We start from the raw sequence: 57,671 nt of genomic DNA, 5'->3' as shown, positions 1-57,671 counted from the left end.
TTTTTGATAATCAGGAGAAACAAAAATAGAAAAGAAGCATGATTCTGTTTCACTGCCATAGTAAGGACCAATCGCACCTGTACCGATTAATTGATTGTTTAATTTAAAGACATAGAAGTTGATATGCTCTGCTTTATGTTGAATGCTTTCAGGCGTGGTTTCTGTTACGTAACTTTCAATATCTTCTTTCGGTTCGTCTTTGATGTTGGTAGTTCTGAGTGTATGACATATTAAATCCACAACCGCTTGTGTATCTGATGCTTGAAACTTACTGATTTGTATCTTATTTAAGTCCATAATTTCACCTGCTTTATTTATTTAGTAAATAGACATTCAAATTCTTCACAGACCATGATTTGATCTTCATCAAAAGTTTGATTAATGCTTGCGTATTCAGGTATGAAAAAGTCGCGATGGACGTTTCTCCAATATGTTAAGGTTCGAGAACCTTCTCCTTCTTTATATGCGTGTTTTTCTGATACTTCACAGAAAGGGACTTGATATACTTTAGTATTTTTAATAATACAAACAGGATGATCTTGCGCATCTAGAACGATACTCAAATCGTTGACTTTTGGTAGAGGCTCTTCTTCCTCAATGTAGAAAGCTAAACCGCTGGTTGTCGCAGTTTTGATACCTTGTGAGACTAACTCAGCTAAGTCTGTAGCATCGACACCGAATTGCCAGGCGGTATAAGAAACGTCTTGATAAATAGGATACTCAGTTATGAATTTGTCCCAAAATTCATCGATATTCATTATGACACCTCCATAATTAAGTGTTACTTTACACGAAAGTGGTTTGGAATGCAATATGAAAAAAACGACTCCCTGATTGAGGAAGCCGTTTAAATATGATTTACATGAATAGACCTGCGATAGCTGCAGAGATGAATGATACAAGTGTTGCACCGAATAGTAATTTAAGTCCGAAACGTGCAACCAAGTCACCTTTTTCATCATTTAATGATTTGATGGCACCAGAAATGATACCGATAGAACTGAAGTTTGCGAATGATACTAAGAAGACAGAAGTAATACCGATTGCACGTTCTGATAAACCATGCATTTTACCTAAGTCTAACATCGCAACGAATTCGTTTGATAATAATTTTGTAGCCATTAATGAACCTGCTTTAACTGCGTCATCCCAAGGAATACCTGTTAGGAATGCGAATGGCGCAAAGACAAATCCGATTAATGTTTGGAAGTCCCATTTAATTGAACCGCCTGATACAGCTGTAAAGATACCGCTGACAAGGCCATTAAGTAAAGCAATAATTGCGATATAACCAATTAACATTGCCCCTACAATAACCGCAACTTTAAATCCGTCTAAAATGTATTCACCTAACATTTCGAAGAAAGATTGTTTTTGTCCTGTTTCTTCTACTAATAATTTGTCGTCTTTTTCATCAACTGTATATGGATTGATAATTGAAGCGATAATAAATCCACCGAATAAGTTTAATACAATTGCTGTTACGACATATTTAGGGTCTAACAGTGTGAAGTAAGCACCGATAATTGAAGCGGATACTGTCGACATTGCTGAAGCAGTTAATGTATATAAACGGTGCTTCGGAATGTATGGTAATTGTTTCTTCAATGAAATGAATACTTCTGATTGTCCTAAAATAGCAGCTGCAACTGCGTTATATGATTCTAAACGACCCATGCCGTTGATTTTAGAGATCAAAAAACCTAAACCATTAATAATCATTGGTAAAATCTTAGTGTATTGTAAGATACCGATAATTGCTGAAATGAAGACAATCGGTAATAATACGTTGAAGAAGAATGGCGGTTGATCTGGATTGACGTATTTAAAGCCTCCAAATACAAAGTTAACTCCTTCTGCAGCTTTTGATAACAGATAGGCGAAGCCTTTCGCAATACCGCCGATGACTGTGATTCCTGCATTTGTTTTTAAGAGAACAAACGCGAAGATAAATTGAATCACAAGCAAGATACCAACGTAATGCCACTTAACGTTTTTCTTGTCAGAACTAACAACAAGTGCGAGGGCTAAGAAGAAGACAATCCCTATTAAAGCAATAAGTATATGCATGTTATTTCTCATCCTTTTATTTTTTATTTCATCCAATATCATACAGGAAAAAAGCGCTTTCGAACATCCTATTTTTGACGATGTCGCAAATTTTTTAAATCATATTGGTTGAAAAAGGTCAAAGTTGGTCATATAATATAGTCAAAGAAGGTCAAAAAAGGGGTGATATCCATGCATAATATGTCCGACATCATAGAACAGTACATTAAGCATTTATTTGAAGAATCAAATAAAGATGTTGTTGAGATACAACGAGCGAATATTGCTCAACGTTTTGACTGTGTGCCTTCTCAACTTAATTATGTAATTAAGACAAGATTCACCAATGAACACGGTTATGAAATCGAAAGTAAACGCGGTGGTGGAGGTTATATCCGAATCACTAAGGTTGAAACCAAGGATACGAAAGGTTATATTGATCACCTCTTACAAATCATCGGCGATTCAATCTCTCAACAACAAGCACATTATGTGATCGAAGGATTGCTTGATAATCAATATATAACATTACGCGAAGCGAAAATGATGCTTGCAGTGGTAGATAGAGATACGTTAAGAATGGATGTTGCTGCAAGGGACATTGTCCGCGCAAACATATTGAAACAGCTATTGCCGGTCATTAATTACTATTAATAGTTAGGAGGCTGCACATGGCTGACACATTTGCACATGGAACAAAAACAAACGCACTTAAGTCACAAGAACACAATAGAATTAAAGCACAAAGTAATGAAGAGGAACCTACATGGCAGAACAATCAAGATGACATGGAAGGCTCTTTTGTTATAAAACAAATACTTCAACATTTGGCGTCTAAGCATGGTATTCAATTAGAAGACTTAAGCGTCAGAGAAGAGAAGAAGTGTCCTACTTGCCATATGACAATGAAAGATATTGCGTATAAAGGGAAGTTTGGGTGTGCACAATGTTACACTACCTTTAAAGAGGATATTGTAGATATTGTCAGACGTGTGCAAGGCGGACAATTTGAACATGTCGGTAAAACGCCTGTCTCCTCTCAGCACAAACTCGCATTAAAGAAAAAAATAGAAGCTAAAAATAAATATTTACAAGAATTAATAGAACAACAAGCGTTTGAAGAAGCGGCTGTCGTTCGTGATGAAATTAAAGCACTACAAGAAGAAAGCGAGGGATAACACATGAGCGAACATTCAATGTACATGAGTAGTTGGATGCAGCAGAATGAAACAACGCCGGTCGTGATGTCTTCACGTATACGACTTGCGAGAAACTTGAACAATCATGTTCATCCCTTAATGTTTACTTCAGATGTAGAAGGACAAAAAGTCATTAATGAAGTCCAAGATGCACTGCCTGATTTAAAAGTATTAAATATGCAGACCATCACGCATACAGATAAATTAAAATTAGTAGCGAAGCATCTGATCAGTAAAGAACTGATTGAACAGCCGGCTTCAGCGGTATTGTTGAATGATGATGAATCATTAAGCATAATGGTAAATGAAGAGGATCATATTAGAATTCAAACCATGAGTTCAGATATGGATTTAGAAGCACTTTATCAAGAAGCTTCAGAAATAGATGACCAATTAGATAGAGCACTTGATATCAGTTTTGATGAAGATTTAGGTTATTTAACAACGTGTCCAACGAATATTGGTACAGGAATGCGTGCAAGCGTGATGCTGCACCTTCCAGGACTTTCTATCATGAAGCGTATGAATCGCATTGCTCAAACTATTAACCGTTTCGGCTTTACGATTCGCGGTATTTTCGGAGAAGGTTCTCAAGTTTATGGTCACATCTATCAAGTTTCAAACCAATTAACTTTGGGAAGAACTGAGGAACAAATTATTGAAACGTTAACTGAAATCGTCCAACAAATTATTGCGGAGGAAATGCAGATTCGCAAACAACTGGATTATCATAACTTAGTTGAGATGCAAGACCGCATTTATCGCTCACTTGGTTTATTGCGCTACAGTCGCATAATGTCTATGGAAGAAGCATCGACGAGACTCAGTGAGGTCAAGTTAGGTATTGATTTAGGTTATATTGATTTACCAGAATTCAACTTCAATCAAATGATGGTAGCGATTCAATCCCCATTCCTGATTGACGAAGCACAACAAATTTCAATTAAAGAACAAAGAGCAAATATTATTAGAGAACATATAAAATAGGAGGTTTTGCTATGTTATTCGGTAGATTAACAGAACGTGCACAACGTGTCTTAGCACATGCACAAGAAGAAGCGATTCGTTTGAATCACTCAAATATCGGAACTGAACACTTATTGCTTGGTTTAATGAAAGAACCAGAAGGTATTGCCGCAAAAGTATTAGAAAGTTTCGGTATCACAGAAGACCTTGTTGTTACAGAAGTAGAAAAATTAATTGGTCAAGGTCAAGAACACATCGGCACATTGCACTATACACCGAGAGCGAAAAAAGTGATTGAACTTTCAATGGATGAAGCACGTAAATTACACCATAATTTCGTAGGTACAGAACACATTTTACTTGGTTTAATCCGTGAAAACGAAGGTGTAGCTGCACGTGTATTCGCAAACTTGGATTTAAATATCACTAAAGCGCGTGCTCAAGTTGTCAAAGCACTTGGCAGCCCAGAAATGAGCAATAAAAATGCACAAACTGCAAAATCTAACAACACACCGACACTTGATGGTTTAGCACGTGACTTAACAGTGATTGCTAAAGACGGCACATTAGATCCTGTTGTCGGCCGTGATAAAGAAATCACACGTGTCATCGAAGTATTAAGCCGTCGTACTAAAAACAACCCAGTGTTAATCGGTGAGCCTGGTGTAGGTAAAACAGCAATTGCTGAAGGCTTAGCACAAGCTATTGTAAATAATGAAGTGCCTGAGACATTAAAAGGTAAACGTGTGATGTCTCTAGACATGGGTACAGTTGTTGCCGGTACAAAATATCGTGGTGAATTCGAAGAAAGACTGAAAAAAGTTATGGAAGAAATTCATCAAGCAGGTAACGTTATCTTATTCATCGACGAATTGCACACATTAATCGGTGCAGGCGGTGCTGAAGGTGCCATTGACGCATCTAACATCTTAAAACCAGCACTTGCACGTGGTGAATTACAAGCTATCGGTGCAACAACGTTAGATGAATACCGTAAACACATTGAAAAAGATGCAGCTTTAGAACGTCGTTTCCAACCTGTACAAGTGGATGAACCGACAGTTGAAGATACAATCTTAATCCTAAAAGGATTACGTGATCGTTATGAAGCGCATCACCGTATCAATATTTCTGATGAAGCGGTTGAAGCAGCAGCACGTTTAAGTGACCGTTATGTTTCAGATCGTTTCTTACCAGACAAAGCAATCGACTTAATCGATGAAGCAAGTTCAAAAGTAAGATTGAAAAGTCATACGACTCCTTCAAACTTAAAAGAAATTGAACAAGAAATCGAAAAAGTGAAAAACGAAAAAGATGCAGCTGTACATTCACAAGAGTTCGAAAATGCTGCAAACCTTCGTGATAAACAAACAAAATTAGAAAAACAATATGAAGAAGCGAAAAATGAATGGAAAAACAAACAAGGCGGCGCAAACACATCATTAACAGAAAATGATATTGCTGAAGTGATTGCGGGCTGGACTGGTATTCCATTAACACGCTTAAATGAAACAGAATCAGAACGTCTGTTGAACTTAGAAGACACATTGCATAAACGTGTCATCGGTCAAAAAGATGCTGTGACATCTATCAGTAAAGCAGTACGCCGTGCACGTGCAGGCTTGAAAGATCCTAAACGTCCAATCGGAAGCTTTATCTTCTTAGGACCAACAGGTGTAGGTAAAACAGAATTAGCACGCGCATTAGCTGAATCAATGTTCGGCGATGAAGATGCGATGATTCGTGTAGACATGAGTGAGTTCATGGAAAAACACGCAGTGAGCCGTTTAGTCGGAGCGCCTCCAGGCTATGTAGGTCATGATGACGGTGGTCAATTGACTGAAAAAGTAAGACGTAAACCTTACTCAGTTATTCTATTCGACGAAGTAGAAAAAGCACATCCTGATGTCTTCAACATTATGTTGCAAGTCTTAGATGATGGTTTCTTAACTGATACAAAAGGTCGTCGTGTAGACTTCCGTAACACAGTCATTATCATGACTTCAAACGTCGGTGCACAAGAATTACAAGATCAACGCTTTGCTGGTTTCGGCGGCGGCAGCGACGAAGGTGCAGATTACGAAACAATTCGCAGTACAATGATGAAAGAATTGAAAAATGCATTCCGTCCTGAATTCTTAAACCGTGTTGATGATATTATTGTCTTCCACAAATTGGATAAAGCTGAATTGAAAGAAATCGTAACAAAAATGGTCAGCAACCTTACTGATCGTCTATCTGAACAAGATATTAATATCGAAGTGACAGAAGCTGCGAAAGAAAAAATCGCAGAAGAAGGTTACGATCCTCAATATGGTGCACGTCCACTTATCAGAGCAATTCAAAAAACAGTTGAGGATAACTTAAGTGAGTTAATCCTAGACGGTAACCAATTAGAAGGTAAAGACGTAGTTGTGGATCACAATGGCGACAAATATGAATACAAAATCAATGATCGCCAAACAAAAGAAACTGAAGAAACAAAAACAAAAGCGTAATAAACGTAATGGTTAAACCAGATAAATAGATCAAGACTCCTTTTTAAGCAGTATTTATAACATGGCTGCTTAAAAGGAGTCTTTTTATATATTGTGATTTTGATAGTTTAAAGAGAATATAATATGTAGTTTTAAAGAAATTTGGTATGATGTGGTTAAAGATGAGAGTCAGATGATTGTATGAAATGTGTTTTCAGGTTTAGAATAAGAAATAATCAATGATAGCTTTTAAACCCTAGAGGGTGTAAAATAGATTTGTTTTTCACGAAAAAATAGGTGGTGTAAATTTGGCAAAAAAGAAAGTGACATTTGAATGTATGGCATGTGGTTATCAATCACCGAAATGGATGGGAAAATGTCCGAATTGTGGTGCTTGGAACCAAATGGAAGAAGTTATGACGCAAAAAGAAGCTCCAAGTGGCAGAGGGATGCGTACAAGAGAACAAACAGCTAAAGTAACAAAGTTAAATGATGTCCAACATGAATCTACACCGCGTATCCATACAAGTTCGAGAGAATTTGATCGTGTCTTAGGTGGCGGTATTGTCCAAGGTTCGCTCGTGTTAATCGGTGGGGACCCTGGTATTGGTAAATCGACATTATTACTTCAAATTTGTTCTGCGTTATCTCAAAATAAAAAAGTACTTTATATTACAGGTGAGGAATCACTGAATCAAACGAAATTGCGAGCAGATCGTTTAGAAGAAGATTCAAGTCAATTAAACGTGTTTGCGGAAACAGATTTAGAAGTTATTAAAGAAGCTGTTAAACAAACACAACCAGACTTAGTGGTAGTAGACTCGATTCAAACAGTGTATCATCCAGAAATCAGTTCAGCGCCTGGTTCTGTCTCACAAGTACGAGAAAGTACGCAAATTCTGATGGGGATTGCGAAACAAATGAATATCGCAACCTTTATCGTCGGTCATGTGACGAAAGAAGGACAAATTGCAGGTCCACGTTTATTAGAACATATGGTAGATACGGTACTATATTTCGAAGGGGACGAACATCATGCATATAGAATTCTGCGTGCAGTGAAGAACCGTTTCGGTTCAACGAATGAAATGGGAATCTTCGAAATGAAACATAGCGGTTTGAAAGGAGTTAAGAACCCTTCAGAGATGTTCTTAGAAGAACGTTCAACGAATGTAGCTGGCTCTACAATTGTTCCGACAATGGAAGGTACACGTCCTTTATTAATTGAAGTGCAAGCATTAGTGACACCGACAACATTTAATAACCCAAGACGTATGGCGACTGGTATCGATCATAACCGTTTAAATTTATTAATGGCAGTGTTAGAGAAGAAAGAAAGTTACTTGCTGCAACAACAAGATGCATATGTCAAAGTTGCAGGCGGCGTGCGTTTAACAGAACCAGCTGTTGATTTAGCAATTATCGCAGCGGTTGCTTCTAGTTTTAAAGACCAACCTATCAACGGCATGGATTGTTTCGTCGGTGAAGTAGGTCTGACAGGAGAAGTACGACGTGTCTCACGTATTGAACAACGTGTTCAAGAAGCAGCGAAATTAGGTTTCAAACGTGTGATTATTCCTAAAACCAATATAGGAGGTTGGGACTTCCCAGATAATATTCAAGTTATCGGTGTAACCAGTGTGCATGAAGCACTGAACTTTGCATTGATGAAAAGCTGATACCACAGAGAGAAAGGAGGCTATCAGATGAATATTGTAAAGACAATTGTCATTATCAGTTATATGATTTTAGGTATCAGTTTGGGGGTATTAATCATACCTGATATTGCGCGCGATACAGGTTTTGCAGATACTTATGTATGGCTGACTAATAAATATATTGCTGGCATCATTGGTATGATTATATTCTTTGTTTTATTTGGTTTGTTGATTCCTAAAATCACCAGAGCTTTGCGTAAATTAGAAGGTTTTATTATGCGACACAGCGCAATTGAAATCCTCTTTGCAGCCATAGGTTTGATTATGGGACTTTTTATTTCTGTAATGATCGCATTTATTTTAAATATTATCGGATCATCTTTATTCCTTCATGTTCTTCCTATTATCATTACAGTATTCTTAAGTTATTTAGGTTTTCAATTTGGTTTGAAGAAACGTGATGAAATGTTGGCTTTCTTACCAGAGAAAATGGCACGTTCTGCCTCAACCAATGCTTTACGTGCGAACCCTAAAATTTTAGATACGAGCGCAGTCATTGACGGTCGGATTTTAGAGATAATCAAATGCGGCTTTCTAGATGGAGAGATTTTGATTCCACAAGGTGTAATCAATGAACTGCAAGTGGTCGCAGACTCGACAGATAGTGTGAAAAGAGAAAAAGGACAACGTGGCTTGGATATTTTAAACCAAATTCATGATGCAGATCATCCTTCTCGCATTGTCCATCCGCAGAAGTCTTATAATCATATCGATGCGCTATTGATTAAACTTGCGCATAAATATAAAGCTGATTTAATTACGACCGATTTCAACTTGAATAAGATTTCACGTGTACAAGGTATTAAAGTGTTGAATGTGAATGATTTGTCTGAAGCGGTAAAACCAGCTGTGCGCCAAGGCGACCATATGAATTTATTAATTACTAAGATGGGTAAAGAACCTGGACAAGGTGTCGGCTATTTAGAAGATGGCACTATGGTAGTCATTGATGATGCGAAATCCTTAGTTGGTCAACATGTCAAAATTGAAATTACTAGTATTTTACAAACATCATCTGGACGAATTGTCTTTGCGAAATTAATTCAACAGTGAGCATCCCTTGTTTCACATGGAACAGAAGGGTAAACAGAGTTGATTCGTGTAAGCAAATGGGCTTACCAAATAAGGCTTGTAATGCTACAATAAGTAAGAATGGGTACAGAACTGCCTGGCTATTTATGTCAGTCAAACAGATAGGTCTTATCACTGCTTTTGACCTTGGTTTATCATGAATAATCAAGCACATTCTGAAGTATCACTGTCTCTGAATTATTAGAGATAGTTGAGCTCTCGAACTTTCTTTAATCAATAATCTAAAAATACAGGAGTGAACGAAATAATGAGTGAACGCGTAAGAGTCAGATATGCACCTAGTCCGACTGGTTATTTGCATATCGGAAACGCTAGAACAGCACTATTCAACTATTTATTTGCTAAACACTATGATGGGGACTTTGTCGTACGTATTGAGGATACGGATAAGAAACGTAACTTAGAAGACGGCGAATCTTCTCAATTCAGCAACCTGAAATGGTTAGGTCTTGATTGGGATGAATCTGTAGATAAAGACGGAGGTTATGGTCCGTATCGTCAATCTGAACGTGGTAAATTCTATAATCCTTTAGTAGAACAATTATTAGCAGAAGATAAAGCGTATAAATGTTACATGACTGAAGAAGAATTAGAAGCAGAACGTGAAGGTCAAATCGCACGTGGTGAAACACCTCGTTATGGTGGTAAACACGCACATTTAACAAAAGAAGAACAAGAAGCGTTTGAAGCAGAAGGACGCAAACCTTCAATTCGTTTCCGTGTGCCTAAAGGCAAAGTGTATAAATTTGATGACATGGTTAAAGGTGAAGTGTCATTCGAATCTGATAACATCGGCGACTGGGTTATTGTGAAAAAAGACGGTGTACCGACTTATAACTTTGCGGTAGCTGCAGATGACCATTATATGGAAATCTCAGATGTTATCCGTGGTGATGACCATGTATCAAATACACCAAAACAATTAATGATTTATGAAGCATTCGGTTGGGAACCTCCACGTTTCGGACATATTTCATTGATTGTCAACGAACAACGTAAAAAATTAAGTAAACGTGATGGCCAAATCTTACAATTCATCGAGCAATACCGTGACTTAGGTTACTTGCCAGAAGCATTGTTCAACTTCATCACATTACTTGGTTGGTCACCAGAAGGTGAAGAAGAAATCTTCTCTAAAGAAGAATTCATTAAATTATTCGATGAAAATCGTTTACAAAAATCACCAGCATTCTTCGATAAGAAAAAACTAGCTTGGGTAAACAACCAATATATGAAACAAAAAGACTCAGAAACTGTCTTTGAATTAGCGTTACCTCACTTAATCAATGCAGGGTTGATTCCAGAATCACCTTCAGAAGAAGATTTAGATTGGGGTCGCAAGTTAATTGGTTTATACCAAAAAGAAATGAGTTATGCCGGTGAAATCGTACCGCTTTCTGAAATTTTCTTCAGAGATGAAGTTGCATTAAATGAAGAAGAACAAGAAGTTATCAATGGGGAACAAGTACCTGAATTGATGGAACACTTATATGGCAAACTAGAAGAATTAGAGCCATTTGAAGCGGCTGAAATTAAGAAAACAATTAAAGCTGTACAAAAAGAAACAGGTATCAAAGGTAAACAATTATTTATGCCGATTCGTGTTGCGGTAACAGGCGAAATGCATGGACCGGAATTACCGAATACAATGGAAGTATTAGGTAAAGAAAAGGTATTAAAACGTTTGAAAAAATATCTATAATTTTAGTGGGTAACCTTGCTTGAATTTTCAGCATAAACCACCTATTATTAAAAGTAATTACTACTAAGGATTAGTAGATAATGGTTCAAGTCCAGAGAGTGTGCGGTTGCTGCGAGCACATCTTGAACATTATTGAATGCACCTTGGTTCAGACAATGATAAATACGGGATTTGAGAGAGTATATAAAAATAGTTTTTTTGTATGCTGAAGAAGAGTGGAACCGTGCGAAGCACCTCTGACATTAAGTTGTTAGAGGTGCTTTCGTTATAAATAGGAGGGGAATAACTTGTTTAAAAGAATGAGAGACGATATAAAAATGGTATTCGAACAAGATCCTGCAGCTAAGACATCATTTGAGGTAGTAACAACGTATGCAGGATTGCATGCAGTATGGAATCACTTACTTGCACATAAACTTTATAATAAAAAGCACTACGTGGCTGCACGTATTATTTCACAAATATCACGCTTTTTCACTGGTATTGAAATTCATCCAGGTGCTAAAATCGGCAAACGTTTATTTATCGATCACGGCATGGGTGTGGTCATTGGTGAAACTTGTACGATTGGCGATAACGTTACAATTTATCAAGGTGTCACACTTGGCGGTACTGGCAAAGAAAAAGGTAAACGTCACCCTGACATTGGCGATAATGTCTTAATTGCGGCAGGTTCAAAGATTTTAGGAAATATCAAAGTAGACTCTAATGTCAATATTGGTGCGAACTCAGTTGTATTAACCAATGTACCAAGCTATTCCACAGTTGTCGGTATTCCTGGCCATATCGTGAAACAACATGGTAAACGTATCGGTAAAAACTTTGATCATCTCAACTTACCAGACCCGATTTACGAACAAATGAAACAATTAGAAAAGCAACTAGAGCAAGTGAAGAATGGAGAGATTCAAGATGATTACATTATATAATACATTGACGAGACAGAAAGAACCATTTAAGCCGATAGAAGAAGGCAAGGTTAAGATGTATGTCTGCGGTCCAACAGTTTATAACTATATTCATATCGGTAATGCACGTCCAGCTATCAACTATGATGTTGTACGTCGTTATTTTGAATATAAAGGTTATGACGTTAATTATGTATCTAACTTTACGGATGTGGATGATAAATTAATCAAACGTTCAAAAGAGTTGAATGAAAGTGTGCAAGAAATCGCTGACCGTTACATTCAAGCTTTCTATGAAGATACAGGTGCGTTAAATGTCAAAAAAGCAACATCTAATCCACGTGTTATGAACCATATGGATGATATCATCGCATTTATCCAAAACCTAGTAGAACAAGGTTATGCTTATGAAAGTGAAGGCGATGTTTATTTCAGAACACGTAAGTTTGAAGGATATGGTAAATTAAGTCATCAATCTATTGATGATTTAAAAGTCGGTGCACGTATTGAATCAGGCGAACAAAAAGAAGATGCATTAGACTTCACGTTATGGAAAAAAGCGAAACCTGGAGAAATCAGCTGGGACAGCCCATTCGGCAAAGGACGTCCAGGTTGGCATATCGAGTGCTCAGTGATGGCATATCATGAATTAGGTGAAACGATTGATATCCACGCAGGCGGCAGTGACTTACAATTCCCACACCATGAAAACGAAATTGCACAATCAGAAGCGCATAACCATGCGACATTTGCGAATTACTGGATGCATAATGGTTTCATTAATATCAATAATGAAAAAATGAGTAAGTCATTAGGCAACTTCGTACTTGTACATGACATTATTAAAGAAGTAGACCCTGATGTATTACGTTTCTTTATGATCAGCGTACACTACCGCAGTCCAATCAACTACAACATGGAATTAGTCGAATCTGCGAAAGCTGGTTTAGAACGTATCCGTAATAGTTATCAAGCGATTGAGGAAAGAGAAGCGATTGCTTCAGATATCGAAGATCAATCAGATTATATTGAACAAATTGATGCATTGTTAAAACAATTTGAAACGGTTATGGATGATGACTTCAATACTGCTAATGCGATTACAACTTGGTATGATTTAGCGAAACTTGCGAATAAATATGTGATGGAAAACACAACATCTAAAAAAGTGATTGAACGCTTTAAAGAAGTATTCCAAATCTTCAGCGACGTTTTAGGAGTTCCATTAAAAGGCAAACAACATGATGAATTGTTAGATGAAGACATTGAAGCCTTGATTGAAGAGCGTAATCAAGCGCGTAAAAATAAAGATTATGCACGTGCGGATGAAATCCGTGATGAATTAAAAGCACAAAATATTATCCTTGAAGATACACCGCAAGGCGTGAGATTCAAACGTGGATAATCAAGAAAATATCAAACTGCTGAACCCATTATCTTTAGCATATATGGGGGATGCAGTTTTAGATCAATATGTCAGAACGCATATCATTTTGAAATTGCGTGCAAAACCGAATCGTCTGCATCAACAAGCAAAACGTTTTGTGTCTGCGAAAAGCCAGGCTATTACGTTGGAAAGTTTGATGCAGTCGGATTGGTTTACAGAAGAAGAATTAGAAATTGTGCGCAGAGGGCGTAATGCGAAAAGCCATACAAAAGCGAAAAATACTGACATTCAGACGTATCGTAAAAGCTCTGGTTTGGAAGCGGTGATTGGTTTCTTATATTTAGATCATCAATCAGACCGATTGGAATCATTGCTTGAGCGTATTGTGACTGAAGTCGAAGAAAGGGAGTGAGGATGTGGAAGATTCAGTAATTGTAGGGAGACATGCCGTGAAAGAAGCAATTACTTCTGGGCATCCCATCAACAAGATTTTGATTCAAGATGGTGTGAAAAAGCAACAACTTGATGAAATCTTAAAAAATGCAAAAAAGCAAAAATTGATTGTGCAGACCGTCCCAAAAACGAAATTAGACGGATTAGCTGAAGCACCGCACCAAGGTGTCGCAGCATTGGTTGCGCCATATGAATATGTAGAGCTAGATGATTTGCTTGCGAAACTTAAAGCACAAGATCATTTACCAACATTAATGTTACTGGATGGTCTAGAAGACCCGCACAACCTAGGTTCCATTTTAAGAACTGCGGATGCAGCAGGTGTAGATGGTGTCATTATACCGAAACGTCGTTCTGTTGCTTTAACACAAACAGTTGCTAAAGCGTCTGCAGGTGCGATTCAACACATTCCGGTAACACGTGTAACAAACTTATCTCAAACGATGGATAAGTTAAAAGAAGAAGGTTATTGGATTGCAGGGACTGCAGCCGATAACGCAACAGATTACCGTCAAATGAGTGCAGATATGCCACTTGCTATTGTTATCGGTAACGAAGGACATGGTATGAGCCGACTCGTTAAAGAGAAGTGTGATTTTTATATTAAAATCCCTATGGTCGGTCATATTAACAGTTTGAATGCATCTGTTGCCGCAAGCTTAATGATGTATGAAATTTATCGAAAACGTCACCCGGTTGGAGAATAAGCTATGAAGCACAAGGATCGGTATTTAATCATCGACGGTTACAATATGATTGGTCATAGTCGTGCTTTATCAGAATTGGCTAAAGAGAATTTAGAAGAAGCCAGAGAAAAGTTGTTGCTGGCTATCGGCAACTATAAAGCGACTGTGGCAGACGATGTGATATGTGTGTTTGACGCTTATGAACAAGAAGGTAATGAAAGTGAATTTTATTACCACGGGGTACGAACGATTTTCACAAAAGAACATGAAACAGCTGACAGCTTTATAGAACGATTTGTATATGGGTTATATGACAAACATACAACCCATATTGCTGTTGTTACGAGTGATATGAGTGAACAGCACGCCATCTTCGGTACGGGTGCTTATCGTATTTCGTCTCGAGAAATGTGGCAGAACATTAAGTTGAATGAAGCGAGTGTTGAGTCATCAATGAAAACGTTCAATAATAATAAACCTCGAACACGTATCCAACTCACAGATGAAGTATTATCAGAATTTGAAAAAATCAGAAGAGGCGACCAAGAAAAATAAGATTTCTGTACATTGCTTATTTCATCAGCATTCCGCTATGATAAGTTCACTTTTATGAAAGGATCGAACTTACCGTAATGCAGAAAACTTCCATACCTCAAGATATTGTCTCTCTTATACATCTTGCACAAATGCATGACGATCACGCGATGCATCAATTACTAGAAGTGTTGCAGCCGTTTATACGCAGTCGGCTGATTCATCCTTCGATTGCACCGCATGATTGTGATGACTTGATACAAGACATCTCCTTAAGAATCAGCAGAAATATTTATCATTTTAAAACGATAGAAACGATTCCGTTTGAACATTATTTCAATCGCTTAGTCAGTACTTCTAAATACGATTATTACAGAAGACAGAAACGGCTGAGATTACAACAAGATTGTCTTGTTCAAGAAGCGGAGTGTAGTTATCGTACGCAATTGCCATCTGTCGAAGCACAACTCATTTTAAAAGAACGTTCGGAAATTCTGCTTAATTGTTGTAAGAAATTAAGCAAATTAGAGCGAGAAGTAGTACAATATATATTGGATGATTATTCCCCAAGTGAAACAGCACAAGCGATGGATTTAAGTGAAAAGGCGGTTTATAATGCCCTTCATCGTAGTAAAGTGAAGTTGCGTAAAATGCAGGAATTATTGGATGCATAATTGCGTTTCGTTACACTTATAGATACAACTTACAATTCACTAGACGTTTGACAATTTGAGGGTTTCTTATGTATAGTTAGTGAGTATTTAATATAGGTAAGGTGAAGGTATTATGAAGAAAGTCCCGCTTAACTGTGAAATTTGCGGCAATAGAAACTATACCGTACCAAAGAACAGCAACCTTGCAGAAAGACTCGTGTTAAAGAAGTATTGCAAAAAGTGCAATGCGCATACAGTACACAAGGAATCGAAGTAATTGCTAAAGGCCAAGATGAAATTATTGATTAATTGGAGGTACGACAATGGCTGAAGATAAAAACAAAAAATCAAAAGCACCAAAAGAGAGTTTCTTCAAAGGCGTTATATCTGAGATGGAGAAAACGAGCTGGCCGACTGGTCAAGAACTCGTGAAATACACAACAATTGTAATTGTTACAGTGTTATTTTTCTTAATCTTCTTCTATGCCTTAGATTTGGGAATCGGTAGATTAATAGAATTAATTAGTTAATGAGGAGTGACAGCATGTCTGAAGAAGTTGGAGCAAAGCGTTGGTATGCCGTGCATACTTACTCTGGCTATGAAAATAAAGTTAAGAAAAATTTAGAAAAACGTGTTGAATCAATGAATATGACAGAACAGATTTTCAAAGTTGTCATACCTGAAGAAGAGGAAACACAAGTTAAAGACGGTAAAGCGAAGAAAATCACGAAAAAAACTTTCCCTGGCTATGTCTTGGTAGAGTTAGTCATGACAGATGAGTCATGGTATGTAGTACGTAATACACCAGGTGTAACAGGATTTGTTGGTTCAGCAGGTGCTGGATCAAAACCTAACCCGCTGTTGCCGGATGAAGTCCGCTTTATTTTAAAACAAATGGGAATGAAAGAAAAAACAATTGATGTTGAAGTCGAAGTTGGAGAACAAGTTCGTATCAAGTCTGGCCCATTTGCCAACCAAGTCGGTGAAGTACAAGAAATCGAAGCAGATAAATTCAAGCTTACAGTATTAGTAGATATGTTTGGCAGAGAAACTCCGGTTGAAGTTGAGTTTGATCAAATCGAAAAATTGTAATTCGAATAGGTGTTGATTTTACAATTTTTCAATGATATAATACTATGGTCGTCCTTTGGAAGGAGGAGGCCATTTCGTCACGAAATGTTTTAAGAGTGGGAGGGCAAAATTGAGCCCTGTGACCACATCACGATATCAAGGAGGTGCACATCGTGGCTAAAAAAGTAGAAAAAGTAGTTAAATTGCAAATTCCTGCAGGTAAAGCGAACCCAGCACCACCAGTTGGTCCAGCATTAGGTCAAGCAGGTGTGAACATTATGGGATTCTGTAAAGAATTCAACGCGAAAACACAAGAACAAGCAGGTTTAATCATTCCGGTAGAAATCAGTGTGTATGAGGATCGCTCATTTACATTCATCACTAAAACTCCACCGGCTCCAGTACTACTTAAAAAAGCAGCTGGCGTTGACAAAGGTTCTGGTGAACCTAACAAAAACAAAGTTGCTACAGTAACTAAAGATCAAGTACGTGAAATCGCTGAAACTAAAATGCCTGACTTAAACGCAGCAGACATCGAAGCAGCAATGCGTATTGTTGAAGGTACTGCTCGTAGTATGGGTATCGCTGTAGAATAATAGCGTAAAGATGAGTTTGCTCATCTAACGAAACGAATAACAATCAGAAACGTGAAACAAACATGGCAGATGACAGTAAAGTTAATCCAATGAATAAAAATTGCGAACAGCTCACAAGGTCATCTGCTCTTAACTTGCATAAGCAAGTAATGTGGGAGGACATTCCGCTAAAACCACTAAAGGAGGAAATATAAATGGCTAAAAAAGGTAAAAAGTATCTAGATGCTGCTAAAAAAGTTGACCGTAATACTTATTACGCTGTTGAAGAAGCAATCAGCTTAGCTAAAGAAACTAGCGTTGCAAACTTCGACGCTTCTGTAGAAGTAGCATTCCGTTTAGGTATCGATACTCGTAAAAATGACCAGCAAATCCGTGGTGCAGTAGTATTACCACACGGTACTGGTAAAACACAACGTGTATTAGTATTCGCGAAAGGTGACAAAGCTGCTGAAGCAGAAGCAGCTGGCGCTGATTACGTAGGCGAATCAGAATACGCTAACAAAATCCAACAAGGCTGGTTCGACTTCGATGTAGTTGTAGCTACACCGGACATGATGGGCGAAGTTGGTAAATTAGGTCGTGTATTAGGACCTAAAGGTTTAATGCCTAACCCTAAAACTGGCACAGTAACTATGGATGTTAAAAAAGCGGTTGAAGAAATCAAAGCAGGTAAAGTAGAATACCGTGCTGAGAAAGCTGGTATCGTCCACGCTTCAATCGGTAAAGTATCATTCAGTACTGAGGATTTAGTTGATAACTTCAACACTATCCAAGATGTATTAGCAAAAGCTAAACCAGCTTCAGCTAAAGGTACTTACTTCAAGTCTGTTGCAGTTTCAACTACAATGGGTCCTGGTGTTAAAGTAGATACTTCAAACTTCAAACTATAATATAAATGAAATTTAAGAACTAGAGAAAATGTAAAAGTTGCAAAGTGCCAATCGTATCGATTCATATCTGAGACAGCTGAAAATATTTTCTCTAGTTTTTTTAATTACTTATTGACATATCACATTGAAACAGTTATATTGATAAATGTGATTATTTTACCTAAGACAGTAGGAGTTAGAGATAACTTAAAACTTGATCCTACCGAGGCTAAAATTGACTTGAACGTGAACTATGAAACTTTCAAGCACTTTTTGCCGTAGGGTGAAAGTGCTTTTTTTATTGGGTAAAGCTCAAAAAAAGCACCGAACAAAATATGTATGGAGGTGTCTAAATGTCTGGAATTATTGAAGCGAAAAAACAATTAGTTGAACAAATCGCTGATCAACTTAAAAATTCTGTTTCAACAGTAATCGTAGATTACCGTGGTTTAACAGTAGAAGAAGTAACAGAATTACGTAAACAATTACGTGAAGCTGGTGTTGAGTACAAAGTTTACAAAAACACTATGTTACGTCGTGCTGCTGAACAAGCGGGAATCGAAGGTCTTGACGAATTCTTAACAGGTCCAACAGCTGTTGCAACAACTACTGATGATGTAGTTGCTCCTGCAAAAGTTATCGCTGGATTTGCTAAAGATCACGAAGCTTTAGAAATTAAAACAGGCGTAATGGAAGGTAGCGTTATCTCAGCAGAAGAAGTTAAAACTGTTGGTTCATTACCATCACACGACGGTCTTGTTTCTATGTTACTTTCTGTATTACAAGCTCCTGTACGCAACTTCGCTTATGCGGTTAAAGCAGTTGGAGAATCTAAAGAAGAAGAAAGTGCTGAATAATCAGTACACACAATTAATTATTTAAAAAATGGAGGAAATATATAATGGCTAATCAAGAACAAATCATTGAAGCAATTAAAGAAATGTCAGTATTAGAATTAAATGACTTAGTAAAAGCAATCGAAGAAGAATTTGGTGTAACTGCAGCAGCTCCAGTAGCAGCAGCAGGTGCAGCAGGCGGCGGAGACGCAGCAGCAGAAAAAACTGAATTTGACGTTGAGTTAACTTCAGCTGGTTCATCTAAAATCAAAGTTGTTAAAGCTGTTAAAGACGCAACTGGTTTAGGATTGAAAGACGCTAAAGAATTAGTAGACAACGCTCCTAAAGTAATCAAAGAAGCTTTACCTAAAGAAGAAGCTGAAAAACTTAAAGAAACATTAGAAGAAGTTGGCGCAACTGTAGAATTAAAATAATTCTATTGCCACAGCCAATAACTAAATGAAAAGAGAACGAGGCTAATAACCATTGTTAATGTGTGAAACTTAGTTTCACAGCCTGAATTCTTTGAGAAATGAAAACCCCGTTATTGAGTTAACGGGGTTTTTCTAATGAGTACAACTCATTATAGAACGAAAGGTATTTATAGCAAATGACTGATGAAATGTGTATCCTTAAAGTAAAGGGTAGACTTGTCTTTGTTGAAATGGAAGAGTATACTCGAACAGCTTCTAATGTAAAGTAATGAGGTGTAAGCATGAGTCATTATTATGACAAAGATCCTAAAGTTGAAAGTCATAAAGAGACATTTAAATACCATTATCATCAAAATGAATTGAATCTAGTGACTGATGCAGGTGTATTTTCTAAAGGGAAAATAGACTTTGGCTCAGATTTATTAGTTCGTACGTTTTTAAAAGAACATCCACCAGGACCTAAGAAGACGATTGTTGATGTGGGTTGCGGTTATGGACCGATTGGTTTGATGATTGCGAAAGTATCTCCGCATCACCATGTTATTATGTTGGATGTGAACCACCGAGCACTAGATTTAGCAAAAGAAAATAGTGAGAAAAACCATATTGAAAATGTCACTGTAAAAGAGAGTGATGGTTTAGCTGAAGTTCCGGATAATTCTTGTGACATGATCGTGACGAACCCGCCAATCAGGGCAGGGAAGTCAGTGGTTCATGGCATTTTAGAAGACGCACATGAGAAGTTGAGAGCTGAAGGTGAATTATACGTTGTAATTCAGAAAAAGCAAGGTATGCCTTCGGCGAAAAAGAAGATGGAAGCTGTTTTTGGTAATGTAGAAACCCTAACCAAAGAGAAAGGGTATTACATTTTGAAAAGCAAGCGTTAACCATTGACAACCATATTAATTTCTGATATAGTTATAGAATGTAAAAATTTATGTTCAAGAAGTGTGTACTTTTACGTATAAAATAACAAAGTAAATCTTTAATAACGCAGAATAGAAAATGGTGTCATCGGGTGTGCTGCCGTTTTCTTTTTGTCTTGTTACCGTTTTGTTTATTTTAATATGTAAGAGACATTCGAACAATTTTTGAGGGGTGAATCTGTTTGGCAGGTAAATTTGTCCAATATGGAAGACATCGTAAACGTAGAAATTACGCGAGAATTTCTGAGGTTTTAGAATTACCAAACCTTATTGAAATTCAAACTAAATCTTATGAATGGTTCTTAAAAGAAGGCTTATTAGAAATGTTCCGTGACATTTCTCCAATCGAAGACTTCACAGGCAACCTTTCTTTAGAATTTGTAGATTATAGATTGGGTGAACCGAAATACGATTTAGAGGAATCTAAGAACCGCGACGCAACTTATGCTGCACCTCTTCGTGTCAAAGTGCGTCTTATTAACAAAGAAACAGGAGAAGTGAAAGACCAAGAAGTCTTCATGGGTGATTTCCCATTAATGACTGATACAGGTACTTTCGTGATCAATGGTGCTGAGCGCGTTATTGTATCACAATTAGTTCGTTCTCCATCCGTATACTTCAATGAAAAAATCGATAAAAATGGTCGTGAAAACTATGATGCGACAGTAATTCCTAACCGTGGTGCTTGGTTAGAATTCGAAACTGATGCGAAAGACATCGTTTATGTTCGTATCGATAGAACAAGAAAATTACCATTAACTGTATTATTACGTGCTTTAGGTTATTCAACTGATCAATCAATTATTGATTTATTAGGTGACAACGAATACCTACGTAACACTTTAGAAAAAGATGGTACTGAAAATACAGATCAAGCACTATTAGAAATTTATGAACGTTTACGCCCTGGCGAACCACCTACAGTAGAAAACGCGAAAAGCTTGCTTTACTCTCGTTTCTTCGATCCGAAACGTTATGACTTAGCAAGTGTTGGTCGCTATAAAATGAACAAAAAACTTCATTTGAAACATCGTTTATTCAACCAAAAATTGGCTGAACCGATTGTTAATACTGAAACAGGTGAAATTGTTGCTGAAGAAGGCACAGTTTTAGACCGTCGTAAACTAGACGAAATTATGGATGTTTTAGAATCTAACGCAAACATCGAAGTGGATGAGTTAGATGACAGCATCGTAAACGAACCTGTTGAAACACAATCAATTAAAATTTATGTACCGAATGATGAAGAAGGCCGTACAACAACAGTTATCGGTAATGCATTCCCTGATTCAGAAGTGAAATGTATTACACCAGCTGACATTGTTGCGTCAATGTCTTACTTCTTCAACTTATTGTATGGTGTAGGTCAAACAGATGATATTGACCACTTAGGTAACCGTCGTTTACGTTCAGTAGGCGAATTACTTCAAAACCAATTCAGAATCGGTTTATCAAGAATGGAACGTGTCGTTCGTGAAAGAATGTCTATTCAAGATACAGATTCTATTACACCACAACAACTTATCAACATTCGTCCAGTGATTGCATCTATCAAAGAATTCTTTGGTAGCTCTCAATTATCACAATTCATGGACCAAGCGAACCCATTAGCAGAGTTGACACATAAACGTCGTCTATCTGCACTTGGACCTGGTGGTTTAACACGTGAACGTGCACAAATGGAAGTACGTGACGTGCATTACTCTCACTATGGCCGTATGTGTCCAATCGAGACACCAGAGGGTCCGAACATCGGTTTAATCAACTCATTATCAAGTTATGCGCGTGTTAATGAATTTGGTTTCATTGAAACACCATATCGTAAAGTTGACCATGAGAAAAATGCGGTAACAGATCAAATCGATTACCTTACTGCAGACGAAGAAGACAGCTATGTTGTTGCGCAAGCGAACTCACGTTTAGATGACGAAGGTCGTTTCTTAGACGAAGAAATCGTTTGTCGTTTCCGTGGTAACAACACAACTATGGATAGAGAGAAAATGGACTATATGGACGTTTCTCCTAAACAAGTTGTATCTGCAGCGACAGCATGTATCCCATTCTTAGAAAACGATGACTCTAACCGTGCGTTAATGGGTGCGAACATGCAACGTCAAGCAGTACCATTGATGAACCCTGAATCTCCATTCGTAGGTACAGGTATGGAACATGTGGCTGCACGTGACTCAGGTGCTGCTGTAATCAACAAGCATTTTGGTCGTGTAGAACATGTAGAATCTAATGAAATTAAAGTACGTCGTATTATTGAAGAAGATGGTCAAGAATACGAAGGCGAAGTAGATGCGTATAGATTAGCTAAATTCAAACGTTCTAACTCAGGTACTTGTTACAACCAACGCCCAATCGTTAAAGTCGGCGACGTTGTATCTCAAGGTGAAATCTTAGCAGATGGTCCTTCAATGGAACTTGGTGAGATGGCACTTGGACGTAACGTAGTAGTCGGATTCATGACTTGGGACGGTTATAACTACGAGGATGCTGTTATCATGAGTGAACGTCTTGTTAAAGATGACGTTTATACTTCTATTCATATTGAAGAATATGAATCTGAAGCACGTGATACAAAACTTGGACCTGAAGAAATTACACGTGACATTCCTAACGTTGCTGAAAGCGCACTTAAAAACTTAGATGAACGCGGTATCGTTTATGTAGGTGCAGAAGTGAAAGATGGCGACATCTTAGTTGGTAAAGTAACACCTAAAGGTGTAACTGAATTAACTGCTGAGGAACGTTTATTACACGCAATCTTCGGTGAAAAAGCACGTGAAGTTCGTGATACGTCATTACGTGTACCACATGGTGCAGGCGGTATCGTACTAGATGTCAAAGTCTTCAATCGTGAAGATGGCGATGATTCATTATCTCCAGGTGTAAACCAATTAGTACGTGTTTACATCGTTCAAAAACGTAAAATCCACGTTGGGGATAAAATGTGCGGTCGTCACGGTAACAAAGGGGTTATCTCTAAGATTGTTCCTGAAGAAGATATGCCTTACTTACCAGACGGCACACCAATCGATATCATGTTAAACCCACTAGGTGTACCATCACGTATGAACATCGGACAAGTACTTGAATTACACTTAGGTATGGCGGCTAAAAACTTAGGAATCCATGTAGCTTCACCAGTATTCGATGGTGCCAACGATGATGATGTATGGTCTACGATCGAAGAAGCAGGTATGGCAAGAGATGGTAAAACTGTATTATATGATGGACGTACAGGTGAACCATTCGATAACCGTATCTCTGTTGGTGTAATGTACATGTTGAAACTTGCACACATGGTTGACGACAAATTACATGCGCGTTCAACTGGACCATACTCACTTGTTACACAACAACCACTTGGTGGTAAAGCACAATTCGGTGGACAACGTTTCGGTGAGATGGAGGTATGGGCACTTGAAGCTTATGGTGCTGCATACACATTGCAAGAAATCCTAACTTATAAATCTGATGACACTGTAGGTCGTGTAAAAACTTATGAAGCGATCGTTAAAGGTGAAAACATCTCTAGACCAAGTGTTCCGGAATCATTCCGCGTATTGATGAAAGAATTACAAAGTTTAGGTCTTGATGTTAAAGTCATGGATGAAAATGATAAAGAAATTGAAATGTCAGATATGGATGAAGACGATGTGCACGATCATAAAGTAAACATCCAACAATCTTCAATTCCTGAATCACAAAAAGAAACAACTGACTAATTCATTTCGGTGTTCAATAAGCAAATAGCGTAATGTTAAAAATTCAAATATTGCAAGGCTGCATTAGGCAATGTACTGCATTGCCTTTATGCACCTTTAATATTTCTCAATTTATTGATCATTTATCAATCAAATAGCACAGCTAATCTAAATTGAAGGAGGTAGGCTCCTTGATTGATGTAAATAATTTCCATTATATGAAAATCGGCCTTGCTTCACCTGAAAAGATTCGTTCATGGTCATACGGTGAAGTTAAGAAACCTGAAACAATCAACTATCGTACTTTGAAACCTGAAAAAGATGGTTTATTCTGTGAAAGAATTTTCGGACCTACAAAAGACTGGGAATGTAGTTGCGGTAAGTACAAACGTGTACGTTATAAAGGCATGGTTTGTGACCGTTGCGGCGTTGAAGTAACGAAATCAAAAGTACGTCGTGAAAGAATGGGCCACATTGAACTTGCGGCACCAGTTTCACACATTTGGTACTTCAAAGGTATCCCAAGTCGTATGGGTCTACTATTAGATATGTCTCCAAGATCACTTGAAGAAGTTATATACTTCGCTTCATATGTTGTGGTTGATCCAGGCCCAACAGGTCTTGAGAAAAAATCATTACTTTCTGAAGCAGAATTCAGAGACTATTATGATAAATTCCCTGGTCAATTCGTAGCGAAAATGGGTGCTGAAGGTATTAAAGACCTATTATCTGAAATTGACTTAGATGAAGAGTTGAAAGACTTACGTACTGAATTAGAATCAGCAACTGGACAAAGATTGACTCGTGCAATCAAACGTTTAGAAGTTGTTGAATCATTCAGAAACTCTGGTAACGAACCTTCATGGATGATTTTGGATGTACTTCCAATTATCCCACCAGAAATCCGTCCAATGGTTCAATTAGACGGCGGACGTTTTGCGACAAGTGACTTGAACGACTTATACCGTCGTGTTATCAACCGTAATAACCGTTTGAAACGTTTATTAGACTTAGGTGCGCCTGGTATTATCGTTCAAAACGAAAAACGTATGTTGCAAGAAGCAGTAGACGCATTAATCGATAATGGTCGTCGTGGCCGTCCAGTAACTGGTCCAGGTAACCGTCCATTAAAATCACTTTCACATATGTTGAAAGGTAAACAAGGTCGTTTCCGTCAAAACTTATTAGGTAAACGTGTTGACTACTCTGGTCGTTCTGTTATCGCAGTAGGTCCAGGACTTAAAATGTATCAATGTGGTCTACCTAAAGAAATGGCGTTAGAATTATTCAAACCTTTCGTAATGAAAGAATTAGTTCAACGCGAAATTGCGACAAACATCAAAAATGCGAAAAGCAAAATTGAACGTATGGAAGATGAAGTATGGGATGTTTTAGAAGACGTTATCAAAGAACACCCAGTACTCCTTAACCGTGCTCCAACATTGCACAGACTAGGTATCCAAGCGTTCGAACCAACATTAGTTGAAGGCCGTGCGATTCGTTTACATCCATTGGTAACAACAGCTTATAACGCTGACTTCGATGGTGACCAAATGGCCGTTCACGTACCTTTATCTAAAGAAGCACAAGCAGAAGCACGTATGTTAATGCTTGCAGCTCAAAACATCTTGAACCCTAAAGATGGTAAACCAGTTGTTACACCATCACAAGATATGGTACTTGGTAACTATTACCTTACTTTAGAACGTAAAGATGCAGTGAATACAGGTGCAATCTTTAACGATGCAAATGAAGTATTGAAAGCATACCAAAATGGTTATGTACACTTGCATACACGTATTGGTGTACATGCAGGTTCATTCAATAACCCTACATTCACTGAAGAACAAAATCGTAAGATCTTGACGACAACTGTCGGTAAAGTAATCTTTAACGAAATCATTCCGGATTCATTTGCTTATATTAATGAACCGTCTCAAACAAACTTAGAAGATAAAACACCTGATAAATACTTCGTCAGCGCAAGCGAATTAGGCGAAGGCGGCTTAAAAGCATACTTTGAAGACCAAGAACTTGTTGAACCATTCAACAAAAAATTCTTAGGAAATATCATTGCAGAAGTGTTCAATCGCTTCAGCATTACTGATACATCAATGATGCTTGACCGTATGAAAGACTTAGGTTTCAAATACTCTTCTAAAGCAGGTATCACTGTTGGTGTATCTGACATCGTGGTATTACCTGATAAACAAGAAATCTTAGATGAACACGAAAAATTAGTTGAACGTGTTCAAAAACAATATAACCGTGGTTTAATCACTGAAGAAGAACGTTACAATGCTGTCGTTGAAATTTGGACAGATGCTAAGGATGAAATTCAAGGTAAATTGATGAAATCCCTAGAAAAAACGAACCCAATCTTCATGATGAGTGACTCTGGTGCCCGTGGTAACGCATCTAACTTTACTCAGTTAGCTGGTATGCGTGGTCTGATGGCCGCACCATCTGGTAAAATCATCGAGTTACCAATCACATCTTCATTCCGTGAAGGTTTAACAGTGTTAGAGTACTTCATCTCTACTCACGGTGCGCGTAAAGGTCTTGCCGATACAGCACTTAAAACTGCCGATTCAGGTTACCTTACTCGTCGTCTTGTTGACGTTGCGCAAGATGTTATCGTTCGTGAAGAAGATTGCGGAACTGACCGTGGTCTACTTGTATCTGACATCAAAGAAGGTACAGAAATGATCGAACCATTCATCGAACGTATTGAAGGCCGTTACTCTAAAGAAACGGTACGTCATCCAGAAACTGATGAAGTTCTTGTGAAACCAGATCAATTGATTACACCAGAAATCGCAAAACGCATCACTGATGCAGGCATTGAACAAATGTACATCCGTTCAGCATTTACATGTAATACACGTCATGGTGTATGTGAAAAATGTTACGGTAAAAACCTTGCGACTGGTGAAAAAGTTGAAGTGGGTGAAGCGGTTGGTACAATCGCAGCACAATCTATCGGTGAACCAGGTACACAGCTTACAATGCGTACCTTCCATACAGGTGGGGTAGCCGGAAGCGATATCACTCAAGGTCTTCCACGTATCCAAGAGATCTTCGAAGCACGTAACCCTAAAGGTCAAGCAGTTATTACTGACATTGAAGGTACAGTCGAAGACATCAAACTTGCGAAAGACCGTCAACAAGAAATCGTGATCAAAGGTGCTAACGAAACAAGATCTTATCTTGCTTCAGGTACTTCACGTCTTAAAGTTGAAAAAGGCCAACACGTTGAACGTGGTGAAGTCTTAACTGAAGGTTCTATCGAACCTAAGAACTACTTATCAGTAGCAGGCTTAAATGCGACAGAAAGCTACTTGCTTAAAGAAGTTCAAAAAGTTTACCGTATGCAAGGTGTAGAAATCGACGATAAACACGTTGAGGTTATGGTTCGTCAAATGTTACGTAAAGTACGTATCATTGAAGCTGGTGATACAAAACTATTACCAGGTTCATTAGTAGACATCCACAACTTTACAGATGCAAACAGAGAAGCATTCAAAGACCGCAAACGTCCAGCAACTGCAAAACCAGTATTGCTTGGTATTACGAAAGCGTCTCTTGAAACAGAAAGCTTCTTATCAGCAGCATCATTCCAAGAAACAACTCGTGTTCTTACAGATGCAGCCATCAAAGGTAAACGCGATGACTTACTTGGTCTTAAAGAGAACGTTATTATCGGTAAATTGATTCCTGCAGGTACAGGTATGAGACGTTATAGCGAAGCTAAATACGAAAAACATATCGACCCTCAAGTGAAAGAAGCAGTTGAGGAACTTGCAGCGGATACAAATACACCGCAATAATAAACTTTAGATTATAAATCAGCCAATACCACTTTCTGAATTAGAAAGCCGGTATTGGCTTTTCTATTCTTTGAAATACAGAGAGGATTAAGGATATCTGTTGAAATTTTCACCGAATTTGTTATCATTAAAAAAGTCAGCATTATATTAAATAATTGTGTTGACGCAACCTATGGAAAGTGTTACTATTATAAAGGTTGATGTAAGCAGAACTTTGGAGGATAATCAATGTCTAATGAAAAAGTTGCACGCTTAAACAAACACCATAAGGTTGTTGGTTTGAAAGAGACGCTCAAAGCACTCAAGAAGAACCAAGTTACATCATTGATTATTGCTCAAGACGTTGAAGTTTATTTGCTGTCAGACGTGTTAAGTAAGATCAATCATAGCGATATTCCTGTTTCATTTTTCGAAAGCAAAAAAGCTTTAGGAGAATATGCAGGTATCAACGTAGATGCAGCAGTCGTTGCTCTATTGAAATGAGAATTAGTAAGTAATTGCGCTTACTAAATTTTATTTAACCTAAAAATGAACCACCTGGATGTGTGGGATTATAAAACAGGAGAGGAGGACATCTTAAATGCCTACTATTAACCAATTAGTACGTAAACCAAGAAAAAGCAAAGCTAAGAAATCAGATTCACCAGCTTTGAACAAAGGTTTTAACAGTATGAGAAAACAATTTACTGACTTGAACTCACCACAAAAACGTGGCGTATGTACTCGTGTTGGCACAATGACACCTAAAAAACCTAACTCAGCGTTACGTAAATATGCTCGTGTTCGTTTATCAAACAACATCGAAGTAAACGCATATATTCCTGGTATCGGCCATAACTTACAAGAACACAGTGTTGTACTTGTACGTGGAGGTCGTGTAAAAGACTTACCTGGTGTGCGTTACCATATCGTTCGTGGTGCACTTGATACTTCAGGTGTAGAAGGTCGTATGCAAAGCCGTTCATTATACGGTACAAAACGTCCTAAAAAATAAGTTTAAGATTACGTAAATTTTCGAGATAAATTTTGAGATTATACTATAATATGAAGGGAGGACTCTGATTATGCCTCGTAAAGGATCAGTACCAAAAAGAGACGTCTTACCAGATCCAATTCACAACTCTAAGTTAGTGACTAAATTGATTAACAAAATCATGTTAGATGGTAAGCGCGGAACAGCTCAAAGAATTCTTTATTCAGCATTTGACCTTGTACAAGAACGCAGTGGTCGTGATGCAATGGAAGTATTCGATGAAGCAATTAACAATATCATGCCAGTATTAGAAGTTAAAGCACGCCGTGTAGGTGGCTCTAACTATCAAGTACCTGTAGAAGTACGTCCAGAGCGTCGTACGACTTTAGGTTTACGTTGGTTAGTTAACTATTCACGTCTTCGTGGTGAAAAAACTATGGAAGAACGTTTAGCTAACGAAATCTTAGATGCAGCTAACAATACAGGTGGCGCAGTTAAGAAACGTGAAGATGTACACAAAATGGCTGAAGCGAACAAAGCATTCGCTCATTACCGCTGGTAAGATTCAAGGTTTAACCCTGAGCGTGTTCAAATGGTATATTCCAAGGCATGCTTAGGGCATCGCCATATTCAAAGTATTTACTCAAGTAATTACTGGAAGGAGAAAAAATACAATGGCTAGAGACTTTTCTTTGGAAAAAACTCGTAACATTGGTATCATGGCCCACATTGACGCTGGTAAAACAACTACAACTGAACGTATCTTGTTTTACACAGGTCGTATCCACAAAATTGGTGAAACTCACGATGGTGGGGCACAAATGGACTGGATGGAACAAGAACAAGACCGTGGTATCACAATCACATCAGCAGCAACAACTGCACAATGGCATGATTACCGTGTCAACATTATCGATACACCAGGACACGTAGACTTCACAGTTGAGGTTGAACGTTCATTACGTGTACTTGACGGTGCGGTTACAGTACTTGATGCTCAATCAGGTGTTGAACCACAAACTGAAACAGTTTGGCGTCAAGCTACAACTTATGGAGTTCCTCGTATCGTATTCGTAAACAAAATGGACAAAATCGGTGCGAACTTCGAATACGCAGTAAGCACTTTACATGATCGTTTGGATGCAAACGCTCAAGCTGTTCAATTACCAATCGGTGCTGAAGACGAATTCGAAGCAATCATTGACTTAGTTACAATGAAATGTTTCCAATACAATGGTGAATTCGGTGAAGAAGTCGTAGAAATCGAAATTCCAGAAGACTACAAAGCGAAAGCAGCTGAAGCTCGCGAAACATTAATCGAATCAGTTGCAGAAGTTAACGAAGACTTAATGGAAAAATATCTTGAAGGTGAAGAAATTTCAGTTGACGAATTGAAAGCAGCAATCCGTCAAGCTACTTTAGATATCGAATTCTACCCAGTACTTTGCGGTACTGCATTCAAAAACAAAGGTGTTCAATTAATGCTTGACGCTGTAATTGATTACCTACCATCACCATTAGATGTTAAACCAATCATTGGTCACCGTGCTAGCAATCCTGATGAAGAAATCGTTGCTAGAGCAGATGATGATGCAGAATTCGCTGCATTAGCATTCAAAGTTATGACTGACCCTTACGTTGGTAAATTAACATTCTTCCGTGTGTACTCAGGTACTATGAACTCTGGTTCATACGTGAAAAACTCTACTAAAGACAAACGTGAACGTGTAGGTCGTTTACTACAAATGCACGCGAACACTCGTAAAGAAATCAGCACAGTTTACTCAGGCGATATCGCAGCTGCGGTAGGTCTTAAAGAAACTGGTACTGGTGACACTTTATGTGGTGAGAAAAATGACATTATCTTGGAATCAATGGAATTCCCAGAACCTGTTATTCACTTGTCAGTAGAACCAAAATCTAAAGCTGACCAAGATAAAATGACTCAAGCTTTAGTTAAATTACAAGAAGAAGACCCAACATTCCATGCACACACTGATGAAGAAACTGGACAAGTTATCATCGGCGGTATGGGTGAGCTTCACTTAGATATTCTTGTAGACCGTATGAAAAAAGAATTTAACGTTGAAGCTAACGTTGGTGCGCCAATGGTTTCATACCGTGAAACATTCAAAACACCAGCTAAAGTTCAAGGTAAATTCTCTCGTCAATCTGGTGGTCGTGGTCAATACGGTGATGTTCACATTGAATTCACACCAAACGAAGTTGGCGCAGGATTCGAATTCGAAAACGCTATCGTTGGTGGTGTAGTTCCACGTGAATACATTCCATCAGTTGAAGCTGGTCTTAAAGATGCTATGGAAAACGGTGTATTAGCTGGTTATCCATTAATCGACGTTAAAGCTAAACTTTACGATGGTTCTTACCATGATGTCGATTCATCTGAAATGGCCTTCAAAATCGCTGCTTCATTAGCACTTAAAGAAGCTGCTAAAGTTGCAGATCCAGTAATCTTAGAACCAATGATGAAAGTTGAAATCTTAATGCCTGAAGAATACATGGGTGACATCATGGGTGACGTAACAGCTCGTCGTGGACGTGTTGATGGTATGGAACCTCGTGGTAACGCTCAAATGGTTCGTGCATTCGTACCACTTTCAGAAATGTTCGGTTACGCAACTTCATTACGTTCTAACACTCAAGGTCGCGGTACTTACACTATGTACTTCGATCACTATGAAGAAGTACCTAAATCAATTTCTGAAGAAATCATCAAGAAAAATAAAGGTGAATAATTAAATTCCCTTTAGGAACTTGCACAAGAACTGACTTGACAGGTCTCCTGAATTGATTTTTTGCGGAAAATGCTTTATAAAGGAATTAGTCCTTTATACAACTTAACAATAAAGCTCTCATGATGGTGAGAAACTATCATGAGAGATAATTTAAATAACTTTTTAACAAGAAGAGGAGAGATTTCATAATGGCTAAAGAAAAATTCGATCGCTCAAAAGAACATGCCAATATTGGTACTATCGGTCACGTTGACCATGGTAAAACAACATTAACAGCTGCAATCGCAACTGTATTAGCAAAAAATGGTGACACTGTAGCACAATCATACGACATGATTGACAACGCTCCAGAAGAAAAAGAACGTGGTATTACAATCAATACTTCACACATCGAGTATCAAACTGACAAACGTCACTATGCTCACGTTGACTGCCCAGGACACGCTGACTATGTTAAAAACATGATCACTGGTGCTGCTCAAATGGACGGCGGTATCTTAGTAGTATCTGCTGCAGATGGTCCAATGCCACAAACTCGTGAACACATCTTATTATCACGTAACGTTGGTGTACCAGCTTTAGTTGTATTCTTAAACAAAGCTGACATGGTTGACGACGAAGAATTATTAGAATTAGTTGAAATGGAAGTTCGTGACTTATTATCTGAATACGACTTCCCTGGTGACGATGTACCAGTTATCGTTGGTTCTGCATTAAAAGCTTTAGAAGGCGACCCAGAATACGAACAAAAAATCTTAGACTTAATGCAAGCTGTAGATGACTACATCCCAACTCCAGAACGTGACTCTGATAAACCATTCATGATGCCAGTTGAGGACGTATTCTCAATCACTGGTCGTGGTACTGTAGCAACAGGCCGTGTTGAACGTGGTCAAATCAAAGTCGGTGAAGAAGTTGAAATCATCGGTATCACTGAAGAAAGCAAGAAAACAACAGTTACAGGTGTAGAAATGTTCCGTAAATTATTAGACTACGCTGAAGCTGGTGACAACATCGGTGCTTTATTACGTGGTGTTGCACGTGAAGACGTACAACGTGGACAAGTATTAGCAGCTCCTGGCTCTATTACTCCACACACAAAATTCAAAGCTGATGTTTACGTTTTATCTAAAGAAGAAGGTGGACGTCATACTCCATTCTTCACTAACTACCGCCCACAATTCTACTTCCGTACTACTGACGTAACTGGCGTTGTTCACTTACCAGAAGGTACTGAAATGGTTATGCCTGGCGATAACGTAGAAATGACTGTTGAATTAATCGCTCCAATCGCGATTGAAGACGGTACTCGTTTCTCTATCCGTGAAGGTGGACGTACTGTAGGATCAGGCGTTGTTACTGAAATCCAAGCATAATTTCGACTTAACTTAAGTTGATTTTTAATAGAGAGCTCCTCTTTTGAGGGGCTCTTTTTTTACATATTTTTCTATTGATACGCTCAGTCGTGTGTTGTTTAACATAAAAAATGCGTACACATCATTTCTACATGTGTACGCATTTTTGTTTTGATTTAAAGACGTTCAGAAGATAAAACATTTTCTAATTCTAATATTTTTAAGAACTCGGCAGCTGCGTATTTCAATGCAGCTTCATCAATATCAAAGTAAGGATTATGGTGAGGGTAGTCTGTACCTTTTTGCACATTACCACATCCTGTTAGAAAGAAAGCGCCAGGTCTCACACGTTGATAAGCTGAGAAATCTTCGCCCACCATCATCATATCTGCTTCAGTAAAGCGTAAATTCATATCATGAGCGGCTTGCTTAACTGTTTCATAAGCTTGTTCATTATTATGCACAGGGACATAGCCACGTTCATAATCCATTGTGTATTCAATATCATTCGCAAGCGCAAGCCCTTGTAGAAGCTTATCAAGTTTATTCATGATATGTGTTTGGAGCTCAGAATCAAATGTGCGCACTGTACCGCGACACATCGCAGAGTCGGGGATCACACTATCTGATGAACCGGCTTGAATCATTCCGAAAGTAACCACAGCTTGTTTAATCGGATCGACCGTACGTGAAACGATTTTTTGTGCGCTTAGAATAAATTCAGCTAATATCACAATCGGGTCAATCGTTTCATGCGGTTTAGCACCGTGACCGCCTTGACCTTGAATGGTAACGGTAAATTCATCAGGTGAAGCCATCATGGCGCCTGGGCGTGAATAAATGATGCCTGTGGGATAACCACTCCATAGGTGGTTGCCGTAAACACTGTCTACACCTTCTAAAGCACCATCATCAATCATTTGTTGGGCGCCGCCAGGAACAATTTCTTCACCATATTGAAAGATTAATACAACGTTGCCTTTTAAATGTGCTAAATGTTCATTAATTATTTGAGCAACGCCTAAAAGAATCGCAGTATGGCCATCGTGACCGCACGCATGCATACATCCTTCATTTTTAGAACGGTAAGGTTTGTCGTTCAGTTCAGTAATCGGAAGGGCATCGAAGTCAGCACGTAAGGCGACTGTCGGGCCTTCGCCTTGGCCTTTAAATGTTGCGACAATACCGTTTTTTCCTACAGGTCTACGAATCGTACAGTCTAATTGTTCGAGCTGATTAACGATATAGTCGTGGGTGTTATGTTCTTCAAACGATAACTCAGGATATTGATGAAGATGTCTTCTGAGTTGAATCATAGTTTTTTCTTTATCGTGCGCAAGTTGATACCAATTCAACATGGTATTCACCTCTTCTGTAATTAATATAGATGTCCTTATTATAGCACGCGTTCCACAGAATAAACTTAAAACGTTCATGTTAAAATAACGCGTCATTTCGACCTTTTAATATACAAAATTTTGTTTTTTCAAAATAACTAATCAGTGTTAACTTTTCTATTATAATAAAATACGTTATGATATATGTAATCTAACACAAGGGGGATAATCAACCAATGGTTCAATCATTACATGGTTTTTTAGACGAAAACATTCAATATTTAAAGGATAATGGATTATACAACGAGATTGATATTGTCGAAGGGGCAAATGGACCGGAAATTACAATCAACGGCGAAAAGTATATCAATCTTTCTTCAAACAACTACTTAGGTTTAGCAACAGACGAAGACTTGAAAAAAGTTGCGAAAGAAGCAATCGATCATTATGGTGTCGGTGCAGGTGCAGTACGTACAATCAACGGTACACTTGATGTTCATGAAACTTTAGAAAACACATTAGCTGAATTTAAAGGAACAGAAGCAGCGATTGCATATCAATCTGGTTTTAATTGTAATATGGCAGCAATTTCTGCGGTTATGAATAAAAATGATGCGATTCTTTCAGATGAGTTAAACCATGCCTCTATTATCGATGGTTGCCGCTTATCTAAAGCTAAAATTATTCGCGTAAATCATTCAGATATGGACGACTTACGTCAAAAAGCGAAAGAAGCTGTAGAATCAGGTCAATACAATAAAGTGATGTATATCACTGATGGTGTGTTCAGTATGGATGGTGACGTAGCAAAGTTACCTGAAATCGTTGAGATTGCGGAAGAGTTTGACTTAATCACTTATGTCGATGATGCGCACGGATCAGGTGTTATGGGTAAAGGTGCTGGCACAGTAAAACACTTCGGTTTACAAGATAAAATCGATTTCCAAATCGGTACATTATCTAAAGCAATTGGAGTGGTCGGCGGTTATGTCGCTGGGACACAAGAGTTAATCGACTGGTTGAAAGTACAATCACGTCCATTCTTATTCTCAACATCTTTAACACCAGAATCTTCAGCAGCGATTACTGCCGCTGTACGTAAACTTATGGATTCTACAGAACTGCATGACAAACTTTGGGAAAATGCGAATTATCTTAAAGACGGCTTAAAAGAACTAGGTTATGATATTGGTGAATCAGAAACACCAATCACACCTGTAATTATTGGTGATGAAAAACAAACACAAGAATTCAGTAAACGTCTAAAAGACGAAGGAGTTTATGTGAAATCTATCGTCTTCCCAACAGTACCACGTGGTACAGGACGTGTACGTAATATGCCTACAGCTGCACATACTAAAGAAATGTTAGATGAAGCACTTGAGGCGTATAAAAAAGTAGGTAAAGAACTTGGCGTAATCTAAGTAGCTTTATATAAACAATGAAGCGGAACTGTTCAGTTATTTGAACGGTTCCGCTTTTATTTTAGAAATTAGTCTATTAGATACTTAGCTGAGTCATTTCTTTTATTGTTTAAGTGATATATCTATGATCAAGATAAAACTTCTCTAATGGTTCGTTATCTTTGATGCATTGTTCAATGCGTTCTAATGATTCTTCAAGTGTCATTTGTCTCAAAAACATTCTGCCTGGTGGTTCTCCAAATTTTTTCTCATAAGCTTTTTCAGCAGCTTCATAGGCATCAATCAATTTGTCATCATACATAGTTTTTCATTCCTTTGTGGTTGATTCAGAGGTGTCGTATATATTCATTTTATCCGTTGAGTGAATACACGAACGTACTTAACTCAAGTAGTGATTATCTAAATAAAACTTTTCCAATGGTTCGTTATCTTTCACACAGTCTTTCATAAGTTCCAAAGCATCTTCAGCAGGCATACCCCGTAAAAGCATTCTACTAGGAGCTTCTTTAAACTTTTTAGTATAAGCACATACAGCAGCTTGATACTCTTTTTTAAATTGTTCATCATACATATTAATCTACTCCTTCATCATGGTGTGAATCGTGTTGTGACAGGGTGATATCTTTTAAATTTAATTGTGGCTTAATTTCATATGTTTTCTCTTCTTTTGAATCTAGTAAGACGTCTGTCAGTTGAATCGTATAAATATCTGAGCTGTTATAGTCTTTATAATAATACGTTAAGTGTTCGCAATCGAGTATACATTGATATTGCGTATAATGAGGCTGCCCTTCGTGGAGTACGATGCCTCTCGGAATACTGACAGTGTCTAATAATTTGAATAGGTTATTTAAGCGCATCGTGTCGTCTTCAGCATCTTCAATCATTTGACGGAAATAAGCAGTTTTAACGAAACGTGCTGGCGAGGTATAACCTCCAGGCAATATTTCAGTATTTGTTTCGACATGAATTGGATCTACTTGTTTATCACCAAGTGTGATGGATGCTGATGAATCAGTATTAAAAGCTATGTACTGTTGTAAATTCTGGTAGTGCCATTCTAAGTCAGGGTGATTAGTCAGAACTTGTACCGGATTATCTTTCAAAATCAGTTTACCACCATTTGGTACAAGAACAATACTTTGACCTGTTTGATCAGTGACGATGAAATGAAAGGCAGGTGTTTTACCAAGTACAGGGTTTTGTTCATCAATCAACCTCACATTACCAATCGTTTCTTTTAAATGTGAGATGGATGCGTTCGTACCTAAAAGCCACATAATGAATGATTCTGGACCTAAATTAATATGATGTGAAGCGGGTGCAGGCTTATATGTCGCAAAGCCATTGTTGTTTAAAATTGCGATAGAAAGACCTTTTTCATTGATGCCATCTGCGAACATTACATCGTCTATTTTCATCGCACTGCCTACAAAACCATAGTCAAAAGTGAAGGTTTGTCCATAAGTTGTTTCCCACTGATAGTTTCTTGGGATAACTTTAGGAAAAGCTTTCAGTTCAAACGCAAAGTCCATGGTCCGTGCTAAGTAAGTTGTGTCGTATTGTGAAGTAAAGGTAAAGCTCGTACACATATGTATCAGCCCCTTAATACCATTAAAAGTTATAATCTAATTGATAATACCATATGGATATAGAAAAAACGGAGCAGCTTTTCTATGTGCTTCTCCGTTTAGTTCTATTTACTGATGGTCTGAAGCTTCTTCAGTTAAATCAATCAGATTTAATTTAGGTTTTACTGTATAAGTAATCGCATCACTTGCGTTTAAAATCTCATCAGTTAGTTTGATTTGGTATACATCTGAACCGTTATAGTCTTTAAAGTAATAAGTGAGATGGTGTGTATCGACGATAGCTTGGTATTGTGTGTAATAAATCGTACCTTCGTCTAAAACGACACCTCTTGGAATACTGACAGTATCGAGTAATTTAAATAAGTTGTTGAGTCGTTTATTCTCATCTTCCGCATCTTCGATAAATTGACGGAAATAAGCCATTTTAACGAAACGAGATGGAGAAGTATAACCGCCCGGCAGAACTTCAGTACCAGATTCAACACCAAAGGGTTTTACACTCTCAATGCCTAAGAGTGACGGTGAGGGCGCTTCGATATTGAAATGTGTATACTGTCTGACATTTTGATAATGCCATTCTAAGTTAGGGTTATTCGTTAATACACGAATGGGATTCTCTTTAATAATCAATTGACCGTCTGAAGGAATCACAACGATACTTTGACCAGATTGATCTGTAATCATAAAGTGTAGTGGTGGAACGCTGTCTAATGCGGGATTTACTTGTTTAAGTAAACGAACATTATCTGCTTGTTCTTTAAAGTCTCTGATAGATTCATTCATGCCTAAAAACCACATAATGAATTCTTCAGGTTCTAGATTGATATTGTCATTAGAAGTAGAAGTCGCATAAGAAGCTTCTCCTTGATAATATAACACAGCAATGGATAATCCTTTTTCGTTTATGCCATCTCCGAATACCACACCATTGACTGTCATTGCAGTTCCTACAAAGCCGTAATTTAATTTAAAGTCACGACCATTGTTGCTTGTCCATTCATAATTTCTAGGAATAGCTTTCGGGAAAGAATTCAAACTAAATGAGAAATCCATGGTGCGTGCTAAATAGTTCGCATCATATTGAGATGTAAATGCAAAACTCGTACACATAAATGTGCCTCCTTAAAAACAGTAATCAGTACAAAAAAACGTTACAATAATCATAACATGACGCAAGTCAAGACTTCGAATAAAGTAATGCCAATAAGGTGTTGAGAGTGAGGGATACTGTTGGAAATTAAAATATGTGAGGATGCAGCTTTATTAGCACATTTAAATCAAACTGTCCATGACATACATCACCAAGCCTATCCAGATATTTTTAAGCCTTATCATTATTTGGATACGCTAGATCTATTTCAAAAGCTCATGCATCAACCTGGGCATTATTTATTAGTCATTGAAACGGATACAGGAATAGCTGCTGGGTACTTGTGGGCGCAATTGGTAACGTTATATGAAACGCCATTTCGTTATGGGCAGAAGACGTTGTATATTCATCAAATCAGTATTGAACCAGAATTTCAGCATAAAGGTTATGGGCATGCACTCATGCAGTATATAGAAGAGGTAGCAGAAAAAGAGCGGTGTGACACAGTAGAATTGGATTATTGGGGGAAAAATAACGCAGCTGTTGATTTCTATGAGAAAGAAGGTTATGAATTTCTTCAAAAGCATTGCCGTAAAAATATTTGATGGTTTATCTAAATGATGTGTCTTTGAAATAAATAGAAAAGTATAATTTTGCTCTTTTCAAATGTAAGCGCTTTACTTATTTTTGTACGTATGGTATATACATTAATAAGCATTTATAAAAATATAGTGTTAAATAACAAGAGAATGTACACCTCAGAAATACTACAGTTCTTTAGCGCACTTTTCAAAGGGGAGAGAGAAATATGAAAAGAATTATGATTACTGGCGCACTAGGGCAAATCGGGACTGAACTTGTATTAAAATGTCGTGAGATTTATGGAACAGATAATGTTTTAGCAACGGATATTAGAGAACCAGAAGCGGATTCTCTAATCAAAGACGGACCGTTTGCGATATTAGATGTTACAGATGCAGCACGCATGAATGAGGTTGTAGAGGAATTTCAACCAGATGCTTTAATGCATATGGCCGCATTATTGTCTGCGACAGCTGAGAAAGATCCAATGCTGGCATGGAATATTAATATGGGTGGTTTAGTCAATGCGTTAGAAGCGGCACGCCATCATAATGTACAGTTCTTTACACCAAGTTCTATCGGGGCATTCGGGCCAACAACACCTAAACGTGATACACCTGCATTAACGATTCAACGACCAACATCTATGTACGGTGTAAACAAAGTATCAGGTGAGTTATTATGCGAGTATTACCATACTAAGTTTGGTGTAGATACACGAAGCGTACGTTTCCCTGGGTTAATTTCATTTGTGAAAGAACCAGGCGGCGGTACAACAGATTACGCTTGTGAGATTTATTTTGAGGCGGTACGTAAAGGTGAGTATACAAGCTTTATCGGTAAAGATACTTACATGGATATGATGTTTATGGATGATGCGATCGACGCAATTATTAAATTGATGGAAGCACCAGAAGAAAATATTGAAAATCGTTGTGCCTTTAACTTAAGCGGTATGAGTTTCGAGCCAGAAGAAATTGCCGCATCTATTCGTAAACAAATTCCAGAATTCAAAATGCACTATGAAGTAGATCCAATCAGACAAGGTATTGCAGATAGCTGGCCAGATGCGATTGATACAAGTTGCGCAAGAAATGAATGGGGCTTCTCACCTAAATATGATTTAGACAAGATGACAGAAGCTATGTTGCAAGGGGTTAGAGAGAAAGAAGCAGCAACACAAAAATAATATAAGCATATGAATTAAATCAACAGGGCTGAATGTTTTCTAGGACCTATAGAAAATGTTCGTCCTGTTAATTATTATGTATGACGGCAGTAGACTAATGTTAAGTGGGTGACGATTAGATGACAACATCATCAAGAGATAGAAGCGTTATGGTTAAAAATTTTGCGAGAACAAAACCTAGAACATAAAATTGTCATCGCTAATGGCAGCTTTGGCCATAATGAACCAAAGTGTATCTTGCCATATGGAGTCAGTGCGACATTAGATGCTGATAAAGGAAGTGGATGTTCTTAATGAATAGATCGTCTATGCAAAGTGAAAATGAGATTGCTCACAGTTGCATTCAGAAATAGACTGTACAATAATGGAAGTGTAAGGAATATAGCAACTTTTAATTTGTATCAATGGGGAAATGTTAAAGAGAGAAATAAATAACTGTGTTCAATAGAGGATTTGATTAAGGGCATATTTTTTAAATTTTCTAAAAACTCATTGAATACACAGGCTTAGATTGCTATAATTTTAGTATTATCTTATTTATAAGCACAATTTTAGGAGGCAGAAATCATGTCAGAAAATGTTAAATTCGAGAAACGTGAAGAGCTTAAACAAAAACCAGATCCAAGTAACTTAGGGTTCGGTCAACACTTCACTGATTACATGTTAAGTTATGACTACGATGAAGATAAAGGTGGTTGGCATGATTTGAAGATTACTCCTTATGCACCGATCGAACTTGATCCCGCTGCACAAGGACTTCATTATGGCCAAGCAGTCTTTGAAGGATTAAAAGCATACAAACATAATGGAGAGGTTGATTTATTCAGACCTGACCAAAACTTCAAACGTATTAATCAATCATTAGCACGCTTAGAAATGCCGCAAATTGATGAAGAGTTATTATTAGAAGGATTAAAAGAACTTGTGAATGTTGAACGTGACTGGGTACCTGAAGGGGAAGGTCAATCATTATACATTCGTCCATTCGTCTTTGCGACTGAAGCAGGTTTAGGTGTACATCCAGCGTCTCACTACAAATTATTAATTATCTTATCTCCTTCTGGTTCATACTATGGCGGAGACGCATTAAAACCAACACGTATTTATGTAGAAGATAAATACGTTCGTGCCGTACGTGGTGGTGTTGGATTTGCGAAAGTAGCTGGTAACTACGCAGCAAGCTTATTAGCACAATCTAACGCAAACAAAGAAGGTTATGACCAAGTATTATGGTTAGACGGTGTAGAACAAAAATACATCGAAGAAGTCGGAAGCATGAACATCTTCTTCGTTGAAAACGGTACACTTGTTACACCTGAATTAAACGGTAGTATCTTACCAGGTATTACACGTAAGACAGTAATCGAATTAGCTAAAGAACTTGGCTATAAAGTAGAAGAACGTCGTGTATCTGTAGATGAATTATTCGAAGCGTATGATAAAGGCGAATTAGATGAAGTCTTCGGTACAGGTACAGCTGCAGTTATTTCACCTGTAGGTGTCTTAAAATACGAAGACCGCGAAATCGTTATCAATAATAACGAAACAGGTAAAATCACTCAACACTTATATGACCAATATACTGGTATCCAAAGTGGTAAATTAGAAGACAAACACGGCTGGAGAGTGGTCGTTCCTAAAAAATAATTCGAAAAAGAATTATAAATAGTGATAAAAATAACAGGTCAGAAGCACAGATAACAGTGTGTTTCTGACCTGTTTTGTCATTAATATAATTAAAGGTTTTTGCCGAGTGCTTTATAATTTCATATGTAAAATAGGATAATTTCTACCTTGAGCGTCTGTTTGAGAGGTTTTATAAACTTCAAAGCCATTTTTAAGATAGAATTCTATTGCGCGTTCATTATCCTTGTTAACATCCACATAACTTACTTTTCCTTGTTGGATTAAATATTGCAGTATTTCTGAACCGTAACCTTGATTAAAGTGTTTTGGGTCTATAAAAAGCATTTCTAAGTTGTGATCGTGTGTTCCAGAAAAGCCAATTGCTTCTTGTCCAACAAACCACAAATAAGCTTCAACTTGTTGGAAGTAAGTAGGAATCTCTTGTTTTAAAGTGATTCTATCTTCTTCTTTTAAAAAGTCATGTGTCGCGATGACAGATCTTTCCCAAATATCTAATGCTTTTGGAAAGTTGGCTTCTTGAAGCTTCATTTTATGTAATCTCATATAGGTTTCTCCTTAAGATTTTGACATACAAACTATCCTACAGAAAGCGCTAACTAAACTCAAGGTAGATAAAAGTAATAAGCAAACATATTATTGTTTACTAGTCTGTATTCTATTGTATAATTGAAAATGATTATCGGTAGAGGTGCTTTTATGAGATATATTTTAATTACGATAGGTTTAATTTCAGCTATCGTTGGTTTTATAGGAATCGTTGTACCTTTGTTGCCAACTACACCTTTTTTACTTTTAGCAGCTGTTTGTTTTTCAAGAAGTTCTGAAAGATTTAATCGTTGGTTAGTGAGTACAAAGGTTTACGGTGAATATGTGGAAAGCTTCAAAAGAGATAGAGGCTTTACTTTAAAGAAGAAGTTCAAAATTTTATTGAGTTTATATATTGTTATCGCATTTTCGCTTTATATGCTAGATAACTTCTATATCAGAATTGGCTTATTGATTATGGTGACCTTCCAAACGATTGTATTGTTTACGTTGGTCAAGACGTTACCAGAACCATCAAAGGACCGTCAAAACTGTGAGAAAGATTAATCGTTGATGCATTTTGTGCTTACATCCAATACAAAGGGTGTAAGCCTTTTTTAATTTCCTTCTTAATTCATAAATTGATAAAATGAAATAAAAGTATAAAGAAAGAAGCGTGGAAACTGATGACAATTAAATGGATCTTATTTGATAAAGATGGCACACTCATTGATTTTGATATGAGTTGGATGAAGATTGGTATTCAAATGGTAGATCAGTTTGTGGAACGTTTTATTTCAGAAGAAGATCAAGCACATGCTTACCAGACTTTAGGTGTGAATAAAGAAAAGAATCAAATAGAACCTGGTACACCGATGGCCTGTGGTTCGCTAGATGAAATTATTCAGAATTTCAATGCGTTAGCTGGAGAAGATGTGGGCGAATGGACACGCAAGACGAGTCAATATCTCATTGACCATAGAGTTCCTGAAATTAAATGGATTGATGGGATGGTAGAAGCGTTAGAAACATTAAAGGCAGATGGATATCATATTGGAATTATTACGAGTGATACGAAGAAAGGCACAGATCAATTTATTGAATCTACAGATACAGAAGCGTTCTTTGATTTAGTCATCTCTACTGAATCTAATGCGGCTGAAAAGCCAGACCCAGCTGTATTAAAGGCGCTCTTTGCGCAAGAGAAGGGGCTTAAAGCGGAAGAGATCGCAATTGTAGGCGATACACCTAATGATATACAAACCGCTGTTAACGCTGGCTTAGGACTGTCTGTAGCTGTATTGACAGGCGTAGGTCAAGCGCATGAATTTAAACATGCGGATTATGTCGTAGAGAAAGCGCCAGAAATTGTTTCTATTTTAAAGGGCGAAGATACAGAATCCTAAGTTATCGTCACACATTAAATGAGGTGAAAATCATGAAAGAACAACATACAGTATTAGATGGACGTTATGCAGAATATCAAGGAGAAGTGTTTCGCGTCTTAAATGACTTTGGCAAGACTTTGCATTTGGTCACAGAAGATGCCGGAGCGCAGTCTTTAGGTTTTGAAGCGAAAACAACAAAATATTCGAGCCATACATTGTTTTATAAAGACGTCAAACGTCAAGAAGTCGATGCATTATATGATTTGAAACATGAAGCACGTTATGGCGGTACGCTCTTTGATTTGTTTTTTGATGCGAAAGGTCAAAGTTATATTGGCACAAGTGAAGCGGATAAGGCCGAAGCCTTTGGTTTAAAAGAAACAGATGAAGGTTATTATAGTAAAGCTATCAATGATGACGATTATGAACCTGTGATTTACCGCGAAGAGTTAGAATTATAACCAAGGTTGGAGGGATGATATGATGCGTCAATTAATTTTATTTGATTTTGACGAAACGTATTATAAGCATCAAACCACGAAAGAAGATATTCCTGAACTACGTGAACTTGAATCGACACTGAAACAAGCTGAAGAAAAGCACCAAGTGATTACTGCAGTGTTATCAGGCAGTATCTTTGAAAGTATTATGGAGAAAATGAAACATGCGGAAATGGAATATAAACCAGACTTTATCTTTTCTGACTTATGTTCCAAATTATTTGAACTAGATGATAAAGGCGAATATCAACGTTCTAAAGATTATGAAGAAGCTGTTTCAGAAACAACGTTCACTAAAGAAAAAGTTGATGAAATTATCGACAGCTTCGAGTCAGAACACCAAGTTGAACTTCATCCCCAAAGAGAATTCAGAGATGAAGAAACATTGTATGAATATTACTATTATGCACAAGGCGATGAAGAAAAAGACGAGCAGAATTTAAAAGATTTACAAGATAAAGCAGCGGCTTATGACTATGCGGTACATTATAATAAAACGAATCCTAAAGCAGGTGACCCTGAAGATGCGTATGATGTACACTTTACACCTAAAAACGCTGGCAAGTTATTCGCTGTGCGCTACCTGTTAGATATGTATGATCTTGATTCAGAAGGTGTACTAGGTTTCGGTGACAGTGGTAATGATGAGATTTATTTAAGTCATATCGGTCATCCGTTTGTGATGCATAATAGCACAGATAGTGATATGAAAGATAAATTCCCAGTTACACGTTATGATTACTATAAAGGTTTGAATGATGAAATAAAACGTTTCTTTGATAAATAACTTCATACAAGTTTATTCAGAGTAAAAGAAAATCATGTATCTCGCTCAGTTAAGAGCAGAGATACATGATTTTTTGTTTGCTTATTATTTTCTAGTATCTACATTACGATAGACATCAATCACATGCGCAATTTTATCTAACACTGGATCTAGCGTGTCTAAACTTTCATGCAGATCATATTCATTAATGTTCACGCGTACGACAGGGCAGGCATTGAAGCTTGAAATCCATTCTTCGTAACGACGGAATAATTTTTTCCAGTATTCTGGATCTGTATCAATTTCCATTTGGCGACCGCGTTGTTTGATGCGCTCAATCACTTCATCGTAATCACATTCTAAATAAATTAAAACGTCTGGTTTTGGGAAGTAAGGTGTCATGACCATCGCTTCAAATAATTCTGAGTATGTTTTGAAGTCTTCAGGTGTCATCGTCCCTTGTTCTTCGTGCATTTTTGCGAAGATATCAACGTCTTCATAAATAGAACGGTCTTGGATAAAGCCCCCGCCATATTCAAACATGCGTTTTTGTTCTTTAAAGCGTTCCGCAAGGAAATAGATTTGAAGGTGGAAACTCCAACGTTCAAAGTTATCATAGAATTTATCTAGATAAGGATTATGGTCCACATTCTCGAAAGAAGTGCGGAAGTTTAATTTTTTAGCTAAGGCACGTGTTAAGCTCGATTTACCGACGCCTACAGTACCTGCGATTGTAATCACCGCATCTTGAGGGATACCGTAATTATTCATGCGTGTTGCCTCCTATCATTGATTGTACAATGTTTAATAGATACTCGTAATCGTCAGCGTGATTGACGAAATCCAAGTTTGTTGTATCGATGCGTTTCACCATTTTGCCTTCGGCTTCTAAAGATTCATAGAAGTGATGATAAGCTTCTTTTAAATTTAAAAGATAATCATCTTCAATTTGTGCTTCGAAGCTGCGATTGCGTTTGGCGATACGTTGTTTTAATACTTCTAAATCTGCATCGAGGAAGATTACGATGTCCGGCATCATAAGATCCTCAGTCAGAATATCGTAAATACGGTCAAACTTGTTGTATTCTGTATCTGTCAGTGTTTGACGCGCAAAGATTTTGTTTTTATAAACATGATAGTCACTGACAATACCGTTATGTAGTTGTTCTAGATCTTGAACCTGTTTGTAACGGTTACATAAAAAGAACATTTCAGTCTGGAAACTCCATTTTGAAATGTCGTCATAGAAATCAGATAAAAATGGATTTTCATCCACGATTTCTTGTGCTTCATGATAATCAAGAGATTGACTTAAGCGATGTGCTAAAGAGGATTTGCCTACTCCTATAGGCCCTTCAATAGCGATATAAGGTTGATTCATAAACAACACTCCAAGTGTTAAAATAGACAATAGTAATTGTATCACATGGTAAGGGATTGAACATATGACAATAGATGAAAAATATATGAAACTTGCATTAGATGAAGCCAAAAAAGCTGAAGCTATCGGTGAAGTACCGATTGGCGCACTCATTGTTAAAGACGATGAAATTATAGCACGTGCACATAATTTAAGAGAAACGATTCAACTTCCGACAGCCCATGCGGAACATATTGCGATAGAAAAAGCAGCTGAAGCAGTAGGGAGTTGGCGATTAGAAGATTGTACTTTATATGTCACTTTAGAACCTTGTGTGATGTGTTCTGGTGCGATTGTTATGAGCCGTATTCCACGCGTTGTTTATGGCGCTGCTGATCCAAAGGGCGGTTGTAGCGGCAGTTTAATGGATTTACTTCAAGAATCGCGTTTCAACCATCGTGCAGAAGTTGTGAGTGGTGTTTTAGAAGAAGAATGCGGTGATATGTTGCGGAACTTCTTCAAGCAATTAAGAAACAAGAAGAAACAAGCTAAGCAATCGCAAGAGGCTAATGACTTGAACAGTTAAAACAACTTTAGAAGAATGAAGATGTCTGCTTTTAAGAAGTGGACATCTTTTTGTTTGAAAAGCGTTAAAAAGTAAGAGATAGTTAAGAATGAGTAATGCCGATAGTTTCTACCCTCATAAATCGTACAAACAGACGATAGAAGTCTGTTATCAAAATTTGATAGAATGAGGTTAGACTTTGTTGTGAAAAGTAATTTTACGACACTACGGCTAAGACAAAAGAAACGAGGTTAATTCATGATTAAACTAATTGCGACAGATATGGACGGAACATTATTAAATGCAGCACATGAAATTTCAGAGGAAAATATTAAAGCGATTAAAGCAGCGCAGGCACAAGGGATTACGGTCGTGATTGCGACAGGTCGTGCTTTCTATGAAGCCAATGCGCCTGTGGAACCGACTGGATTGAAAGTCCCATATATTTGTTTGAATGGTGCAGAGGTTCGTGATGAATCATTCGATATTATGCATACATCAAGCTTGAATCATGAAATGATTGAACAAATTACACATGTTCTAGATCGAGAGGATATTTATTACCAAGTCTATACTAACCTTGGTATTTATACTGAAGATCCTCAAAGAGATTTAGATATTTATATTGATATTGCAGAACATGCAGGTCAAAAAGCAGATGTAGAAAAAATACATCGTCATATTCAACATCGTATTGATCAAGGCACATTAAAAGTAGTTGATAATTATGATCAAATCAGTGAAAGACCTGGTGAAATTGTGATGAAAATTTTAGCGTTTGACAGTGATATCGGTAAAATTGATCGTGTCAGTGCAGAACTTGCGAAACACACAAACTTAGCAATTTCATCATCAGCACGAGGTAATATCGAAATCACAAACGCTTATGCGCAAAAAGGGATTGCGTTAGAAGAAATCGCAAACCAACTCGGTATCAATATGGAAGATGTCATGGCAATTGGTGATAACATGAATGACGTATCGATGCTTGAAAAAGCGGGTTATCCTGTCGCAATGGAAAATGCGATGCCTGAAGTGAAAGAATACGCAAAATATGTGACAGATAATAACCAAAACAGCGGTGTCGGTAAAGCAATCAACAAAATGCTGGAAGAGCAATCAAAATAAATTAACTGGAGTGACTATTGAATGAAAGGTGTCATTATCGTAGGCAGTGCGCGTATTGATTCGCACACAAAAGCACTGGCACAATACTTAAAGGGACAATTCAATGAAAAGGATGTTGAAGCGGAAATCTTTGATTTAGCTGAGCGTCCAATCCATACATTAGATGTTTCTGGCGCAAGTAATCCGCCAGATGATTATCAAGCTAATGTGAAAGATTTACAAGAGAAGGCGAGAGAAGCGGACTTTATTATTTTAGGTACACCGAACTATCATGGTTCATATTCTGGTATCTTAAAGAACGCTTTAGATCATCTGACAATGGATGACTTCAAAATGAAACCAGTCGGCTTAATGGGGAACAGCGGCGGTATTGTAAGTGCAGAACCACTTTCTCACTTACGCTTAATTGTACGTACCTTATTAGGTATCGCAGTGCCTACCCAAATTGCGACACATGATTCAGATTACGGCAAATTAGATGATGGTACATTCTTCTTACAAGACGAAGAATTCCAATTACGTTCTCGTTTATTCGTTGAACAAATTGTATCATTCGCAGAAAGCCGTCCTTATGAACATTTAAAATAAAAGGATGCAAGTGTGTTAGTTCAGCTGATAAAATATCCTGTTTGATAATCTCTGCTTAGTGGTGGTGCAAGGTGATTTTACTTTGTGGACTATTTAAGCAGAGCTTTTTTATGAAGAGGTAAAATAGTTAAGTTATATGGTTACTAAAAAGCATAAAGAAAAGGCCTGTAAGTTAAAGAGATAAACTCAAAAGCTTACAGGCCTTTAATGTGATTTATTCTAAATTCGCATGATTTTGTTGCATCGTAGTTTCATCAATATTGAAGTCTTTCATGAAATCTAATACAACAGCATCTAAGAATAATTGTGCAGCTTGTTCGAATAAACTGCCTAAAGGTTGTGCTGAACCTTCAGCATCATGTTTTGTTCCGGCAGGCAATTCGATTGTGACATCTGCCAATTCACCGATTTTAGAATCAGGTTTTGTTGTGACTAACGCCACTTGTGCACCTTGATCTTTAGCTTTTTCAGCTAATAGGCGTAAGTGTTCTGTGCTGCCTGAACCTGAAATGACGATAAACAAGTCGCCTTCGTGGATAGAAGGTGTTGTAATACCGCCAATGATAAATGCAGGTTGTTCAAGCTGATTCAAGCGCATTGTAAATCCATTTGCGACGAATCCAGAACGACCTTTACCTGCTACGAAAATATTTTTGGCATCTTTGATTGCTTGTTCAAAGTTTTCAACATCTTGATCTTTAACATTAGATAACGTCGTTTTCAGTTCATCTAAAATCAATTGATATTGTAGTTTTGCCATAGCTTATTTCCCTTCAACTGCGTCGCGGCAAGCTTTTGCTGCTTCTACTGGGTCGTCTGCATTTGCGATACCGCCACCAACAATCACTAAGTCTGGTTCTTCAGCTACGATATCTTTGATTGTATCTGGTTTGATACCGCCAGCAACGGCAACTTTAGAATTTTTGATAACAGATTTAACTGTGTGTAAATCATCTAATGGAGATTTACCTTCAGCTTGTAAGTCATAACCAATGTGTACTGCGATATAGTCAGCACCCATTTCATCTAATTCTTTAGCGCGTTGTTTAATGTCTTGAACAGCAATCATATCTACTAATAATTGTTTGTCATTTTTGTGTGCTTCTTCGACAGCAGCTTTGATAGAAGCGTCTTCAGCAACACCTAAGATTGTTACAACGTCAGCACCGAATTTAACTGCTTGGCTGACTTCATAGTCTGCAGCGTCCATAATTTTCATATCTGCTAGAACTTTAACACCATCGATGTTTTCATCCATATATTGAACGGCAGGCAGACCTTCGTTATATATGATAGGAGTACCGATTTCTACGATATCGACATAATCTTTCACTTTGTTAGCTAACTCTGCAGCGTCTTCTTTATTTAATAAATCAATTGCTAATTGTAGTTCCAAAATGATTCATCCTTTCATAATGTATGTGTTGTAACTTTTGCTTTACTTAGATTATTTACCCTTTTTAGTTTTTGACAAACAACAGTGAATTTTACTGTTCGGGTGCAGCTGCGTTATCTACGTAAACCTCTACATTAGGATGATCGTATAAAACTGTTGCTGGGACATCTTTGTCTTGAATGCCGCTCGCAAGTTTTGTAATCGCATCTTTCTTTTTCTCGCCAAACGCTAATAAGATAATACGTTTTGCAGATAAAATTGTAGAAAGACCCATTGAAATAGCTTGTTTCGGCACATCTTCTTCGTTATCGAAATAACGGCTATTGGCTTGAATCGTACTTTCAGTTAAATCTACGACACGTGTAATACTGTCTTTTTCTGTACCTGGTTCATTGAACCCGATATGACCATTTTCCCCGATACCTAAAATTTGGATATCTGCAGGCCCTTTATCCTTAACCAGTTGTTCGTATCTTGTAGTTTCAGCGTCTAAATCTTTCGCATCACCGATTGGTAAATGTACATTTTCTTCTTTGAAGTGTGGATAGCGATCGAATAGCACTTCATGCATATAATGATGATAGCTTTCTGGATGATCGGCTGATAAACCAACATATTCATCTAAGTTGAATGTTTCTACATTAGAAACATCTAAATCATTTAATTCCATCAGTTTAACTAAGTCAGAATAAACATCTACCATTGTACCTCCTGTTGCTAGACCTAGCTTACTTTCAGGATTCTCGTTCATTTGGTTGAACAGCTCGTAAGCTGTGTAGAATGATGCTTTCTCTTTATCCCCTAAATTAATAATTTTCACGTTGTGTGACCTCCTTATTTGTATCTATATATGAAGACATACATGTCCATTATAACGAGGTGAAGTTTAAACAGATAGTAAATCCCCCTCAAATTATAGGAATATTTCAATAACCTCTTTAGAAAGTGGAGGAACAGTTATATAATGTAAATATTGTTTCTAATTTAAGAATTGATAACCGAGAAAACCTATCGTTAATTCAAGAATGAGCAGTAGGTTATATTTATTGACGAGGATTTAGTACAATTAAATGATAAAGAGATTGATAAATAAATCAAGAATAACACGATATAGATGGGGTTCAACATTTGATTTTGCTTAGTGTAAGGGAGTGAGCAGCTTGGAGCCGATAGAATATGAGAAAGTACAAACGTTACTGGCATCTTATGTAGATCAACCTGTATACCTGCATGTTGAAACAACAAATGGTGCGTATGCGAACCATTTTGATCAACGTGTCTTTAATGCTGGAACGTTTTTAAGAAATATCAAAGTAGTCTTTGAACATGCCAAACTTAAGGGCGGTGGCAAAGAACCATTCAGAGTGGGTTTGAAACTACAAGATAATGGATGGGTTTATGTACAAGGACTGACACATTATGAAGTGAACGAGGATAATGAATTCTTGCTCGCTGGTTTTAATTATGAAGGGCAATTAGCGGCAGCGCTTGAAATCAGTGCTGTACCGTTTGAAATATAAGGAGGACGTATCATGTCAGAGGAAAGTCATGTATTAGTTATATTTCCGCATCCTGATGATGAGACGTTCTCATCAGCAGGAACATTAGCACGTTATATTGATGAAGGTGTTCCAGTTACGTATGCTTGTTTGACTTTAGGTCAAATGGCACGTAATTTAGGAAATCCGCCATTTGCGACACGTGAATCTCTGTCGAAAGTCAGAGAGCGCGAGTTGGAAGACGCAGCAAAATCGATTGGTATTAAAGATTTAAGAAAGATGGGTTACCGTGATAAAACAGTGGAATTCGAACCACATGAAAAAATGGACGGGATGGTTAAAAGTCTGATTGATGAATTGCATCCTTCAGTAATCATTTCATTCTATCCAGGTTATGCGGTACACCCAGATCATGAAGCAACAGCAGAAGCGGTAGTTAGAACAGTAGGACGTATGCCTAAAGCAGAACGTCCACGTTTACAATTAGTTGCTTTTAGCAATGATGCGATTGATGAGTTAGGTATGCCTGATATCATTAACGATATTACTGATTATAGAGAAGTAAAATTAGATGCATTCAAAGCACATGCATCCCAATCTGGACCATTCTTGCATCAGTTAGCTGAACCGCAAGTTCCAGATACAGCCAAAAGTTTCTTAGAACAAGAAACATATTGGACTTACAATTTTGAATCATGAGTGGAGGGGCACACAGATGACTGAATTTGATTTATCGACACGAGAAGGTCGTTGGAAACACTTCGGTTCTGTTGATCCTATTAAAGGTACAAAACCAACAGTAAAAGAAGAAATGACAGATCTACAAAGCACGCACAAAGATTTTTTATTTGAAATTGAAGAAGTCGGAATTAAAAACTTAGTATATCCCGTGATTATAGATGAATATCAAACGGCAGGTACTTTCGCATTTTCAACTAGCTTAACGAGAGAAGAAAAAGGTATTAATATGAGCCGTATCTTAGAAAGTGTTGAGAAACATTATGATAACGGTGTAGCATTAACATTTGATAATCTGCATACGGTATTAGATACACTTCAAAAACACATGAAACAAACTTCAGCAGGGGTAGATGTTTCAGGTAAGTGGTTCTTTAATCGCTATAGTCCCGTTACGAACTTAAAAGCTGTCGGCAATGCGGATGTAACGTATGGCATGGCAGTTGAAGGGGATAAAGTGACACGTAAAGAGCTGACAATGGAAGCGAAAGTAACTACTTTATGTCCATGTTCAAAAGAAATCAGTGAGTATTCTGCGCATAACCAACGCGGAGTAATTACTGTAAAAACGTACTTGAATCGTGAAGCGACACTACCGTCTGACTATAAAGAAGTAATTTTAGATGCGATGGAAGCTAACGCAAGTTCAATTCTTTACCCAATCTTAAAACGTCCAGATGAAAAACGCGTTACAGAACGTGCTTATGAAAACCCTCGTTTTGTGGAAGATTTAATTCGTTTAATCGCTGCAGACTTAGTAGAAGTGGATTGGATTGAAGGTTTTGACATTGAATGTCGTAATGAAGAATCTATTCATCAACACGATGCTTTTGCGAAGTTGAAATATAGAAAATAATAGAATGAAATAAGGCCTTCTTAAGTAATGGTATGACATTGCTTGGGAAGGTCTTTTAATATGTAGAAAATGAGCGTGAGTTTAAAAGTTCACTAAATTCATGATAAATATCGCAAATAAAAATAGAGCACTGCATCTAACCTGTTGGGACTTCAGGTTGCTTGTGAGGTGGGACAGCCTCGTAAGCTAAGCAGTGCTCTATTTTTTTAGGGTGATCGACAATTTACGTCAGGGGAAACATACTTGTCGATTTTAAATTCAATGATTAGATTAACTGTTAATGCCGTCGCATGCATATTTTAGGATATGTTCTATGATTAATTTAGGAGGTTAGTTGCGACTTTAAGCATTGTTTATGTCGGTGTAGAGGAAACGTCTGTCCTTTTGTTTGGGTGGGTAGAAAGGTGTAACGATTATTTATAGAATATGCTTTTAGGATTGATTTAGGATGCATACATTACTTGCGTTTCCTCTACATTGATTATTGTATGATATCTCTACATAAAATACATGAGGCTATGGTATCAACTTTATCTAGGACTAATTGCCGAGAGCGTTACAATTGATTTTTGAGATTGAGTTGTTCAATAAAATGACTCAACAAAGCGATTAGACGATTTTTTCACGTACTTTACCTGAAATATAATCCACAATACCGACCATAATGACTAAACCGATTAAGATAATGCCGACACGGTCCCATGAACGGGTTTGTAAGGCGAAGATTAACGGTGTGCCGATACCGCCTGCACCAATCAAACCTAAAATGGAAGCGGAACGCAAATTCAACTCAAAGCGATATAAAATCAAGGATAAGAATGTCGGTAAGATTTGTGGGACGACCGCAAAGACTAACGTCTTCATTTTATTCGCACCGCTCGCTTTTAATGACTCAGTAGCACTTAAATCGATGTTTTCAATATCTTCTGCGAATAATTTACCAAGCATACCTACTGAGTGAATACCTAGTGCGAGTACACCAGAGAATGATCCTGGTCCAACGGCTTTTATAAAAATCAAAGCCATCACAATCTCTGGAAAGACACGAATGATACTTAAAATAAATTTACTGAAGCCTGATACAGGTTTGAAACGTATAATATTTCTAGCACCTAAGAAGGCTAAAGGAATACAAATGACCGCTGCGATAATGGTACCTACAACCGCAATCGCAAAGGTTTCTAATAATCCGCGTAATAAATCTTCACCGCCAGGCTGATAGACAAATCCCCAATCTGGATGTGTTAAACCATGCATAATGGATCCAAGGATTTGTTGCGACTTTTGTTTGATTTCTAAGGCGGGCATACCCGCAAAGGCCCAAACCAATAAGGCTATTATTACCACGGAAATAATGCCATACTTTAACTTTGTGCGAGGACTGCCATAATGTTTTAATAATTCTGCTTTAGATTGTGTCATGTGAGTTGTTCCCTCACTTTCGAACTGATGTAATCAATAATCACCACAATGACCAATGTAAATAAAATAATCATAGCCGTACGGTCATACTGAAATAATCCCAGCGTCTGATCGTAAAACAATCCGATACCTCCGGCACCGACTAAACCTAACACTGCAGCGGCTCGAATATTGATTTCGAACGCAAAGAGTACGTAAGAAACATAAGAAGCTAAAGCTTGCGGTACAACACCGAATATAATCCACTTTGTTTTATTCGCACCGACAGCCGTCATCGCTTCAAGTGGTCCAGGTTCAATAGCTTCTAGTACTTCATATAATAATTTCGCGACAATACTGATTGTTAAAACAATCACTGCTAATACCCCGGGGATTTGGCCGATACCAAAGACTGCTACAAAGATAGCGGCTAATAATAAATCGGGGATAGTACGCACGATATTTAAGATGAAACGTGCTGGCATCGCAATCCATTTAGAACGTGAAATATTTTTTGCACACAATAAGGCAATAGGTACTGTGATGATAGAACCGATAAATGTCCCGACAATTGCCATTCTGATTGTATCTAACATGGGATTAAGTATCTGTTCAAGATAACTCCAGTCAGGTGGAAACATTTGAGTGAATAGGGTCCCGATTTGCGGTAAACCATAAATCAAATCACTAAAGCTGAATCCCGTATATAAGACACTCCAAAACACTAAAAACAATACCAATATAGTGGTCATCGCTGTTTTAAACGACATTTTATGATTCAGCATTTCTGCATAATTTTTGTCGGGTGTCATATTAATTCACCCCTAACTTCTCATCATCATTAATCGAACGTCCATAAATTTTATTGAATGCTTCATCTGTTGCTTCATCGACTGCACCGTCAAAGACTAATTTACCGTCACGTAAGCCAATAATACGTGTGCCATATTCGCGTGCTAAGTCCACAAAGTGCAAGTTAATGATGATGGTGATTCCTAATTCTTCATTAATACGTTTCAAATCATCCATGACTTGTTTAGTTGTTAAGGGGTCTAATGAAGCCACAGGCTCATCTGCCAGAATAATAGAAGGTTCTTGGCAGAGTGCACGAGCAATAGAAATACGCTGTTGTTGACCACCTGATAATTCATCTGAACGTGATTTATATTTATCTAAAATGTTTACACGGTCTAAAGCCTCTAATGCTTTGATTTTATCTTCTTTAGGGAAAAGGCCTAAGACCATTTTCCAAGTAGAGTGATAGCCGACTCTGCCACTCAGCACATTACGCATTACAGAAGAACGTTTCACCAAATTAAAGTTTTGGAAAATCATGCCGATATTACGACGCATTTCTAATAATTTCTTACCTGATGCTTTGGAGATGGATGTTCCATCAATCACAATATCGCCTTCGGTAATATCATGCAGACGGTTAATCGACCGTAATAAGGTTGATTTACCAGCACCCGATAGCCCGACGATAACCGCAAAATCACCTTTTTCAATATTTAAGTTGATATGGTCTAAACCGACATGGCCATTATCATATACTTTACTTACATCTCTGAATTCAATCTGACTCATAATAGTAGTCCTTTCTAAATTAAGTATCGAGATAAAAACATAAGCGTACTCAAAAGATTAACTTCTGCACATACTTGCTAACAGAGTTCAATCTTGCTGAGATACGCTTAGGTTCAGTCAGTTTTTCTTAACTTGAATTATTTCATTTCTTTAACTTTTTTGTCGTACTCTCTTACTGTATCGAAGTTAGAATCTTTACTGTCTGTATAGCCTTCATGTGAATAAACATCACTGATCACTTGATGTCCTTCTTTTGTTTTAGCAATGTCTTTAAAGGCTTTTTTCAATTTGTCTCTCCATTTTTGATCCATGTCGCTACGTACTGAAATCGTGTCATTTGGAATGTCTTTTGTTAATTTCAATACTTTTGTATCTTTGTAGACATTAGGTTCATCTTTTTTCACAATTTTACGTGCATCTTGGAATACAGCAGCCGCATCTACATCGCCATTCATCAATGAGATAATCGCTTGATCATGACCTTTCATGTTAACGACTTTCATATCTTTAAGGACGTTCACGCCTTCTTTATCCATTTCAACGGCAGGGAATGTATAACCCGCTGTAGAAGTAACATCTTGTAATGCGATTTTCTTACCTTTTAAATCTTTCACGCTGTTAATGCCTGAATTCTTTTTCACTAAAATTTCTGATTTGTATTTGTCTGTTAATTCTTTAGAATCAGAACCATCTTTGTTTACACCGAAACGTTGTGCTTGTAGTAATACATCAGCAGCTTTTTGATCATGCGCTAATGTATATGCAGTAGGAGGTAAGAAACCAACATCTACTTTTTTAGATTTCATCGCTTCTACAATTGTGTTGTAGTTTGTAGAAACAGAAACTTTTACTGGGATGCCTAATTCTTTAGATAATAATTTTTCTAAAGGTTTCGCTTTCGCTTCTAACTTATCCGCGTTTTGTGAAGGTACAAACTGTACAGTTAATTCTTTAGGTTTGTAATCTCCGCCTTTACTGTCGCTTTCTTTCTTGTTGTCTAATGAACTTCCTTTTCCACATGCTGAAACAAATAAAATAACTGCCATCATCAAAATAAGTAATGCCTTAAAAGATGAACGTGCTTTCATTACGTTGTTAACCCCTTCCATATGTATAAAATTTGATACAGGTTCATTATATCACGATGTAAATATGATACAATATATTAATTGTTAAGTTTAGGTAAATATTTAATATAATCAATTCTTTAGTTTAATATTGTTAAATCTAAATTTAGTTATTGTAAATTTGCGTTCATCTTATGTCTCTAAACTATGACAGGTTCTATAATAAAGGGCTCTATAATAAATTCGGTTGATGAGATAACCT

Annotated in this window: 60 protein-coding genes, 1 pseudogene and 1 other annotated feature (1 of these 62 running past the window's edge); of the genes and pseudogenes, 43 read left to right on the top strand and 18 right to left on the bottom strand. The window is 37.5% G+C overall.

The window, feature by feature from the left end:
* The 3 genes from HMPREF3270_RS09440 to HMPREF3270_RS09430 all read right to left on the bottom strand — a co-directional run.
* On the bottom strand, positions 1-297 hold the 5' portion of the coding sequence (locus HMPREF3270_RS09440; protein WP_002481308.1) for a GNAT family N-acetyltransferase. The gene continues 189 nt to the left of window position 1, outside the view; the window shows 297 of its 486 coding nt (coding positions 1-297); it begins with the start codon at positions 295-297; the stop codon falls past the left edge of the window.
* Positions 298-314: 17 nt separating this feature from the next.
* Positions 315-758 carry an ASCH domain-containing protein gene (locus HMPREF3270_RS09435; protein ID WP_070848493.1) on the bottom strand — a complete coding sequence of 148 codons (444 nt, stop codon included), beginning with the start codon at positions 756-758 and terminating at the stop codon, positions 315-317.
* A gap of 100 nt (positions 759-858) precedes the next feature.
* Positions 859-2,070, bottom strand: coding sequence for a NupC/NupG family nucleoside CNT transporter (locus tag HMPREF3270_RS09430; RefSeq protein ID WP_002481310.1), 1,212 nt, complete (start codon positions 2,068-2,070; stop codon positions 859-861).
* 171 nt (positions 2,071-2,241) lie between these two features.
* Here HMPREF3270_RS09430 and HMPREF3270_RS09425 point away from each other — a divergent pair, with 171 nt between their 5' ends.
* The 28 genes and pseudogenes from HMPREF3270_RS09425 (at position 2,242) to tuf (ending at position 33,205) form a co-directional block, all read left to right on the top strand.
* Complete coding sequence (locus tag HMPREF3270_RS09425; protein WP_023016300.1) at positions 2,242-2,703, top strand: CtsR family transcriptional regulator; 462 nt, start codon at positions 2,242-2,244, stop codon at positions 2,701-2,703.
* A gap of 119 nt (positions 2,704-2,822) precedes the next feature.
* Positions 2,823-3,227 (top strand): annotated as a pseudogene (locus HMPREF3270_RS09420) (UvrB/UvrC motif-containing protein); the annotation flags it as partial.
* A gap of 3 nt (positions 3,228-3,230) precedes the next feature.
* Positions 3,231-4,235, top strand: coding sequence for a protein arginine kinase (locus HMPREF3270_RS09415; protein WP_002481313.1), 1,005 nt, complete (start codon positions 3,231-3,233; stop codon positions 4,233-4,235).
* Between the two features lie 11 nt (positions 4,236-4,246).
* The gene (locus HMPREF3270_RS09410) at positions 4,247-6,712 is read left to right on the top strand and encodes an ATP-dependent Clp protease ATP-binding subunit (RefSeq protein ID WP_070848492.1); all 2,466 of its coding nucleotides are present in this window, start codon (positions 4,247-4,249) and stop codon (positions 6,710-6,712) included.
* Positions 6,713-6,999: 287 nt separating this feature from the next.
* Positions 7,000-8,370 carry a DNA repair protein RadA gene (gene radA, locus HMPREF3270_RS09405; protein ID WP_002481315.1) on the top strand — a complete coding sequence of 457 codons (1,371 nt, stop codon included), beginning with the start codon at positions 7,000-7,002 and terminating at the stop codon, positions 8,368-8,370.
* Positions 8,371-8,397: 27 nt separating this feature from the next.
* Positions 8,398-9,462, top strand: coding sequence for a PIN/TRAM domain-containing protein (locus HMPREF3270_RS09400; RefSeq protein ID WP_070848491.1), 1,065 nt, complete (start codon positions 8,398-8,400; stop codon positions 9,460-9,462).
* A gap of 286 nt (positions 9,463-9,748) precedes the next feature.
* A complete protein-coding gene (gene gltX, locus HMPREF3270_RS09395) occupies positions 9,749-11,203 on the top strand; it encodes a glutamate--tRNA ligase (protein ID WP_061054912.1) in 1,455 nt (484 codons plus the stop codon).
* Between the two features lie 299 nt (positions 11,204-11,502).
* On the top strand, positions 11,503-12,132 hold the full coding sequence (gene cysE / locus HMPREF3270_RS09390) for a serine O-acetyltransferase (RefSeq protein ID WP_172954255.1): 630 nt from the start codon (positions 11,503-11,505) through the stop codon (positions 12,130-12,132).
* A complete protein-coding gene (gene cysS / locus HMPREF3270_RS09385) occupies positions 12,116-13,516 on the top strand; it encodes a cysteine--tRNA ligase (RefSeq protein ID WP_002481319.1) in 1,401 nt (466 codons plus the stop codon). Before cysE ends, cysS begins: the two co-directional genes overlap by 17 nt.
* Positions 13,509-13,910, top strand: coding sequence for a Mini-ribonuclease 3 (locus tag HMPREF3270_RS09380; protein ID WP_002481320.1), 402 nt, complete (start codon positions 13,509-13,511; stop codon positions 13,908-13,910). Before cysS ends, HMPREF3270_RS09380 begins: the two co-directional genes overlap by 8 nt.
* Positions 13,911-13,914: 4 nt before the next feature.
* Positions 13,915-14,658: a 23S rRNA (guanosine(2251)-2'-O)-methyltransferase RlmB gene (gene rlmB, locus HMPREF3270_RS09375; protein WP_002481321.1), complete on the top strand. Its 744-nt coding sequence runs from the start codon at positions 13,915-13,917 to the stop codon at positions 14,656-14,658.
* A gap of 3 nt (positions 14,659-14,661) precedes the next feature.
* Entirely contained in the window at positions 14,662-15,192 is a 531-nt protein-coding gene (locus HMPREF3270_RS09370) for an NYN domain-containing protein (RefSeq protein ID WP_002481322.1), read from the top strand.
* Positions 15,193-15,269: 77 nt separating this feature from the next.
* Positions 15,270-15,845, top strand: a complete 576-nt coding sequence (locus HMPREF3270_RS09365; protein WP_002481323.1) for an RNA polymerase sigma factor — start codon at positions 15,270-15,272, stop codon at positions 15,843-15,845.
* Between the two features lie 112 nt (positions 15,846-15,957).
* A complete protein-coding gene (gene rpmG / locus HMPREF3270_RS13550) occupies positions 15,958-16,101 on the top strand; it encodes a 50S ribosomal protein L33 (protein ID WP_081600403.1) in 144 nt (47 codons plus the stop codon).
* A gap of 46 nt (positions 16,102-16,147) precedes the next feature.
* Positions 16,148-16,354 (top strand): preprotein translocase subunit SecE, encoded by a 207-nt coding sequence (gene secE / locus HMPREF3270_RS09360; RefSeq protein WP_023016303.1) that lies wholly within the window; start codon positions 16,148-16,150, stop codon positions 16,352-16,354.
* A 14-nt stretch (positions 16,355-16,368) separates the two neighbouring features.
* A complete protein-coding gene (gene nusG, locus HMPREF3270_RS09355) occupies positions 16,369-16,917 on the top strand; it encodes a transcription termination/antitermination protein NusG (RefSeq protein WP_070848490.1) in 549 nt (182 codons plus the stop codon).
* 152 nt (positions 16,918-17,069) lie between these two features.
* Entirely contained in the window at positions 17,070-17,492 is a 423-nt protein-coding gene (gene rplK / locus HMPREF3270_RS09350; protein WP_070848489.1) for a 50S ribosomal protein L11, read from the top strand.
* A gap of 194 nt (positions 17,493-17,686) precedes the next feature.
* The gene (rplA, locus tag HMPREF3270_RS09345) at positions 17,687-18,382 is read left to right on the top strand and encodes a 50S ribosomal protein L1 (RefSeq protein WP_002481327.1); all 696 of its coding nucleotides are present in this window, start codon (positions 17,687-17,689) and stop codon (positions 18,380-18,382) included.
* Between the two features lie 141 nt (positions 18,383-18,523).
* Positions 18,524-18,669: a sequence feature (ribosomal protein L10 leader region), on the top strand.
* A gap of 45 nt (positions 18,670-18,714) precedes the next feature.
* On the top strand, positions 18,715-19,218 hold the full coding sequence (gene rplJ / locus HMPREF3270_RS09340; protein WP_002481328.1) for a 50S ribosomal protein L10: 504 nt from the start codon (positions 18,715-18,717) through the stop codon (positions 19,216-19,218).
* Positions 19,219-19,262: 44 nt separating this feature from the next.
* A complete protein-coding gene (gene rplL, locus HMPREF3270_RS09335; RefSeq protein ID WP_002481329.1) occupies positions 19,263-19,631 on the top strand; it encodes a 50S ribosomal protein L7/L12 in 369 nt (122 codons plus the stop codon).
* Between the two features lie 281 nt (positions 19,632-19,912).
* The gene (locus tag HMPREF3270_RS09330) at positions 19,913-20,518 is read left to right on the top strand and encodes a class I SAM-dependent methyltransferase (RefSeq protein WP_002481330.1); all 606 of its coding nucleotides are present in this window, start codon (positions 19,913-19,915) and stop codon (positions 20,516-20,518) included.
* Between the two features lie 221 nt (positions 20,519-20,739).
* Positions 20,740-24,291, top strand: a complete 3,552-nt coding sequence (gene rpoB / locus HMPREF3270_RS09325; RefSeq protein ID WP_023016305.1) for a DNA-directed RNA polymerase subunit beta — start codon at positions 20,740-20,742, stop codon at positions 24,289-24,291.
* 197 nt (positions 24,292-24,488) lie between these two features.
* Positions 24,489-28,100: a DNA-directed RNA polymerase subunit beta' gene (gene rpoC / locus HMPREF3270_RS09320; protein WP_226956325.1), complete on the top strand. Its 3,612-nt coding sequence runs from the start codon at positions 24,489-24,491 to the stop codon at positions 28,098-28,100.
* A 228-nt stretch (positions 28,101-28,328) separates the two neighbouring features.
* Positions 28,329-28,583, top strand: a complete 255-nt coding sequence (locus HMPREF3270_RS09315; RefSeq protein WP_002481333.1) for a ribosomal L7Ae/L30e/S12e/Gadd45 family protein — start codon at positions 28,329-28,331, stop codon at positions 28,581-28,583.
* A gap of 97 nt (positions 28,584-28,680) precedes the next feature.
* A complete protein-coding gene (gene rpsL / locus HMPREF3270_RS09310) occupies positions 28,681-29,094 on the top strand; it encodes a 30S ribosomal protein S12 (RefSeq protein ID WP_002481334.1) in 414 nt (137 codons plus the stop codon).
* A gap of 70 nt (positions 29,095-29,164) precedes the next feature.
* On the top strand, positions 29,165-29,635 hold the full coding sequence (gene rpsG / locus HMPREF3270_RS09305; RefSeq protein ID WP_002481335.1) for a 30S ribosomal protein S7: 471 nt from the start codon (positions 29,165-29,167) through the stop codon (positions 29,633-29,635).
* Positions 29,636-29,747: 112 nt separating this feature from the next.
* Positions 29,748-31,829 (top strand): elongation factor G, encoded by a 2,082-nt coding sequence (gene fusA, locus HMPREF3270_RS09300; RefSeq protein WP_002481336.1) that lies wholly within the window; start codon positions 29,748-29,750, stop codon positions 31,827-31,829.
* Between the two features lie 188 nt (positions 31,830-32,017).
* Positions 32,018-33,205, top strand: coding sequence for an elongation factor Tu (gene tuf, locus HMPREF3270_RS09295; protein ID WP_002481337.1), 1,188 nt, complete (start codon positions 32,018-32,020; stop codon positions 33,203-33,205).
* A 155-nt stretch (positions 33,206-33,360) separates the two neighbouring features.
* On the opposite strand, the gene HMPREF3270_RS09290 is transcribed toward tuf, so the two are convergent.
* Complete coding sequence (locus tag HMPREF3270_RS09290) at positions 33,361-34,542, bottom strand: M20 family metallopeptidase (protein WP_070848488.1); 1,182 nt, start codon at positions 34,540-34,542, stop codon at positions 33,361-33,363.
* Between the two features lie 215 nt (positions 34,543-34,757).
* Here HMPREF3270_RS09290 and HMPREF3270_RS09285 point away from each other — a divergent pair, with 215 nt between their 5' ends.
* On the top strand, positions 34,758-35,945 hold the full coding sequence (locus tag HMPREF3270_RS09285) for a glycine C-acetyltransferase (protein ID WP_023016308.1): 1,188 nt from the start codon (positions 34,758-34,760) through the stop codon (positions 35,943-35,945).
* A gap of 109 nt (positions 35,946-36,054) precedes the next feature.
* On the opposite strand, the gene HMPREF3270_RS09280 is transcribed toward HMPREF3270_RS09285, so the two are convergent.
* The 4 genes from HMPREF3270_RS09280 to HMPREF3270_RS09265 form a co-directional block, all read right to left on the bottom strand.
* Positions 36,055-36,246: a hypothetical protein gene (locus HMPREF3270_RS09280; RefSeq protein ID WP_002481340.1), complete on the bottom strand. Its 192-nt coding sequence runs from the start codon at positions 36,244-36,246 to the stop codon at positions 36,055-36,057.
* A gap of 78 nt (positions 36,247-36,324) precedes the next feature.
* The gene (locus HMPREF3270_RS09275) at positions 36,325-36,516 is read right to left on the bottom strand and encodes a hypothetical protein (RefSeq protein WP_002481341.1); all 192 of its coding nucleotides are present in this window, start codon (positions 36,514-36,516) and stop codon (positions 36,325-36,327) included.
* Position 36,517: 1 nt separating this feature from the next.
* Positions 36,518-37,537, bottom strand: coding sequence for a choloylglycine hydrolase family protein (locus HMPREF3270_RS09270; RefSeq protein ID WP_070848487.1), 1,020 nt, complete (start codon positions 37,535-37,537; stop codon positions 36,518-36,520).
* A 108-nt stretch (positions 37,538-37,645) separates the two neighbouring features.
* Positions 37,646-38,647 carry a choloylglycine hydrolase family protein gene (locus HMPREF3270_RS09265; protein WP_070848486.1) on the bottom strand — a complete coding sequence of 334 codons (1,002 nt, stop codon included), beginning with the start codon at positions 38,645-38,647 and terminating at the stop codon, positions 37,646-37,648.
* 120 nt (positions 38,648-38,767) lie between these two features.
* On the opposite strand from HMPREF3270_RS09265, the gene HMPREF3270_RS09260 reads away from it, so the two are divergent.
* The 4 genes from HMPREF3270_RS09260 to HMPREF3270_RS09250 all read left to right on the top strand — a co-directional run bounded on the left by HMPREF3270_RS09260 (position 38,768) and on the right by HMPREF3270_RS09250 (position 42,045).
* Positions 38,768-39,232 (top strand): GNAT family N-acetyltransferase, encoded by a 465-nt coding sequence (locus tag HMPREF3270_RS09260; RefSeq protein WP_070848485.1) that lies wholly within the window; start codon positions 38,768-38,770, stop codon positions 39,230-39,232.
* Positions 39,233-39,435: 203 nt separating this feature from the next.
* Positions 39,436-40,398: an L-threonine 3-dehydrogenase gene (locus HMPREF3270_RS09255; RefSeq protein WP_060803747.1), complete on the top strand. Its 963-nt coding sequence runs from the start codon at positions 39,436-39,438 to the stop codon at positions 40,396-40,398.
* 162 nt (positions 40,399-40,560) lie between these two features.
* Positions 40,561-40,692, top strand: a complete 132-nt coding sequence (locus HMPREF3270_RS14230) for a hypothetical protein (RefSeq protein WP_256274415.1) — start codon at positions 40,561-40,563, stop codon at positions 40,690-40,692.
* A gap of 273 nt (positions 40,693-40,965) precedes the next feature.
* Positions 40,966-42,045 carry a branched-chain amino acid aminotransferase gene (locus tag HMPREF3270_RS09250; protein ID WP_002481346.1) on the top strand — a complete coding sequence of 360 codons (1,080 nt, stop codon included), beginning with the start codon at positions 40,966-40,968 and terminating at the stop codon, positions 42,043-42,045.
* A 111-nt stretch (positions 42,046-42,156) separates the two neighbouring features.
* Here the strand turns inward: HMPREF3270_RS09250 and HMPREF3270_RS09245 are convergent, their stop codons facing one another.
* On the bottom strand, positions 42,157-42,588 hold the full coding sequence (locus tag HMPREF3270_RS09245) for a GNAT family N-acetyltransferase (protein ID WP_070848484.1): 432 nt from the start codon (positions 42,586-42,588) through the stop codon (positions 42,157-42,159).
* Positions 42,589-42,741: 153 nt separating this feature from the next.
* Between HMPREF3270_RS09245 and HMPREF3270_RS09240 the strand changes: the two genes are divergently transcribed.
* The 4 genes from HMPREF3270_RS09240 to HMPREF3270_RS09225 all read left to right on the top strand — a co-directional run bounded on the left by HMPREF3270_RS09240 (position 42,742) and on the right by HMPREF3270_RS09225 (position 45,245).
* Positions 42,742-43,137: a YbaN family protein gene (locus HMPREF3270_RS09240; protein ID WP_002481348.1), complete on the top strand. Its 396-nt coding sequence runs from the start codon at positions 42,742-42,744 to the stop codon at positions 43,135-43,137.
* A 125-nt stretch (positions 43,138-43,262) separates the two neighbouring features.
* Positions 43,263-43,976 (top strand): HAD family hydrolase, encoded by a 714-nt coding sequence (locus HMPREF3270_RS09235; protein ID WP_070848495.1) that lies wholly within the window; start codon positions 43,263-43,265, stop codon positions 43,974-43,976.
* 32 nt (positions 43,977-44,008) lie between these two features.
* Positions 44,009-44,419, top strand: coding sequence for a hypothetical protein (locus tag HMPREF3270_RS09230; RefSeq protein WP_023015488.1), 411 nt, complete (start codon positions 44,009-44,011; stop codon positions 44,417-44,419).
* Positions 44,420-44,441: 22 nt separating this feature from the next.
* Positions 44,442-45,245, top strand: coding sequence for an HAD-IIB family hydrolase (locus HMPREF3270_RS09225; RefSeq protein WP_234427230.1), 804 nt, complete (start codon positions 44,442-44,444; stop codon positions 45,243-45,245).
* An 84-nt stretch (positions 45,246-45,329) separates the two neighbouring features.
* Here HMPREF3270_RS09225 and HMPREF3270_RS09220 read toward each other — a convergent pair whose 3' ends face one another.
* Both HMPREF3270_RS09220 and HMPREF3270_RS09215 read right to left on the bottom strand, forming a co-directional pair.
* Entirely contained in the window at positions 45,330-45,995 is a 666-nt protein-coding gene (locus HMPREF3270_RS09220) for a deoxynucleoside kinase (RefSeq protein WP_002481352.1), read from the bottom strand.
* Positions 45,988-46,605: a deoxynucleoside kinase gene (locus HMPREF3270_RS09215; RefSeq protein ID WP_023015487.1), complete on the bottom strand. Its 618-nt coding sequence runs from the start codon at positions 46,603-46,605 to the stop codon at positions 45,988-45,990. The genes HMPREF3270_RS09220 and HMPREF3270_RS09215 overlap by 8 nt, the downstream gene beginning before the upstream one ends.
* Positions 46,606-46,669: 64 nt before the next feature.
* Between HMPREF3270_RS09215 and tadA the strand changes: the two genes are divergently transcribed.
* The 3 genes from tadA to HMPREF3270_RS09200 all read left to right on the top strand — a co-directional run bounded on the left by tadA (position 46,670) and on the right by HMPREF3270_RS09200 (position 48,865).
* Positions 46,670-47,170: a tRNA adenosine(34) deaminase TadA gene (gene tadA, locus HMPREF3270_RS09210; RefSeq protein ID WP_002481354.1), complete on the top strand. Its 501-nt coding sequence runs from the start codon at positions 46,670-46,672 to the stop codon at positions 47,168-47,170.
* 237 nt (positions 47,171-47,407) lie between these two features.
* Positions 47,408-48,277, top strand: coding sequence for a Cof-type HAD-IIB family hydrolase (locus tag HMPREF3270_RS09205; protein WP_002481355.1), 870 nt, complete (start codon positions 47,408-47,410; stop codon positions 48,275-48,277).
* A gap of 21 nt (positions 48,278-48,298) precedes the next feature.
* Positions 48,299-48,865, top strand: a complete 567-nt coding sequence (locus HMPREF3270_RS09200; RefSeq protein WP_002481356.1) for an NADPH-dependent FMN reductase — start codon at positions 48,299-48,301, stop codon at positions 48,863-48,865.
* A gap of 214 nt (positions 48,866-49,079) precedes the next feature.
* Here the strand turns inward: HMPREF3270_RS09200 and hxlB are convergent, their stop codons facing one another.
* The 3 genes from hxlB to nagB form a co-directional block, all read right to left on the bottom strand.
* On the bottom strand, positions 49,080-49,625 hold the full coding sequence (gene hxlB, locus HMPREF3270_RS09195) for a 6-phospho-3-hexuloisomerase (protein ID WP_002481357.1): 546 nt from the start codon (positions 49,623-49,625) through the stop codon (positions 49,080-49,082).
* A gap of 3 nt (positions 49,626-49,628) precedes the next feature.
* A complete protein-coding gene (hxlA, locus tag HMPREF3270_RS09190) occupies positions 49,629-50,261 on the bottom strand; it encodes a 3-hexulose-6-phosphate synthase (protein ID WP_002481358.1) in 633 nt (210 codons plus the stop codon).
* 91 nt (positions 50,262-50,352) lie between these two features.
* Entirely contained in the window at positions 50,353-51,081 is a 729-nt protein-coding gene (gene nagB, locus HMPREF3270_RS09185; protein ID WP_070848483.1) for a glucosamine-6-phosphate deaminase, read from the bottom strand.
* 340 nt (positions 51,082-51,421) lie between these two features.
* On the opposite strand from nagB, the gene HMPREF3270_RS09180 reads away from it, so the two are divergent.
* From HMPREF3270_RS09180 to folE2, 3 genes are read left to right on the top strand one after another with little or no spacing between them, the layout of a single operon-like run.
* Complete coding sequence (locus HMPREF3270_RS09180) at positions 51,422-51,781, top strand: YojF family protein (RefSeq protein ID WP_002481360.1); 360 nt, start codon at positions 51,422-51,424, stop codon at positions 51,779-51,781.
* A gap of 12 nt (positions 51,782-51,793) precedes the next feature.
* Entirely contained in the window at positions 51,794-52,459 is a 666-nt protein-coding gene (gene bshB2 / locus HMPREF3270_RS09175; RefSeq protein ID WP_070848482.1) for a bacillithiol biosynthesis deacetylase BshB2, read from the top strand.
* A gap of 16 nt (positions 52,460-52,475) precedes the next feature.
* On the top strand, positions 52,476-53,354 hold the full coding sequence (gene folE2, locus HMPREF3270_RS09170; protein ID WP_023015484.1) for a GTP cyclohydrolase FolE2: 879 nt from the start codon (positions 52,476-52,478) through the stop codon (positions 53,352-53,354).
* A 609-nt stretch (positions 53,355-53,963) separates the two neighbouring features.
* On the opposite strand, the gene phnE (HMPREF3270_RS09165) is transcribed toward folE2, so the two are convergent.
* The 4 genes from phnE (HMPREF3270_RS09165) to HMPREF3270_RS09150 form a co-directional block, all read right to left on the bottom strand.
* The gene (gene phnE, locus HMPREF3270_RS09165; protein ID WP_070848481.1) at positions 53,964-54,776 is read right to left on the bottom strand and encodes a phosphonate ABC transporter, permease protein PhnE; all 813 of its coding nucleotides are present in this window, start codon (positions 54,774-54,776) and stop codon (positions 53,964-53,966) included.
* Positions 54,773-55,567, bottom strand: coding sequence for a phosphonate ABC transporter, permease protein PhnE (phnE, locus tag HMPREF3270_RS09160; RefSeq protein ID WP_070848480.1), 795 nt, complete (start codon positions 55,565-55,567; stop codon positions 54,773-54,775). Before phnE (HMPREF3270_RS09160) ends, phnE (HMPREF3270_RS09165) begins: the two co-directional genes overlap by 4 nt.
* 1 nt (position 55,568) lies before the next feature.
* The gene (phnC, locus tag HMPREF3270_RS09155; RefSeq protein ID WP_070848479.1) at positions 55,569-56,342 is read right to left on the bottom strand and encodes a phosphonate ABC transporter ATP-binding protein; all 774 of its coding nucleotides are present in this window, start codon (positions 56,340-56,342) and stop codon (positions 55,569-55,571) included.
* A gap of 137 nt (positions 56,343-56,479) precedes the next feature.
* The gene (locus HMPREF3270_RS09150; protein ID WP_070848478.1) at positions 56,480-57,430 is read right to left on the bottom strand and encodes a phosphate/phosphite/phosphonate ABC transporter substrate-binding protein; all 951 of its coding nucleotides are present in this window, start codon (positions 57,428-57,430) and stop codon (positions 56,480-56,482) included.
* Between the last annotated feature and the right edge of the window lie 241 nt (positions 57,431-57,671).

The sequence above is a fragment of the Staphylococcus sp. HMSC65H10 genome (genome assembly GCF_001839185.1).
GTDB classification, from domain to species: Bacteria; Bacillota; Bacilli; order Staphylococcales; family Staphylococcaceae; genus Staphylococcus; species Staphylococcus simulans.
The sequence above is the reverse complement of the archived record's forward strand: the minus strand, read 5'-3'. Positions and strand labels throughout refer to the sequence as shown.

What these genes read in the sequence shown, in the direction of transcription:
- HMPREF3270_RS09435 (WP_070848493.1), bottom strand. Translation starts at nt 758, where the DNA reads ATGAATATCGATGAATTTTGGGACAAATTCATAACTGAGTATCCTATT.
- HMPREF3270_RS09430 (WP_002481310.1), bottom strand. Translation starts at nt 2,070, where the DNA reads ATGCATATACTTATTGCTTTAATAGGGATTGTCTTCTTCTTAGCCCTC.
- HMPREF3270_RS09425 (WP_023016300.1), top strand. Translation starts at nt 2,242, where the DNA reads ATGCATAATATGTCCGACATCATAGAACAGTACATTAAGCATTTATTT.
- HMPREF3270_RS09415 (WP_002481313.1), top strand. Translation starts at nt 3,231, where the DNA reads ATGAGCGAACATTCAATGTACATGAGTAGTTGGATGCAGCAGAATGAA.
- HMPREF3270_RS09410 (WP_070848492.1), top strand. Translation starts at nt 4,247, where the DNA reads ATGTTATTCGGTAGATTAACAGAACGTGCACAACGTGTCTTAGCACAT.
- HMPREF3270_RS09400 (WP_070848491.1), top strand. Translation starts at nt 8,398, where the DNA reads ATGAATATTGTAAAGACAATTGTCATTATCAGTTATATGATTTTAGGT.
- gltX (WP_061054912.1), top strand. Translation starts at nt 9,749, where the DNA reads ATGAGTGAACGCGTAAGAGTCAGATATGCACCTAGTCCGACTGGTTAT.
- cysE (WP_172954255.1), top strand. Translation starts at nt 11,503, where the DNA reads ATGAGAGACGATATAAAAATGGTATTCGAACAAGATCCTGCAGCTAAG.
- cysS (WP_002481319.1), top strand. Translation starts at nt 12,116, where the DNA reads ATGATTACATTATATAATACATTGACGAGACAGAAAGAACCATTTAAG.
- HMPREF3270_RS09370 (WP_002481322.1), top strand. Translation starts at nt 14,662, where the DNA reads ATGAAGCACAAGGATCGGTATTTAATCATCGACGGTTACAATATGATT.
- HMPREF3270_RS09365 (WP_002481323.1), top strand. Translation starts at nt 15,270, where the DNA reads ATGCAGAAAACTTCCATACCTCAAGATATTGTCTCTCTTATACATCTT.
- rpmG (WP_081600403.1), top strand. Translation starts at nt 15,958, where the DNA reads ATGAAGAAAGTCCCGCTTAACTGTGAAATTTGCGGCAATAGAAACTAT.
- secE (WP_023016303.1), top strand. Translation starts at nt 16,148, where the DNA reads ATGGCTGAAGATAAAAACAAAAAATCAAAAGCACCAAAAGAGAGTTTC.
- nusG (WP_070848490.1), top strand. Translation starts at nt 16,369, where the DNA reads ATGTCTGAAGAAGTTGGAGCAAAGCGTTGGTATGCCGTGCATACTTAC.
- rplA (WP_002481327.1), top strand. Translation starts at nt 17,687, where the DNA reads ATGGCTAAAAAAGGTAAAAAGTATCTAGATGCTGCTAAAAAAGTTGAC.
- rplJ (WP_002481328.1), top strand. Translation starts at nt 18,715, where the DNA reads ATGTCTGGAATTATTGAAGCGAAAAAACAATTAGTTGAACAAATCGCT.
- rplL (WP_002481329.1), top strand. Translation starts at nt 19,263, where the DNA reads ATGGCTAATCAAGAACAAATCATTGAAGCAATTAAAGAAATGTCAGTA.
- HMPREF3270_RS09330 (WP_002481330.1), top strand. Translation starts at nt 19,913, where the DNA reads ATGAGTCATTATTATGACAAAGATCCTAAAGTTGAAAGTCATAAAGAG.
- rpoC (WP_226956325.1), top strand. Translation starts at nt 24,489, where the DNA reads ATGAAAATCGGCCTTGCTTCACCTGAAAAGATTCGTTCATGGTCATAC.
- HMPREF3270_RS09315 (WP_002481333.1), top strand. Translation starts at nt 28,329, where the DNA reads ATGTCTAATGAAAAAGTTGCACGCTTAAACAAACACCATAAGGTTGTT.
- rpsL (WP_002481334.1), top strand. Translation starts at nt 28,681, where the DNA reads ATGCCTACTATTAACCAATTAGTACGTAAACCAAGAAAAAGCAAAGCT.
- rpsG (WP_002481335.1), top strand. Translation starts at nt 29,165, where the DNA reads ATGCCTCGTAAAGGATCAGTACCAAAAAGAGACGTCTTACCAGATCCA.
- fusA (WP_002481336.1), top strand. Translation starts at nt 29,748, where the DNA reads ATGGCTAGAGACTTTTCTTTGGAAAAAACTCGTAACATTGGTATCATG.
- tuf (WP_002481337.1), top strand. Translation starts at nt 32,018, where the DNA reads ATGGCTAAAGAAAAATTCGATCGCTCAAAAGAACATGCCAATATTGGT.
- HMPREF3270_RS09290 (WP_070848488.1), bottom strand. Translation starts at nt 34,542, where the DNA reads ATGTTGAATTGGTATCAACTTGCGCACGATAAAGAAAAAACTATGATT.
- HMPREF3270_RS09285 (WP_023016308.1), top strand. Translation starts at nt 34,758, where the DNA reads ATGGTTCAATCATTACATGGTTTTTTAGACGAAAACATTCAATATTTA.
- HMPREF3270_RS09280 (WP_002481340.1), bottom strand. Translation starts at nt 36,246, where the DNA reads ATGTATGATGACAAATTGATTGATGCCTATGAAGCTGCTGAAAAAGCT.
- HMPREF3270_RS09275 (WP_002481341.1), bottom strand. Translation starts at nt 36,516, where the DNA reads ATGTATGATGAACAATTTAAAAAAGAGTATCAAGCTGCTGTATGTGCT.
- HMPREF3270_RS09270 (WP_070848487.1), bottom strand. Translation starts at nt 37,537, where the DNA reads ATGTGTACGAGCTTTACCTTTACTTCACAATACGACACAACTTACTTA.
- HMPREF3270_RS09265 (WP_070848486.1), bottom strand. Translation starts at nt 38,647, where the DNA reads ATGTGTACGAGTTTTGCATTTACATCTCAATATGATGCGAACTATTTA.
- HMPREF3270_RS09255 (WP_060803747.1), top strand. Translation starts at nt 39,436, where the DNA reads ATGAAAAGAATTATGATTACTGGCGCACTAGGGCAAATCGGGACTGAA.
- HMPREF3270_RS09250 (WP_002481346.1), top strand. Translation starts at nt 40,966, where the DNA reads ATGTCAGAAAATGTTAAATTCGAGAAACGTGAAGAGCTTAAACAAAAA.
- HMPREF3270_RS09245 (WP_070848484.1), bottom strand. Translation starts at nt 42,588, where the DNA reads ATGAGATTACATAAAATGAAGCTTCAAGAAGCCAACTTTCCAAAAGCA.
- HMPREF3270_RS09240 (WP_002481348.1), top strand. Translation starts at nt 42,742, where the DNA reads ATGAGATATATTTTAATTACGATAGGTTTAATTTCAGCTATCGTTGGT.
- HMPREF3270_RS09230 (WP_023015488.1), top strand. Translation starts at nt 44,009, where the DNA reads ATGAAAGAACAACATACAGTATTAGATGGACGTTATGCAGAATATCAA.
- HMPREF3270_RS09225 (WP_234427230.1), top strand. Translation starts at nt 44,442, where the DNA reads ATGCGTCAATTAATTTTATTTGATTTTGACGAAACGTATTATAAGCAT.
- HMPREF3270_RS09220 (WP_002481352.1), bottom strand. Translation starts at nt 45,995, where the DNA reads ATGAATAATTACGGTATCCCTCAAGATGCGGTGATTACAATCGCAGGT.
- HMPREF3270_RS09215 (WP_023015487.1), bottom strand. Translation starts at nt 46,605, where the DNA reads ATGAATCAACCTTATATCGCTATTGAAGGGCCTATAGGAGTAGGCAAA.
- tadA (WP_002481354.1), top strand. Translation starts at nt 46,670, where the DNA reads ATGACAATAGATGAAAAATATATGAAACTTGCATTAGATGAAGCCAAA.
- HMPREF3270_RS09205 (WP_002481355.1), top strand. Translation starts at nt 47,408, where the DNA reads ATGATTAAACTAATTGCGACAGATATGGACGGAACATTATTAAATGCA.
- HMPREF3270_RS09200 (WP_002481356.1), top strand. Translation starts at nt 48,299, where the DNA reads ATGAAAGGTGTCATTATCGTAGGCAGTGCGCGTATTGATTCGCACACA.
- hxlB (WP_002481357.1), bottom strand. Translation starts at nt 49,625, where the DNA reads ATGGCAAAACTACAATATCAATTGATTTTAGATGAACTGAAAACGACG.
- bshB2 (WP_070848482.1), top strand. Translation starts at nt 51,794, where the DNA reads ATGTCAGAGGAAAGTCATGTATTAGTTATATTTCCGCATCCTGATGAT.
- folE2 (WP_023015484.1), top strand. Translation starts at nt 52,476, where the DNA reads ATGACTGAATTTGATTTATCGACACGAGAAGGTCGTTGGAAACACTTC.
- phnE (WP_070848481.1), bottom strand. Translation starts at nt 54,776, where the DNA reads ATGACACAATCTAAAGCAGAATTATTAAAACATTATGGCAGTCCTCGC.
- phnE (WP_070848480.1), bottom strand. Translation starts at nt 55,567, where the DNA reads ATGACACCCGACAAAAATTATGCAGAAATGCTGAATCATAAAATGTCG.
- phnC (WP_070848479.1), bottom strand. Translation starts at nt 56,342, where the DNA reads ATGAGTCAGATTGAATTCAGAGATGTAAGTAAAGTATATGATAATGGC.
- HMPREF3270_RS09150 (WP_070848478.1), bottom strand. Translation starts at nt 57,430, where the DNA reads ATGAAAGCACGTTCATCTTTTAAGGCATTACTTATTTTGATGATGGCA.